54 protein-coding genes and 5 tRNA genes (1 of these 59 running past the window's edge) are annotated in these 57,671 nt (G+C 52.2%); 26 read left to right on the top strand and 33 right to left on the bottom strand.

Annotated features, from left to right (window positions below; all coding sequences use genetic code 11):
• On the bottom strand, window positions 1-643 hold the 5' portion of the coding sequence (locus HVE01_RS00295) for a DctP family TRAP transporter solute-binding subunit (protein ID WP_125751132.1). Its footprint begins 368 nt before the window's first position; only the first 643 of its 1,011 coding nucleotides appear in the window; the start codon lies at window positions 641-643; its stop codon lies off the left edge, out of view.
• Between the two features lie 249 nt (window positions 644-892).
• On the opposite strand from HVE01_RS00295, the gene HVE01_RS00290 reads away from it, so the two are divergent.
• The gene (locus tag HVE01_RS00290) at window positions 893-1,759 is read left to right on the top strand and encodes a DMT family transporter (RefSeq protein WP_125751135.1); all 867 of its coding nucleotides are present in this window, start codon (window positions 893-895) and stop codon (window positions 1,757-1,759) included.
• Between the two features lie 70 nt (window positions 1,760-1,829).
• On the opposite strand, the gene HVE01_RS00285 is transcribed toward HVE01_RS00290, so the two are convergent.
• The 9 genes from HVE01_RS00285 to puuE all read right to left on the bottom strand — a co-directional run bounded on the left by HVE01_RS00285 (window position 1,830) and on the right by puuE (window position 9,887).
• Window positions 1,830-2,354 carry a DUF192 domain-containing protein gene (locus HVE01_RS00285; RefSeq protein WP_146941765.1) on the bottom strand — a complete coding sequence of 175 codons (525 nt, stop codon included), beginning with the start codon at window positions 2,352-2,354 and terminating at the stop codon, window positions 1,830-1,832.
• A complete protein-coding gene (locus HVE01_RS00280) occupies window positions 2,351-3,535 on the bottom strand; it encodes an ABC transporter ATP-binding protein (protein ID WP_146942132.1) in 1,185 nt (394 codons plus the stop codon). The genes HVE01_RS00285 and HVE01_RS00280 overlap by 4 nt, the downstream gene beginning before the upstream one ends.
• A 28-nt stretch (window positions 3,536-3,563) precedes the next feature.
• Complete coding sequence (gene modB, locus HVE01_RS00275) at window positions 3,564-4,232, bottom strand: molybdate ABC transporter permease subunit (RefSeq protein WP_146941763.1); 669 nt, start codon at window positions 4,230-4,232, stop codon at window positions 3,564-3,566.
• Window positions 4,232-4,999, bottom strand: a complete 768-nt coding sequence (gene modA / locus HVE01_RS00270; protein ID WP_146941761.1) for a molybdate ABC transporter substrate-binding protein — start codon at window positions 4,997-4,999, stop codon at window positions 4,232-4,234. Before modA ends, modB begins: the two co-directional genes overlap by 1 nt.
• A gap of 3 nt (window positions 5,000-5,002) precedes the next feature.
• Window positions 5,003-6,487 (bottom strand): pyruvate kinase, encoded by a 1,485-nt coding sequence (pyk, locus tag HVE01_RS00265; RefSeq protein WP_125751148.1) that lies wholly within the window; start codon window positions 6,485-6,487, stop codon window positions 5,003-5,005.
• Window positions 6,488-6,558: 71 nt separating this feature from the next.
• Window positions 6,559-7,407: an HTH domain-containing protein gene (locus tag HVE01_RS00260; RefSeq protein ID WP_146941759.1), complete on the bottom strand. Its 849-nt coding sequence runs from the start codon at window positions 7,405-7,407 to the stop codon at window positions 6,559-6,561.
• Between the two features lie 92 nt (window positions 7,408-7,499).
• On the bottom strand, window positions 7,500-7,991 hold the full coding sequence (locus HVE01_RS00255; protein WP_125751155.1) for an ureidoglycolate lyase: 492 nt from the start codon (window positions 7,989-7,991) through the stop codon (window positions 7,500-7,502).
• 112 nt (window positions 7,992-8,103) lie between these two features.
• Window positions 8,104-8,928, bottom strand: a complete 825-nt coding sequence (locus HVE01_RS00250; RefSeq protein ID WP_125751158.1) for a bifunctional allantoicase/(S)-ureidoglycine aminohydrolase — start codon at window positions 8,926-8,928, stop codon at window positions 8,104-8,106.
• Window positions 8,929-8,939: 11 nt separating this feature from the next.
• Window positions 8,940-9,887 (bottom strand): allantoinase PuuE, encoded by a 948-nt coding sequence (puuE, locus tag HVE01_RS00245; RefSeq protein ID WP_146941757.1) that lies wholly within the window; start codon window positions 9,885-9,887, stop codon window positions 8,940-8,942.
• 309 nt (window positions 9,888-10,196) lie between these two features.
• Here puuE and HVE01_RS00240 point away from each other — a divergent pair, with 309 nt between their 5' ends.
• The 3 genes from HVE01_RS00240 to HVE01_RS00230 all read left to right on the top strand — a co-directional run bounded on the left by HVE01_RS00240 (window position 10,197) and on the right by HVE01_RS00230 (window position 14,066).
• Complete coding sequence (locus HVE01_RS00240; protein WP_146941755.1) at window positions 10,197-10,952, top strand: aspartate/glutamate racemase family protein; 756 nt, start codon at window positions 10,197-10,199, stop codon at window positions 10,950-10,952.
• 209 nt (window positions 10,953-11,161) lie between these two features.
• Window positions 11,162-12,532, top strand: a complete 1,371-nt coding sequence (locus HVE01_RS00235; protein WP_146941753.1) for an NCS1 family transporter — start codon at window positions 11,162-11,164, stop codon at window positions 12,530-12,532.
• A 67-nt stretch (window positions 12,533-12,599) separates the two neighbouring features.
• A complete protein-coding gene (locus tag HVE01_RS00230; RefSeq protein WP_125751170.1) occupies window positions 12,600-14,066 on the top strand; it encodes an NCS1 family nucleobase:cation symporter-1 in 1,467 nt (488 codons plus the stop codon).
• A gap of 94 nt (window positions 14,067-14,160) precedes the next feature.
• Here the strand turns inward: HVE01_RS00230 and HVE01_RS00225 are convergent, their stop codons facing one another.
• The 3 genes from HVE01_RS00225 to uraH form a co-directional block, all read right to left on the bottom strand.
• Window positions 14,161-14,877 carry a GntR family transcriptional regulator gene (locus tag HVE01_RS00225; protein ID WP_083006885.1) on the bottom strand — a complete coding sequence of 239 codons (717 nt, stop codon included), beginning with the start codon at window positions 14,875-14,877 and terminating at the stop codon, window positions 14,161-14,163.
• Between the two features lie 24 nt (window positions 14,878-14,901).
• On the bottom strand, window positions 14,902-16,101 hold the full coding sequence (locus tag HVE01_RS00220) for a urate hydroxylase PuuD (RefSeq protein ID WP_146941751.1): 1,200 nt from the start codon (window positions 16,099-16,101) through the stop codon (window positions 14,902-14,904).
• A gap of 82 nt (window positions 16,102-16,183) precedes the next feature.
• Window positions 16,184-16,537: a hydroxyisourate hydrolase gene (gene uraH / locus HVE01_RS00215; RefSeq protein WP_095604053.1), complete on the bottom strand. Its 354-nt coding sequence runs from the start codon at window positions 16,535-16,537 to the stop codon at window positions 16,184-16,186.
• Between the two features lie 177 nt (window positions 16,538-16,714).
• Here uraH and uraD point away from each other — a divergent pair, with 177 nt between their 5' ends.
• Window positions 16,715-17,257 (top strand): 2-oxo-4-hydroxy-4-carboxy-5-ureidoimidazoline decarboxylase, encoded by a 543-nt coding sequence (uraD, locus tag HVE01_RS00210; protein ID WP_125751176.1) that lies wholly within the window; start codon window positions 16,715-16,717, stop codon window positions 17,255-17,257.
• A gap of 182 nt (window positions 17,258-17,439) precedes the next feature.
• On the opposite strand, the gene HVE01_RS00205 is transcribed toward uraD, so the two are convergent.
• Together HVE01_RS00205 and HVE01_RS00200 are read right to left on the bottom strand one after the other, a co-directional pair.
• On the bottom strand, window positions 17,440-17,796 hold the full coding sequence (locus tag HVE01_RS00205) for a phasin family protein (RefSeq protein WP_038477905.1): 357 nt from the start codon (window positions 17,794-17,796) through the stop codon (window positions 17,440-17,442).
• A gap of 387 nt (window positions 17,797-18,183) precedes the next feature.
• A complete protein-coding gene (locus HVE01_RS00200) occupies window positions 18,184-18,876 on the bottom strand; it encodes a glutathione S-transferase family protein (RefSeq protein ID WP_125751179.1) in 693 nt (230 codons plus the stop codon).
• A 455-nt stretch (window positions 18,877-19,331) separates the two neighbouring features.
• On the opposite strand from HVE01_RS00200, the gene HVE01_RS00195 reads away from it, so the two are divergent.
• Complete coding sequence (locus tag HVE01_RS00195; protein ID WP_146941749.1) at window positions 19,332-21,023, top strand: L-lactate permease; 1,692 nt, start codon at window positions 19,332-19,334, stop codon at window positions 21,021-21,023.
• Window positions 21,024-21,037: 14 nt separating this feature from the next.
• On the opposite strand, the gene HVE01_RS00190 is transcribed toward HVE01_RS00195, so the two are convergent.
• Window positions 21,038-21,262 (bottom strand): hypothetical protein, encoded by a 225-nt coding sequence (locus tag HVE01_RS00190; protein ID WP_125751185.1) that lies wholly within the window; start codon window positions 21,260-21,262, stop codon window positions 21,038-21,040.
• On the opposite strand from HVE01_RS00190, the gene glcD reads away from it, so the two are divergent.
• The 4 genes from glcD (at window position 21,261) to HVE01_RS00170 (ending at window position 25,648) form a co-directional block, all read left to right on the top strand.
• Complete coding sequence (gene glcD / locus HVE01_RS00185; RefSeq protein ID WP_146941747.1) at window positions 21,261-22,760, top strand: glycolate oxidase subunit GlcD; 1,500 nt, start codon at window positions 21,261-21,263, stop codon at window positions 22,758-22,760. The two genes, HVE01_RS00190 and glcD, sit on opposite strands and share 2 nt — an antisense overlap.
• 51 nt (window positions 22,761-22,811) lie before the next feature.
• Window positions 22,812-23,912, top strand: coding sequence for a glycolate oxidase subunit GlcE (gene glcE, locus HVE01_RS00180; RefSeq protein WP_146941746.1), 1,101 nt, complete (start codon window positions 22,812-22,814; stop codon window positions 23,910-23,912).
• Window positions 23,913-23,926: 14 nt separating this feature from the next.
• Window positions 23,927-25,159: a glycolate oxidase subunit GlcF gene (gene glcF, locus HVE01_RS00175; RefSeq protein ID WP_146941744.1), complete on the top strand. Its 1,233-nt coding sequence runs from the start codon at window positions 23,927-23,929 to the stop codon at window positions 25,157-25,159.
• A gap of 87 nt (window positions 25,160-25,246) precedes the next feature.
• The gene (locus tag HVE01_RS00170) at window positions 25,247-25,648 is read left to right on the top strand and encodes a GlcG/HbpS family heme-binding protein (protein ID WP_125751197.1); all 402 of its coding nucleotides are present in this window, start codon (window positions 25,247-25,249) and stop codon (window positions 25,646-25,648) included.
• 146 nt (window positions 25,649-25,794) lie between these two features.
• Here the strand turns inward: HVE01_RS00170 and HVE01_RS00165 are convergent.
• From HVE01_RS00165 to HVE01_RS00140, 6 genes are all read right to left on the bottom strand, one after another.
• Window positions 25,795-25,871 (bottom strand) — tRNA-Asp (locus HVE01_RS00165).
• A gap of 78 nt (window positions 25,872-25,949) precedes the next feature.
• Window positions 25,950-26,025: transfer RNA gene (locus tag HVE01_RS00160), tRNA-Val, on the bottom strand.
• Between the two features lie 51 nt (window positions 26,026-26,076).
• Window positions 26,077-26,153, bottom strand: a tRNA-Asp gene (locus HVE01_RS00155).
• Window positions 26,154-26,189: 36 nt separating this feature from the next.
• Window positions 26,190-26,266: transfer RNA gene (locus tag HVE01_RS00150), tRNA-Asp, on the bottom strand.
• Window positions 26,267-26,316: 50 nt separating this feature from the next.
• Window positions 26,317-26,392 (bottom strand) — tRNA-Val (locus HVE01_RS00145).
• Window positions 26,393-26,485: 93 nt separating this feature from the next.
• Window positions 26,486-27,235 (bottom strand): alpha/beta fold hydrolase, encoded by a 750-nt coding sequence (locus HVE01_RS00140; RefSeq protein ID WP_146941742.1) that lies wholly within the window; start codon window positions 27,233-27,235, stop codon window positions 26,486-26,488.
• A 177-nt stretch (window positions 27,236-27,412) separates the two neighbouring features.
• Between HVE01_RS00140 and ccoN the strand changes: the two genes are divergently transcribed.
• The 11 genes from ccoN to fnr all read left to right on the top strand — a co-directional run bounded on the left by ccoN (window position 27,413) and on the right by fnr (window position 38,550).
• Window positions 27,413-28,837 carry a cytochrome-c oxidase, cbb3-type subunit I gene (ccoN, locus tag HVE01_RS00135; protein WP_125751203.1) on the top strand — a complete coding sequence of 475 codons (1,425 nt, stop codon included), beginning with the start codon at window positions 27,413-27,415 and terminating at the stop codon, window positions 28,835-28,837.
• A 19-nt stretch (window positions 28,838-28,856) separates the two neighbouring features.
• Window positions 28,857-29,465: a cytochrome-c oxidase, cbb3-type subunit II gene (gene ccoO / locus HVE01_RS00130; protein ID WP_038477934.1), complete on the top strand. Its 609-nt coding sequence runs from the start codon at window positions 28,857-28,859 to the stop codon at window positions 29,463-29,465.
• Window positions 29,466-29,468: 3 nt separating this feature from the next.
• The gene (locus HVE01_RS00125) at window positions 29,469-29,690 is read left to right on the top strand and encodes a cbb3-type cytochrome oxidase subunit 3 (protein WP_125751206.1); all 222 of its coding nucleotides are present in this window, start codon (window positions 29,469-29,471) and stop codon (window positions 29,688-29,690) included.
• Window positions 29,687-30,616, top strand: coding sequence for a cytochrome-c oxidase, cbb3-type subunit III (gene ccoP / locus HVE01_RS00120; protein WP_125751209.1), 930 nt, complete (start codon window positions 29,687-29,689; stop codon window positions 30,614-30,616). Before HVE01_RS00125 ends, ccoP begins: the two co-directional genes overlap by 4 nt.
• A 214-nt stretch (window positions 30,617-30,830) precedes the next feature.
• Window positions 30,831-32,267: a cytochrome c oxidase accessory protein CcoG gene (gene ccoG, locus HVE01_RS00115; RefSeq protein WP_146941740.1), complete on the top strand. Its 1,437-nt coding sequence runs from the start codon at window positions 30,831-30,833 to the stop codon at window positions 32,265-32,267.
• Window positions 32,268-32,274: 7 nt separating this feature from the next.
• A complete protein-coding gene (locus HVE01_RS00110) occupies window positions 32,275-32,799 on the top strand; it encodes a FixH family protein (RefSeq protein WP_125751215.1) in 525 nt (174 codons plus the stop codon).
• Window positions 32,796-35,273, top strand: coding sequence for a heavy metal translocating P-type ATPase (locus HVE01_RS00105; protein WP_146941738.1), 2,478 nt, complete (start codon window positions 32,796-32,798; stop codon window positions 35,271-35,273). The genes HVE01_RS00110 and HVE01_RS00105 overlap by 4 nt, the downstream gene beginning before the upstream one ends.
• Complete coding sequence (gene ccoS / locus HVE01_RS00100; protein WP_089039736.1) at window positions 35,270-35,491, top strand: cbb3-type cytochrome oxidase assembly protein CcoS; 222 nt, start codon at window positions 35,270-35,272, stop codon at window positions 35,489-35,491. Before HVE01_RS00105 ends, ccoS begins: the two co-directional genes overlap by 4 nt.
• Window positions 35,488-36,183 (top strand): sulfite exporter TauE/SafE family protein, encoded by a 696-nt coding sequence (locus tag HVE01_RS00095; RefSeq protein ID WP_146941736.1) that lies wholly within the window; start codon window positions 35,488-35,490, stop codon window positions 36,181-36,183. Before ccoS ends, HVE01_RS00095 begins: the two co-directional genes overlap by 4 nt.
• Before the next feature lie 128 nt (window positions 36,184-36,311).
• Entirely contained in the window at window positions 36,312-37,739 is a 1,428-nt protein-coding gene (gene hemN, locus HVE01_RS00090; protein ID WP_125751224.1) for an oxygen-independent coproporphyrinogen III oxidase, read from the top strand.
• Between the two features lie 58 nt (window positions 37,740-37,797).
• Complete coding sequence (gene fnr, locus HVE01_RS00085) at window positions 37,798-38,550, top strand: fumarate/nitrate reduction transcriptional regulator Fnr (protein WP_125751227.1); 753 nt, start codon at window positions 37,798-37,800, stop codon at window positions 38,548-38,550.
• Here the strand turns inward: fnr and ttcA are convergent.
• The 3 genes from ttcA to HVE01_RS00070 form a co-directional block, all read right to left on the bottom strand.
• Window positions 38,537-39,502 (bottom strand): tRNA 2-thiocytidine(32) synthetase TtcA, encoded by a 966-nt coding sequence (gene ttcA / locus HVE01_RS00080; protein ID WP_417863357.1) that lies wholly within the window; start codon window positions 39,500-39,502, stop codon window positions 38,537-38,539. The two genes, fnr and ttcA, sit on opposite strands and share 14 nt — an antisense overlap.
• 66 nt (window positions 39,503-39,568) lie before the next feature.
• Complete coding sequence (locus HVE01_RS00075; RefSeq protein ID WP_125753775.1) at window positions 39,569-40,219, bottom strand: 3'-5' exonuclease family protein; 651 nt, start codon at window positions 40,217-40,219, stop codon at window positions 39,569-39,571.
• 5 nt (window positions 40,220-40,224) lie between these two features.
• Window positions 40,225-42,042 (bottom strand): putative nucleotidyltransferase substrate binding domain-containing protein, encoded by a 1,818-nt coding sequence (locus HVE01_RS00070; protein WP_146941734.1) that lies wholly within the window; start codon window positions 42,040-42,042, stop codon window positions 40,225-40,227.
• Between the two features lie 596 nt (window positions 42,043-42,638).
• Here HVE01_RS00070 and HVE01_RS00065 point away from each other — a divergent pair.
• From HVE01_RS00065 to HVE01_RS00050, 4 genes are all read left to right on the top strand, one after another.
• The gene (locus tag HVE01_RS00065; RefSeq protein WP_009721290.1) at window positions 42,639-42,899 is read left to right on the top strand and encodes a DUF4212 domain-containing protein; all 261 of its coding nucleotides are present in this window, start codon (window positions 42,639-42,641) and stop codon (window positions 42,897-42,899) included.
• Between the two features lie 6 nt (window positions 42,900-42,905).
• Window positions 42,906-44,687 (top strand): sodium:solute symporter family protein, encoded by a 1,782-nt coding sequence (locus HVE01_RS00060; RefSeq protein WP_125751233.1) that lies wholly within the window; start codon window positions 42,906-42,908, stop codon window positions 44,685-44,687.
• Between the two features lie 105 nt (window positions 44,688-44,792).
• Entirely contained in the window at window positions 44,793-45,323 is a 531-nt protein-coding gene (locus tag HVE01_RS00055) for a hypothetical protein (RefSeq protein WP_125751236.1), read from the top strand.
• 95 nt (window positions 45,324-45,418) lie between these two features.
• Entirely contained in the window at window positions 45,419-49,366 is a 3,948-nt protein-coding gene (locus HVE01_RS00050; protein WP_125751239.1) for a hybrid sensor histidine kinase/response regulator, read from the top strand.
• 203 nt (window positions 49,367-49,569) lie between these two features.
• Here HVE01_RS00050 and HVE01_RS00045 read toward each other — a convergent pair whose 3' ends face one another.
• From HVE01_RS00045 to HVE01_RS00035, 3 genes are all read right to left on the bottom strand, one after another.
• Window positions 49,570-50,232: a response regulator gene (locus HVE01_RS00045; RefSeq protein ID WP_125751244.1), complete on the bottom strand. Its 663-nt coding sequence runs from the start codon at window positions 50,230-50,232 to the stop codon at window positions 49,570-49,572.
• 273 nt (window positions 50,233-50,505) lie between these two features.
• Entirely contained in the window at window positions 50,506-52,455 is a 1,950-nt protein-coding gene (gene acs, locus HVE01_RS00040; protein ID WP_125751247.1) for an acetate--CoA ligase, read from the bottom strand.
• 168 nt (window positions 52,456-52,623) lie between these two features.
• Window positions 52,624-53,172 carry a SprT family zinc-dependent metalloprotease gene (locus HVE01_RS00035; protein ID WP_186808788.1) on the bottom strand — a complete coding sequence of 183 codons (549 nt, stop codon included), beginning with the start codon at window positions 53,170-53,172 and terminating at the stop codon, window positions 52,624-52,626.
• Window positions 53,173-53,262: 90 nt separating this feature from the next.
• On the opposite strand from HVE01_RS00035, the gene HVE01_RS00030 reads away from it, so the two are divergent.
• Window positions 53,263-53,937, top strand: a complete 675-nt coding sequence (locus tag HVE01_RS00030) for a YecA/YgfB family protein (RefSeq protein WP_125751249.1) — start codon at window positions 53,263-53,265, stop codon at window positions 53,935-53,937.
• Between the two features lie 25 nt (window positions 53,938-53,962).
• On the opposite strand, the gene HVE01_RS00025 is transcribed toward HVE01_RS00030, so the two are convergent.
• From HVE01_RS00025 to HVE01_RS00005, 5 genes are all read right to left on the bottom strand, one after another.
• Window positions 53,963-55,084 (bottom strand): phospholipase D-like domain-containing protein, encoded by a 1,122-nt coding sequence (locus HVE01_RS00025; RefSeq protein WP_146941732.1) that lies wholly within the window; start codon window positions 55,082-55,084, stop codon window positions 53,963-53,965.
• A 27-nt stretch (window positions 55,085-55,111) separates the two neighbouring features.
• Entirely contained in the window at window positions 55,112-55,831 is a 720-nt protein-coding gene (locus tag HVE01_RS00020; RefSeq protein ID WP_146941730.1) for a class I SAM-dependent methyltransferase, read from the bottom strand.
• On the bottom strand, window positions 55,828-56,532 hold the full coding sequence (gene tsaB, locus HVE01_RS00015; protein ID WP_146941728.1) for a tRNA (adenosine(37)-N6)-threonylcarbamoyltransferase complex dimerization subunit type 1 TsaB: 705 nt from the start codon (window positions 56,530-56,532) through the stop codon (window positions 55,828-55,830). The genes HVE01_RS00020 and tsaB overlap by 4 nt, the downstream gene beginning before the upstream one ends.
• A 110-nt stretch (window positions 56,533-56,642) precedes the next feature.
• The gene (gene adk / locus HVE01_RS00010; protein ID WP_125751262.1) at window positions 56,643-57,296 is read right to left on the bottom strand and encodes an adenylate kinase; all 654 of its coding nucleotides are present in this window, start codon (window positions 57,294-57,296) and stop codon (window positions 56,643-56,645) included.
• Window positions 57,297-57,546: 250 nt separating this feature from the next.
• Window positions 57,547-57,671, bottom strand: a 125-nt coding sequence (locus HVE01_RS00005; RefSeq protein ID WP_146941726.1) for a 2-oxo acid dehydrogenase subunit E2, incomplete at its 5' end; no start/stop codon positions are given.

Below are 57,671 nucleotides of genomic sequence, written 5' to 3'. Positions count from 1 at the left end.
GGTTCTCTTGCCCGTCAACCGCGCCGGTGGTTAACGCTGGCTGAGCATCTGTCCAACTCATTTGCGTCGGATCAGCGTTAAGAGCAGAGAAGGTATCCTGGAACAGCGGTGAGCCCACCACGCGAATTTTCAGGCCCTCCAAATCTTCTGGCTGACTAATCGGCCCACGGGAGTTTGACACTTGGCGGAAGCCATTTTCGCCCCAGGCCAGCGGCATAACACCACGGGATTCAATTGCCGCAAAGACCAACTCACCCGCTTCGCCGCCAGTAACCGCATCCACAGCAGCCTCATCGGGAATAAAGAATGGTAAAGAGAATAAATTCAGTTCAGGAACCTGGGGCGACCAGTTAATCGTCGAGCCTACCGCAGCATCGATTAGCCCCGAACGCATAGCCGAAAATTCACGAGTTTGATCACCTGAGACTAACTGAGAGTTTGGATAAACTCGCAGCGTTAGTTCTCCACCACTGCGCTCCTCCACCAATTCCGCCCATTTTTCCGCCGCTTGCCCCCATGGGAAAGCATCCGATAAAACAGTGGAAACAGAGAGTTCACGTGCTTGTGCAGAGAAAGAAGCCGAGAGTAAAGCCGCACCAGCTAAACCTACTGTTAAACGAGCCATAGAGCGTGTCAGCGTCATTATTGTCGATCCTTTTTTATCAATTGGTATCCAGCGATATCTATTATCTACCCACAGTGCGCCGCTATTGGCTACAACATAAACGCTAAAGCAGGCAACGCTCTATTGTAGGCACTCATGAGTTTAAAGGAAGTCGGTCGTTAGCATTTCACCGTTAACTGTGGGTAGATGAGCACCGCGCCATTACGCTGCAGTAGCGCTTACTGATATGCTAAAGCCACTGTTAAATCGTGATCAACGGATATCAACGTGCCACTACGCGACCTGTTGTTAGGCCTATTTGTCATCGCCATTTGGGCGCTGAATATTATTGTCATAAAGGTGGGGGTGGCGGAGCTACCACCGCTACTAATGACGACTCTGCGCTTTGCGCTGGTCGCTGTCCTATTGGTGCCTTTCTACCCTGTCGCTCGCGCTCAGCTGCCTTTTTTGCTCTTACTCTCTTTCACGTTTGGCAGCCTGCATTTTGCGCTGCTGTTTATCGGTTTAGGCCAAGCAGAAGCAGGCACTGGAGCGCTGCTGGTACAGATGGGTATGCCGTTTGCCACGCTACTGGCAGTGGTATTTCTTAAAGAAAAACTGGGAGCAAAGCGCATCGTGGGACTGCTGTTCTCTTTCGCGGGCATCATTGTGCTCGCAGGCGGGCCAACGTTGCCCTCGCCACTACCGCTGACGATTCTGTTGTTAAGCGCGTTTGGCTGGGCAGTTTCCCAACTGTTGATTAAGCGCGGTCCGCCTATCGCTCCCTTAGCACTGGCAGGCTGGGTAGCGCTGTTTGCGGTTCCTCAGGTCGCGTTAGGGTCTTGGCTATTTGAAACAGGCCAGTGGCAGGCCATTCAGCAAGCAAGCTGGCGCGGATGGGGAGCGATGATTTACACCGCGGTAATGTCATCAATTGTTGCTTATGGCATTTGGTATGCCTTACTACGCCGTCATCCTGTCAATCGCGTGGTACCAATGACCTTACTAGTACCGGTACTTGCTGTTGGCTTGGGCGTGCTATTGATGGGCGACAGCTTAGGAATCCATAAGCTGGCAGGCGGGGGGCTTGTGGTAGCCGGTATTGCTCTAATCGTGCTCAACGTTGGTAAGCGTCGTCCAGCAAAGCCACTGTAGTACGCCGGTGTCGGCGTACTGTTTCTAAGTGCCTGTTATAAGTGCTCGTTATAAGTGCTCGTTATAAGTGCTATGCATCAGGGCGGCAAAACCCAGCCAAAGCAGGGACTGATACACAGTCGCCCACCTGGATACTGCGCTCAGCGAAGTAGCCTGCGTTAACCTCCAGCGCGGCATGGTAAGACGCACCGGCTGGGTAAGCGGGGCACTCACGGGGAGTATCGGACGCACAGGGTTGCATGGTGTTGATCGCCACAATGCGCCCTTCACTGTTGATAAAAGCAATATCCAACGGGATTAACGTGCGGTACATCCAAAAGGCGTTGCCAGCGGGCTGTTCGCTCTCGAACCGGAACAGCATGCCACGCGCTTCCGGCAGGTGCTCGCGCTCCATTAAGCCGCGCTGTCGCTGAGCGGCGGTCTCGGCCACTTCAACGTCTAATCGATGAGGGCCTTCCTGGCTGTGAATCGCCAGCGGCAATGTCGAGGCTTGGCGAGATTCATCAGCCCAAGCGCTCAACAGCGGCAACGGTAAGCTCGCCGCTAGTGAAACTCCCAAAGACGTCTTCAGTAGCTGACGGCGAGTAACAGTCATGGCAGGTTCCTTTTATGATGAGAGGGCATGTTATTAGCGGACTGGTTATTTGAAGCTAGGTTATTTGAAGCTAGGTTATTTGAGGATATATGGCGTGACGACGTAGCCACATGTTTTCCTGACATAATATGAATGCCTTCAGCAAGCAGCGACACATATACCGGCTCCCCCAGTGCTAGCTGGTTGCGCCTAGCAGCATGGGTGGCAATATCGAAACGTAGCATATCGCCATGTAAAACACGCAGCGAGATTGAGGTGATACCGCCAAGAACGATCATTTCATGCACAATAGCGGCCACCGGGTTTTCACGCTCGCCCTGTGAAGGTCGACCACGGCGATGCAGCACAATGTCGGAAGGCGGCAAGTACCACGTCACTCTCTCACCCAGCGGCAGATCAGAGAGGCCTGCAGCAACCTCTAAGTATCGATCCCCCCACTGCAGCTGTTTCTGGCCATTAACGCTAGTCACTTCACCCTCAAAAATATTGTGGCGATCTAAAAGCCTTGCCACCAGCGGCGAAGCAGGCCGCCGAAATAGTGTTTCCGGGCTCCCCTGCTGCAGACTTACGCCGTTATGCAGCACGCAAATTTGATCTGCTAGCGCAGTGGCTTCTTCTAAATCGTGGGTAACCAAGATAATGGGAATCGATATTTGCTGGCGCAACAGCGCCAGTTCTCGCTGCAATCGGCGTCGGGTCACCTGGTCAACGGCTGAGAAGGGTTCATCTAACAACAGTACCTGCGGCTCACGAGCTAAGGCGCGTGCCAGCGCCACCCGCTGGCGCTGGCCGCCAGAAAGCTCGTTAGGAAAGCGCTTTTCCAGCCCCTCCAAACGCACATTGGCAAGCCACTGCTGGGCACGGTGCGGCCGTTCAGAGTGAGGAAGGTGTCCCAGGGCAAGCTGAACATTCGCTAGCGCACTAAGATGGGGAAACAGTGCATAATCTTGAAATACGATGCCGATTTTTCGCTGCTGAGGGGTAAGCGAGTAACGCCGCTCCGTTGCTAACCAAGTGCTGCCCAAACATGCCACCTGGCCTTGCTCTGGTTGATATAGGCCAGCGATAGTACGCAGTAAGGTAGTTTTGCCACTGCCGGACGGGCCTACCAGTGCTAGAAGTTCACCCGCAGGACAGCTAAATGTCGCATCCAGCGGTATCGGGCCGCACTGTTTAGCCATTACCTCCAGCCCACTGCCCGTGTTCACTTTAGCCACGTCCCCACCTGCGCTTGCCTGCAAGCCCGTACACCAGACCTAGGGTTGTTAACGACACCAATAGCAGCAGCGCTGACATACGTGCGGCCCCCTGCTCATCGAACGCCTGTACCCGATCATAAATAGCAATCGCTAGCGTGCGGGTTTCCCCATCAATCGCACCACCAACCACTAAAATCACCCCAAACTCTCCCAACGTATGGGCAAATGTTAATGCGATAGCAGAAAGAATGCCCGGCCATACCAGCGGTAGTTCAATGCGCAAAAATGTTTGCCAAGGGCTCAGCCCGCTGCACCAGGCAGCTTCACGCAGATTAGTTGGCACATTCTCAAACGCGCGTTGAATAGGCTGAATCGCAAAAGGTAAATTAGCGATTAGTGAGGCGAGCAAGATACCGCTAAAAGTGAAGTTGAGCCCGCCTCCTGTTAACGAAGCCCAAACACTTCCCAGAGGAGCGTCACGGCCAAATTGCTGTAGCAAGTAAAAACCAAGCACGGTGGGTGGCAACACTAACGGTAACGCCACTAGCGCTTCGCATAGCACTTTGCCGCGAAAATGTGCGGTAGCCAATGCACGGCCTAGCCACACCCCAACGGGCAGCAAAAAAAGACAGGTCAAGCCTGCTAAGCGCAGCGATACCGAGAGCGCTGTCCAGTCCATTAATCTGTATTAAAACCGTACTGTTGGAAAATAGCCTGCGCGTCTGTTTGCTGAAGCCACGCATAGAAAGCCTGAGCCACCTCTCCTGCCTGAGGTGTAAGTACCATACGTTGACGCAACGGTGTGTGCCACGCTTCGGGAATCAATACAAACTCACTTCGCTCGCTGAGGGTTGGAGCCAGCACTAATGAGTACGCTACTAACCCACCCCGGGCATCATCCGACAGAGCAAACTGCAGCGTTTGCGATACATTTTCGCCTTGAATGCGCAATGGCTCGCTAGCTTCCCACAGCCCAGCCTGTAGCAATACCTCTTGAGCAGCAACTCCGTAAGGCGCGTGTTCAGGGCTGGCAATCGCGATACGCTGACGCCGCCCCTCCTCAAGTGCAGCAATAGCTTCATAAACACCAGCAAGCGGCGTGTGTGCCTCAGGTGGTGGGTACTTTCCTTTAGGCTGCGCCCACGCTAGCCGACCACGAGCGTAAATAACGCCCTCGTTATCGACGTGGCCTTGTTGAAAAAGCGCTTGTACAAAAGATTCGTTCGCCGAGAGAAATAGCTCAAAGGGAGCCCCTTGAGCAATTTGGCGGCGAAAATTTCCGGAGGAACCAAAATTGAGGCGCAGCGCATGGCCCGTTTGCTGGGTAAAGCGTTGCGCAGCCTCTTCCAGTGCAAACTGCAGATTAGAAGCTGCTGCAATAATAGGTGCGCCTGCAAACACAGGCGCAGTAACAAACAGTAAACACGTTAATAGCAGGATTCGCATCAATCAGCGCTGCGCTTGCTCAATATGCTGTTCGGTAATTGCCATGATCTTCATGGTATTAGTGCCGCCATGAGCATTCATATGATCACCTCGCGTCAGTATCACATGATCACCAAGCTTAACAACACCCTGCTTAACCAACAGCGTCAGTGCTTCGTCATTCAACTCTGTGGCGCTCATTGCTGAGGTATCAAACGGCAGTGATACAACACCACGATAAAGCGCCATACGGCGTTGAGCAATGGGGGTGTGGGCAAGTCCTACGATAGGTAAGCCTGAACGAATACGCGAGGCAATTAGCGGCGTATAACCCGAAGAGGTCATACAGGCAATCGCAGTCACGCCTTTCATATGGTTAGCAGCATACATTGCCGAAAGTGCAATGGTTTCGTCTGGCCGTGAGAAACCTTCATGAATACGGTGCCCTGACTCTTGGGCAGTTTTCTCACGTTCGGCGCCTAAGCATACTCGTGCCATCGCCTCAACGGTTTCCAGTGGGTAATCGCCTGCAGCCGTTTCGGCGGAAAGCATTACCGCATCACTGCCATCCAGCACTGCGTTGGCAACGTCAAATACCTCTGCGCGGGTAGGCAGCGGCGCAGAAATCATGCTTTCCATCATCTGCGTGGCGGTAATCACAGCGCGGTTAAGCGAACGCGCGCGCTTGATCATGCGCTTCTGCACGCCGACCAACTTGGCATCGCCAATCTCGACCCCTAAATCGCCACGCGCCACCATGACCGCTTCTGATGCTTCAATAATGCCATCAAGGGTTGCCTCATCCGCTACGGCTTCAGCACGTTCTACCTTGGCAACTAAGCCAATATCTTTACCTGCTTCACCGAGTAAACGGCGCGCCTCTAACATATCTTCCGCATGACGGGGGAACGAGATAGCGAGGTAGTCGACACCAATCTCAACAGCGGTTTTTAGGTCAATTTTATCTTTCTCGGTCAACGCGGGAGCAGAAAGCCCACCACCTTGCTTGTTAATACCCTTATGGTTGGAGAGCTTACCGCCCACCACCACCTCGGTGTGTACCTGTTGCCCCTCTACCCGTGTAACATCTAGCACCACCCGACCGTCATCTAGCAGCAGGCGATCACCGGCAGTCACATCTTGCGCCAAGGTTTTGTAGTCACAGCCCACTTGGTGTACATCACCCGCATCGCCATCAAGTGCCATATCGAGAATAAACGGCTGGCCCTCTTGAAGAACCACCGCGCCCTCTTTGAAGCGCGCGATACGAATTTTAGGGCCTTGCAGATCCCCCAGTGCTGCGACACTACGGCCCAGCTGAGTAGCAATTTCGCGCACACGCATTAAGCGTCGACGATGATCCTCTGCGGTGCCATGCGAGAAGTTTAAACGCACCACATCAACACCCGCCGCTAGCATGGCTTCTAAGACACCTTCTCGGTCGCTGGCGGGGCCCAAAGTGGCAACAATTTTAGTACGACGGATCGAAGAGAAGTGCAGTGCGTTCATAATTTTCCTAATTATTAATAGAATGAGAATAAAAACTTAATAAATGCTCATCAGCGTGGGGGCAACTACCACTACTGTGCCAACGCCTGCTGGATAAACATCTCGCAATGCTGCCGTGCAGGGCGGCTTTGCAGCCCTGCCCAGTAATGTTCGAATTCAGGACGACGTGGTAGGGTTCCAAACTGCATTCCCCATCCAATGTGGGAGCCGACATAAATATCGGCAGCACTGAAAACATCACCAGCGATATAGCGGCGCCCATTAACGGCCGCAGCCAGAGCCTCAATCACCGTCGCAAAGTCGCCGGAACCTAGCCGCATCCGCTGCTCTGGGTTAGGTTGGAAGCCCAAGCTGTTAAGCGAGGCAGCCGCTTCTAGCGGCCCAGCAGCGAAGAATAACCAGCGATAATAGTCGGCTCTGGCTGAAAGCGGCGGTGCCAAACCTGCCTCGGGAAAAGCATCGGCAAGATAAGCGCAGATAGCGGCAGCCTCCGTGACCACTCGCTCACCGTGGCGAATAGCCGGCACCTTACCCATCGGGTTGATGGCTAAATAGTCTGGCGCATGCATTGTGGCGCCGTACTCCAGGACCACCAAGCGATAAGGTACGCCAAGCTCTTCAAGCATCCAGTGCACAATGCCTCCCCGCGAGAGGGGGTGAGTATAGAAAACCAGCTCATCAGACCGTTCGGCGGCTGGCTCACAAAGCGCTGTGGGAGGTAATTGAACGCTAGGCGGGAGCACATAGCCTTGGCCTGGCTCACTAACAATCTCGACACCTACGGCTCTAAGCACAGCAATATCTTTGTAGAGAGCGCTTAGCGGTATACCTAGCGCTTCAGCCAGATCCGCACCGCTGATTGGATCATCGTAGTGACGCAGCATTTTAAGTAGTTTTGGCAAACGGTGGGCTTGTGACATGCTGGCCTCCTACGCGCAATCTGCGCTCTATTTTTCTCGTTCAGTCAAAAGCTAACCTGAGCAAGATGACAAGCGTATGCTGTTAGCGCAAGCTATTCGCCTAGAGTAACGGTAATATCAAGCGAATACTCATCGCAGTTATTGCCATCTCCCCCCCGATCTACCACTAAAAACTCGCCCTCACGCTCAAGCACCGACTGAATAGCATGCCAGGTGCCTGCCCGATAATTGACACCCTGACGGCCATCGGTCACAAACGCGCGCACATCTGCAGTATTAATGGTGTCGCCAGGAGGGGCTACCACCACAATAAAGCGTTCTTGATGCAGCGGCATAAAGGCTTGGCTACCCTGAGGGTGGCGCTCCAAAAAGGTTAATTCCAACGGTAGCGTAATCGGCTGACTGACAAAAATATTAATCAGCGTATGGGCGTTGTCGCCTAATGTCTCAACGCTCGCTAGGTCATGATGACGCTGGGTACGACCAGCATTAATGGGAAACGATGCTGACGTGCGGGCATCGATCACATCGCCAAAAGGCGCAAACGCCTCGGCGGTTAGCGGTTCGGCTATCAATTTAATCATTACAAAATCCTAAAATAGGCGGCTCCACCGGATAACAACACAGCGAAGCAGCCAACGTCGGAATTCAACTATCAGAACTTACACACCAAAACTTAAACGCCTAAACTCAATGCTAGAGCTTGAGAGCGGCATGGCGGTTAACATCTTTGTACAGTAAGTAACGGAATGGCCCCGGGCCACCGGCGTAACACGCTTGAGGGCAAAAGGCGCGTAGCCACATAAAGTCACCTGCCTCTACCTCAATCCATTGCTGGTTTAGGTGATACACCGCCTTCCCTTCCAACACATAAAGCCCATGCTCCATCACGTGAGTTTCATCAAAAGGAATCACGCCACCTGGCTGAAAAGTCACGATATTGACGTGCATGTCATGGCGCACATCAGCAGGATCGACAAAACGCGTGGTTGCCCAACGCCCTTCGGTTCCCGGCATTTCGATGGGAGCAATGTCTTGCTCATTAGTGACGAAAGCTTGGGGTACGTCTAACCCCTCCACAAACTGATACGCTTTACGCACCCAATGAAAACGTACGGGAGCAGAGGACTCATTGCGCACTTGCCAGTGGCTACCTGGGGGAAGAAACGCATAGCCACCGGGGCGCATGGTATGGCGTTCCCCCGCCAGAGTAAGCGTTAACTCACCTTCCACAATGAACAGTACGCCTTCGGCCTGGGGGTCTAGCTCCGGCTTTTCACTGCCGCCCTCAGGCTGCACTTCCATAATGTATTGCGAGAACGTTTCAGCAAAACCTGAAAGCGGACGTGCCAGCACCCATAAACGAGTGCCTTCCCAGAAAGGTAAGTTGCTGGTGACAATATCGCGCATCACGCCTTTGGGAATCAACGCAAACGCTTCTGTGAACACGGCACGATCAGCGGTTAGCTGTGTTTGTGGCGGATGCCCCCCCGTAGGGGCGTAGTATGGAGATTTATTCATTATTTTGCCTTTTAGCGGGTTGGAGCGGGATGGTGTTCTGCCCAGTGGCGAGCAATATCCACACGGCGAGCTACCCAAACGCGGTCATGGGCTGCGATATGATCTAAAAAGCGCTGTAAAGCGCGGAAACGTCCAGGGCGCCCTAGTAAGCGGCAGTGCATACCAATAGAGAGCATTTTGGGCGCCTCTTCCCCTTCTGCGTAAAGCACATCAAAGGCATCGCGCAGGTAGGTAAAGAAGTGATCCGCCGTGTTGAAACCTTGCGGGGCTGCAAAGCGCATATCATTAGTGTCTAAAGTATAGGGCACAATAAGGTGGTTATGCTCACTGCCCTGGCTATCGGTCACCTGCGTCCAGAAAGGCAAGTCGTCGCCGTAGTAGTCGCTATCGTAAAGGAAGCCGCCCTCATCCAAAATCAACCGTCGCGTATTCGGGCTATCGCGCCCTGTGTACCAGCCTTGTGGCTTCTCACCGTAAAGACGCTGAAAAATGTCCATGGCTTTCTGCAAGTGCTCTCGCTCAACATGCTCGGAGACTTCTTGGTAATGGATCCAGCGATAGCCGTGGCAGGCAATTTCATGTCCCAGCTCTTTAAACGCTTGAGCGACCTCAGGATTGCGTTCTAGAGCCATAGCGACACCAAATACCGTCAGTGGCAAATCACGCTTTTCAAACTCACGTAAAATCCGCCAGACGCCGGTTCTGGAACCATACTCATAGATCGATTCCATACTTAGGTGGCGATCTGGATAGCTGGCCGCGCCAATGATTTCAGACAGAAACTGCTCTGATCCGGCGTCGCCGTGAAGAACACAGTTCTCCCCACCTTCTTCATAATTCAACACAAACTGAACGGCAATTTTCGCATTGCCTGGCCAATTAGCATGAGGAGGGGTACGACCATATCCCACTAGGTCGCGAGGGTAAGCATTCGATGGTCGATCAGGTGAATAGGACATTCAACGGCTCCTTTATACGCTTGTAGATAGCTGGTTGCAGAGCATTTTATTGGAATTAAAGATCTACAATACAGAAAATAATTGTATACAAAATAACGGCTTTATAGAACAACCGCAATCTAACAGCCGCTTAATTAGCTGAGATGGCTAGCATTTTAAAGTAGCAAAGTCGCTAACTTGTTGAAACCTGAACATTTGGTCAAATAACACTTGTATTTAAACCGTATAAAAAGGGCTTGCGATCCGTGCGAAACCGCCCTATTTTCGTATACAAGATGCTCAATTTTGTCTACCAGCGAGCGATTCAACATGCATATACGCATAATCAATCCAAACACAACAGCCTCAATGACGGCTGCCATTCATCAAGCCGCCCAGCGACAGGCAGCGGCATCGACAACGGTTACCGCCACCCAGCCCGATGCGGGGCCGGTGTCCATCGAGAGTCATTTTGACGAGGCCATTAGCGCAGTCGGTGTTGCCGAAGAAGTTCTTAAAGGAGAACGCGAAGGCGGCATCGATGCTTACGTGGTGGCCTGCTTTGGCGACCCTGGTTTACTCGCAGCCCGCGAATTAACCCGTGCCCCCGTCATCGGCATTGCGGAAGCCGCCTTTCATTTAGCCACGCTTGTCAGCACCCGCTTCTCGATTGTGACGACGTTAGGGCGTACCGGCATTATTGCAGAACACTTACTTGAACAGTATGGATTCCGCCACCACTGTCGCCGCATACGCGCTGCAGAAATTCCGGTTCTCGATCTTGAGCATCACCCTGATGCCGCCTTCACCCGCATTGTCGAAGAGTGCTGTCGCGCCCGCGATGAAGACGGCATTGGCGCCATCGTTTTAGGGTGCGGCGGGATGGCGAATCTGACTGAAGAGATTAGCCGCGAAGTTGGCTTACCGGTGATAGAAGGCGTTAGTGCCGCGTTAAAGCTTGCGGAGTCGTTGGTTAGCCTAGGTCTCCACACCAGCAAACATGGTGACTTGGACTACCCTCGTCCGAAAGCATTTACCGGCAAGTTCTCCGCACTCTCCGATCTTCACCTCCCCTCACCAAGGTAAATATTACTTAGATAGAAACACGTAGTCGTCATGACTTAAAAGACTGGTCTTAAAACAGATCTTAAAAACAGATCTTAAAAAAACAGGCCTTAAAAGAATAACTTCAAAAATAACTGTATTCCCGTTAGCACGCCATGCCGCAAGCATCGCTTGGGCGCGTAATGCGCTCAAGCTGCCAATAACACCGACAATCTTGCGAGGACGGAAACATGAGCAACTCTAACCCTGCTCTCACGTCACAAGAACCACCCGCTGCGAACACTGCAACAGATGACAAAGCCATTGGCGCAGAAAGCCTAGCACCACAAAGCACGCGAATTATGGGACGAACGTCCTACTTTTTGGCCTGGTTTGGTGGATGCGTCTCAATTGGCACCTTTGCCATGGGCTCAAGCGTGGTGGGCACCTTAAATCTACTACAGGCAACACTCGCGATAGCGATTGGCTGCTTTGTGATCGGTATTGCGTTGGCAGTTAATGGCGCAGCTGGCTACAAATATGGCATTCCTTTTATGGTGCAAGCGCGCAGTGCCTTTGGCTTTAGTGGCACCCGTATTCCTGGATTGGTCAGGGCTGTGCCGGCGGTAGTATGGTACGGTTTTCAAAGCTGGATTGGCGCAGGCGCGCTCAATATGGTGTCTGCCACACTGTTCGGCTTCGATAACCTGATCTTCTACTTTATTACCTTCCAATTTTTACAGATTGGTTTATCAGTGCTGGGCTTTCAGGGCATTAAATGGCTTGAGAATATCGGCAGCGTCTTTATTTTGCTTTCACTGATGTATATGTTCTACGCCACGGTGCAACGCTACGGCGATGAGCTGTCGGCCAGCATTCTGACCATGGAGGGCTCTTGGGGCTTGCCGTTCTGGAGCGCTACCATGCTGTTTCTGGGCATTTATAGCACCATGATGCTGAATGTTAGCGACTACTCACGAGAGCACAAAAAAGGCACCCGCCAAAGCTTATTAACAACGATCTACGCCATGTCGATTCTGCCCTGTACGCTATTTATGGGTTTGATTGGCTACATGGTGTCAGAGGCGACAGGCACAGCAGACCCCATCCAGGTATTTGCTAACGCTGTGGACAACACGCCACTGCTAATGACCACACTGCTATTCATCGCCTTTGCACAGGTCACCACGAACGTACTGAATAATGTGGTGCCCCCCACCTACGTGTTAATGGACGTCTTTAAACTTAAGTTTCCAGTCGCTACCGTTATTGTAGGCCTACTGGCATTTGCCACTTTCCCATGGAAACTTGTTCAGCCTGAGTCGGCTGCAGGTTTGCAGCTATTCGTGCAAACGTACTCAGCGTTTCTTGGGCCTATCTTTGCCATTCTCGTCGTCGATTACTACGTCATCCGCCGTCGCACACTGGACATTAGTAAACTATACGACCCTTCTGGCCCCTATCAAGGCATCAACAAAGCCGCCTTAATTGCCACGGTAGTCGGCATTGTGGCCGCGCTAACATTCTCTTCAATCTCATGGTACGCCAGCCTTATTCCTGCCGGGTTGAGCTATTACCTACTGATGAAGCATTGGCCTGCCTGCCAGCGTTTTACACAGTAACCATGATGCGTATTTGCCTGCTCACGATACGTGGCAGGCAATCGCTTCCGACAAGAGAGCGTTAACCATGAATAAGCAGCCATCTAGTAGTGATCTTGATATAAAGCAAATTGATCCCACTCTTTACAATGAAGACCTTGCGCCTTTAAAGCCCCAAGACCGTAACTGGGGCGCGTTTGAAATTTTCAACGTATGGTCGAATGACATTCAAAGCCTGTTTGGCTACACGCTGGCGGCATCGCTATTTCTGTCTTACGGACTGAATGGCTGGGCTGTAATGGCAGCCATCATTCTAGCCGGTGTCATTGTCATGTTTCTGGTCAACCTGACCGGAAAACCGAGTGTCAAATACGGTATCCCTTTTCCTGTTATGGTTCGCGCCAGCATGGGAGTGCGGGGGGCTAACCTGCCAGCGATGTTACGCGCGATCGTTGGCATTTTTTGGTACGGCGTACAGACTTACTTTGCCTCAACGGCTGTAGCGCTGCTCATCACAGCCCTGTTTGGGGCTGGCAATGGCAGCACTTTTCTGGGCCTTTCGGGGGTCGCTTGGCTGTCTTTCGTGATTGTCTGGCTATTTCAAATTGCCATTTTCTGGCAAGGCATTGAGCGCATCAAACACTTTCTAAACTGGGCAGGGCCGCTGGTTTATGTAGTGATGGTCGTACTGATGATCGTTGTATGGTTCCAAGCCGGAAGTGAACTACTACCCGCAGTGAGCACTATTTTTAGCGGTAGCGGCGAGCAAAGTGGCAGTAGTCTTGGGGCATTTCTAGCCATTGTTGGCACCATGGTGGCCTACTTTGCTGCGGTAGTGATTAACTTTGGCGATTTCACTCGTTTTGTCAAAACTGAGCGCCAAATGAAACTTGGCAACTTGCTAGGCTTGCCGCTTAACGTCGCCTTTTTCTCGTTTATTGCGTTAATCATTACGGCTGGCACATTGGTACTATTTGGAGATGCACTAACCAATCCCGCCGACATTGTTGAGCGTGTTGATTCGTTACCATTGACCATTGTGGCTGCCCTCACCTTCTTCGCGGCCACCGTAGGCATCAACTTGGTGGCTAACTTTATTCCGCCGGCTTACGACCTGGCCAACCTGTTTCCCAGCAAAATCAGTTTTAAAATGGGTGGCCTAATTACCGCAGTGATTGCCTTCTTTGTGGGTGCGCTATGGATTTCAGTGATTAGCCAAATCGGCGTACCTGGTTTCGTTAACGCGCTAGGTGCCATTGTGGCTCCGTTTTACGGCATCATTGTGGTGGATTACTACCTGATCAAACGCCAACACCTTAATATGCAAGAGCTATTCTCCTCAGCGCCCAGTGGCGCCTACTACTACGTTAATGGCTGGAATAGCCGTGCATTGGTTGCTTTCGGCAGTGCAGCGTTATTTTCACTCTCTACGGTTGTCGTGCCCGCGTTCGAAAGCCTTGGCGGCTATGGGTGGCTGATTGGCGCGGGGTTAGGTGGGCTGTTCTATTTTGGCTTAATGCGCCAGTTCAAGGCCGCCCCAGCACCTGCGGTGTAAGTACTCACACAGCATTAAACTTGCTAGCTCCACAAAAAAGCCCAGGCCTAAAGGCCTGGGCTTTTCACTGCTTATATTTCACTACTTAACCTGCTTAACCACCAAAAATTTGCTGCAGGTCTGGCACATTCTCTTCTTCTTCAACCATCGAGAGTGATGCTTCAATCGCTTTAAGATGGCGGCTCATAAACGCTTTCGCACGCTCACCATTGCCCGCTTCCAGATAGCCGATTAAATCATCGTGATCATGGGATTCGCAGCCTAAGTGGCCACGATGACCGTAAACCGCCAGAATCAACGACGAGCGTGAGCACAGACGTTCAACAAACTCAGCAAGGGTTGCATTACCCGATAGCTGGGCAAGGCGCACGTGAAAGTCAGCTGACAGGCGGATAGCAACGCTCTGTTGACCGTTGCGCAACGCTTGACGCTCCTGACGAGCCATCTCGCGTAGTTCAGCGGCCTCTTTCTCTCCAACCCGCCTGGCCACATCAGGCATCAGCCCACACTCAATCATCTGGCGTGCGTCGAACACATCCTTGGCCTCTTCGGCGGTAGGCCGTGTCACGCTGGCTCCCCGACGTGGTGTGAGCGTTACCAACTGTTCTAATGCTAAGCGCTGCAAGATTTTACGAATACCGGTACGGCTAATGCCAAAGACGTCTGACAAGGCGTCTTCGCGCAGCCGAGCACCCGGTTTTAGCCGCTGCTCTACAATGGCGTCGCTAACCGCGCGATAGATTGACTCGTGACGCTCCTCGCCTTCTTTTTCTGCGGGTCTTTGCTTTAACGCCGCCTGCGCATCACTCATAGGGTCTCCTGTCTGCGATTTTAATCACTCCTCCCACGCGGCAATACTATCGCGCTCTTCATCACTCATGTTGGTGATGTTGCCAAGTGGCATATAGCGACTCGCGACAACTTGCTTAATTTGCGCTTGATGACCCAGAATTTCATCCCAAGTATCAAACGCGTAGCCAGCAGGCGGCGCTGAAAAACCGGCATGCTCAGGGTTGCGAGCATGGCATTGACTACAATGCTGATCAATTAACCCGGAAATTTGGGCTTGGCTAGGCGTGCCTGAGGCACTCGCATTACCAGCCCCTGGGCTTGGTGCGGCTACCCAAAACGCTAATAGAATAAGCCCTATCCCTACGGCAGGATAGGCTGGTTGCGTTTTTCCTGCGTGCATTAATACAAAGAATTGCCTAATAAGGGCACCAGCAAAAATAAACAGTACCATGACCACCCAGGAAAGCTCATGGGAGTAGATGAAAGAGTAGTGATTACTCACCATCAATAGCACTACCGGCAACGTAAAGTAGGTGTTATGTACCGAACGCTGCTTGCCCCGCTTACCATCCAAAGGATTAGGCGCTTCACCTGCCTTCATGGCTTTCACCATGCGGCGCTGGCCAGGAATAATCCAAAAGAACACGTTGGCGGACATGGCGGTGGCCATCACAGCCCCGGTTAATAGGAAGGCGGCACGTCCTGTGAACATCTGGGTGCTTAAATAGGCGACGACTATCATCATCAGCGCAACGGCAACGCTGAGAAGGCCGTCGCGGTTCATGTTAGGACTTATACGTTTACAGAGTTCGTTATAAACCACCCAACCGCCGAGCAAGAAGGCCAACGCCAGTAGATTGGCCTGCCAGCCTGTCATACTCGCCGCCCACGCCCAGTTGCTGTTGGGGTTAACTAGATAGAAGCCCGGGTTTGCCATATAGAGAATAACGAACAAGGCAAAACCCGATAGCCACGTCGTATAGGCTTTCCAGAACGACCAATGGAGGTCATTCGGCAGCTTGGCAGGCGCGGTAGCATACTTTTGATTATGGTAGAAACCACCACCATGCACGGCCCACATCTCTCCAAAGACGCCTTTTTCACGATCTTCAGCGGCTTTGGGCGTTCTTAAGCCATTATCTAGCATGACAAAATAGATCGACTCACCGATCCAGGCAATGGCTGCTATGACGTGCAGCCAGCGTAACAACAAGTTAGCAAAATCAACAATATATGTTTGCATAAACACATCCTAGCAGGTTTACCTGGTAACTCAGCGAGCGAACGTCAGGCTAGGCAAAAATCGACAAAAAGATAGCCAAGCTCTAGCTACCGCGGTAGGTAGAGTAACTATAAGGGGATAGCAGTAACGGCACATGGTAGTGCTGGCTGGCATCCGCAACGCCAAAACGTAAAGGAATCACGTCCAAAAAGCGCGGCTCTTGAGAAGCTATACCCTGGGCGCGCAAGTAGTCACCCGCGTGGAAAACCAGCTCGTACTCGCCTACTGTAAGGGCATCACCCTCTAAGATAGGCGCGTCACAACGACCGTCGCTGTTAGTAATCACACTGCCCAGGTGTTCGCGCGTGGTGCCTGCGAGGCGAAACACGTCAATGGTAATACCCTGACCGGGCTGTCCTTTAGCGGTATCGAGTACGTGAGTCGTTAAGCGTCCCATAGCAACTCCTTAATAATCACCGTTGTTGTTGACTGTTGTTGATACTAGTTGTTGATACTAGTTGTTGGTAACTGTTGTTGATAACAGCTGACCGACTTAACCTATCGGTCAAAGAGTACCGTTGATACCATTTATTGTATACAGTATTCCCATGATTAAACATACTGGAGAAATTTAGTGGCTACCTCAACATCACTTACCCTTTCGCCCGCTCCTAGCACATGCAGCTTAGAAACCTTTACCCAACATTACGGCGATGTATATGAGCACTCTCCCTGGGTGGCGGAAGCTGCCTGGAAAGAAGGGTTAAGCAATGCGCATGACGCGCCGGATGCGCTAGCTGACCTGATGGGACTTATGCTGCAGCGGGCCACACCTGAACAGCAAATTGCGGTTATTCAGGCCCACCCTGACTTAGCAGGCAAAGCGGCGATGTCGGGTGAGCTGACTCAAGACTCTACACGCGAGCAAGCAGGCGCTGGGCTAGATCAATGTACGCCTGAAGAGTTTGCTCGCTTCGAACAACTCAATGCTGCTTACAAAGAAAAATTTGGCTTCCCGTTCGTCATTGCTGTGAAGGGGCTGGATCGCCACGCCATTTTGGCGGCGTTTGAAACACGCTTACACAATGATTTAGCTGAAGAGCGCGAGACAGCAATTAAGGAGATTATTCGTATTGCCCGCTTCAGGCTGAATGTCCGGGCTGAACAGCCGTTGTAACGGGCAATCAGCAGGAAAACGCCAGCGCTATAGCCACTCTTTTTTAATTGCAGAAATAACGTCTTACAACGCTTTAAAATGTATATAGACAAAAAATGCCGCACCTGACGGTGCGGCATCTCATCGATCAATTACTCGCGTCTGATCGTTTATTACCAGTCGCTTATACCATGCAAAATAGATTACTGCTTAGCGGTTTCCACGGCTTTTTTTGTGGTCTCTTCCGCCATTTTCTGGCTCTCTTGCATAAAGTTTTGGCTAATGGAGGTGACTTTTTCAGAGTCCCCTTTCATGCGCTCCATCAGGTCAGAAGCTGTTTTTTGCTGGCTTTCCATGGCTTTTTTAAAGCTGTCGGCATCTTTAACGTCTAACCATGTGCGCGCCTGGGCAACCGTCATGTCAGAGTATGCACGTGCTGCATCCATCTGCGCGCTGACAACTTGCTGATAATAATCAAGCGCCGCCAGGGTATAAGAACGCATTGGCGATACAAAGACAGACTCAAACTGCTGGGTGGATTTCTCTGCGGCCTTGTTCATCACATAATCTCCTTACTGAGCTAGCGATTCGACACGCATCGATAAGCGGTCGATGATCAGGCGGTTGCCTTTACTAACAACAAAGCTAGCAGTGCTTTTTGTGCAGCGCAACATGATTTTTTAAATAACATTGCCACTAGCGATTCAAGGCAGCAATCACATCAACCCAGCAATGATTACTTAGCGATTGCCAAACAGATAGTTACGTGCCTACTCAGCTATTTTTCATCCCGCTTGCGAATTGACGTATTCGATCAAAGAATAAGCTTTTTGAACAGCGGGGGCTGTACAGCTTCATCACATCAAGCCAACGCCTTAGGTTAAGCCGCTTGCGTGGCTCTCCTCGTCCATAAAATGGATACAGGCGGCATTATGCCGCCTGACACACTATAGATCACGAATAGTAATGGCCTTACCCGCAACCGCCTCATGCACCTCCAGCATACGCTTAAACCACTCATCAACCGGATCATTAGCATCAACTAATGGCTCAAGTGACACGGTATATGCCCACATCATGCTGCCAAATAGTAGATAATCTGCTCCACTGGGTGTTTCACCATCTAAAAATGGGCTGCTCCGAAGCTGATCACGTACAGGAGCCAGCAGTTTTTTCAACTGAACTCGCCCCTGCTCCGGGTTATTGACGTCTTCTAAACGCATACCAAAGCGGGCTTCACGGGTCTCTCGGAAGTAGCTGCGGTCATCAGGGTGTATGGCGGCCAATAAATCCAGCGCGACTGTGCGAAAAAGTGCCGGGGTAACGCTACGATCAATATAAAGCTTAAAAAAGTGGACTCGCTGATAGCTCACTCCTTCTCCCAACACAGGATTTGCAGGGTAAGCCTTATCTAAGTAGCGCATGATTTCAAAGCTGTCAGTGACAACCGTGTCACCATCGGTTAGCACCGGCACTTTGTCGTAGTCGGCAAAGGCAAGTGCCTCTTTATCAAGAAAACGCCAAGGAACTGTCGTATATTCCAGCCCTTTGTGTGCCAGAGCCATACGAACACGCCAGCAATAGGGAGAAAAGCGTAAGCGTTCATCACGCCCGCATAAGTCATAAAGAGTTATTGCCACTGTAACGGCCTCCTTGTAATTAGCAACGTGGTTAAAACCCAACATGCGCCGATAACAATGGGCTTAAGCCACCAAGGACGCAAGTAATCGGTTTTACTTGCTCTGCCCCCCATCCCCAAAGGCCCTCATATCAGCAAAATAAGCGAGCGACTTTCTCGTCCTTCATTTGATCTGTACTGCTCTTTCAGGTGGCAACTGTACTGTCTATTAGTCTAATGAATTGCAGCGAGGCCTACTGCCTTGTGGAAATTTAAAAGCAAATAAAAACAAATCGTTAAATTTAAAAAAGCGGTTCAAAGCCGATACATGCAACCACCCCTAATTGGTAATACCAATTATCCAATATAGCCATTTTTTCTACCTAACCGTATCTTTCGCACTGACCCGAACAGCATTGCCACGACCGCTGGCATCTGCCGAGCACATCAAATCAATAACAAGGGGCCACTCCTAAAATGAATGAAACTACACTTGCACTTCTGGCATTTCTGCCGCTGTTGCTTGCCGGTATTTTGCTCATTGGTTTTAAAATACCTGCAAAAATAGCGATGCCGATTGTTTTCCTGACCGCAGCCATCATTGGTCTGACCGCTTGGGATATGTCGTTTAGCCGCGTTGCCGCGTCTACCATTCAAGGGCTAATTCAAACAGCAGGCCTTTTATGGATAATTTTTGGCGCCATCTTGCTGCTAAATACGCTTAAGCATTCTGGTGGCATTACGGCGATTCGTAACGGTTTTTCAGGCATTAGCCCTGACCGTCGCGTGCAGGCGCTAATTGTTGCTTGGTTATTCGGCTGCTTCATTGAAGGGGCTTCTGGCTTTGGTACGCCCGCAGCAGTCGCTGCACCGCTTATGGTAGCGCTTGGCTTCCCTGCTCTGGCAGCCGTTGTTGTCGGCATGATGATTCAGTCCACACCGGTCTCTTTTGGCGCCGTTGGCACCCCAGTTGTAGTGGGTGTCGGTAGTGGGCTTGATCGCGCGGGCATCACCGCTCAGTTGGAAGCTGGCGGTTCTACGTGGGATGTTTTTTTCCAGCAAATTACTAGCTCTGTGGCGATTACTCACGGCATCGTAGGCATATTGATGCCTCTGATTTTGGTATTGATCATGGTGCGCTTCTTCGGTGCTAACCGCTCCTGGAAGGAAGGCCTATCCATTGCGCCCTTTGCAATCTTTACCGGTATTTCGTTCGTCGTACCTTACATGCTAGTCGGCGTTCTCTTAGGTCCAGAATTCCCGTCAATGATCGGGGCAATGGTGGGCTTAGCGATTGTAGTGCCCGCTGCTCGCAGAGGTTTCTTGCTACCCAAAGACACTTGGGACTTTCCAGAATCAACGTCTTGGCCAGACGAATGGATCGGCAACCTGCAGATCAAACTGGATGACGTTGCTGGTAAAGCGCCAATGTCGACCTTCAAGGGTTGGATTCCTTACGTCCTACTCGCGGTATTCTTGGTTGCTTCACGCATCGTTGAACCGCTGAAAGCTGCGCTGACCTTCGTTAACCTAAGCTGGAGCAACATTTTAGGCGAAGCCGGTATCAGTGGCGGCGTACAGCCGCTGTATTTGCCAGGCGGCATCATTATCGCGGTGGTTATTGTCACCTACTTCTTGCACCGCATGAACCCGCAGAAAATCAGCGCTGCCGTGTCTGAATCTACTAAAACCATCTTCGGTGCTGGCTTTGTCTTGATCTTCACCGTTCCCATGGTGCGCATCCTGATTAACTCTGGCGTGAATGGTGCTGATCTTGTGTCAATGCCCGTCATGATGGCCCAAGCGGTAGCTAACGGCGTAGGGGGAATCTATCCATTCTTTGCACCTGCGGTTGGGGCCATGGGTGCCTTTATTGCCGGTTCAAATACCGTTTCTAATCTGATGCTAGCGGAGTTCCAATTTAGCGTTGCCGAAACACTCGGTTTGTCCACCGCGATGATGGTCGCGCTACAAGCCGTCGGTGCCGCAGCGGGTAACATGATTGCGATTCACAATGTTGTCGCCGCATCAGCGACGGTGGGTCTACTGGGTCGCGAAGGTACAACGATTCGTAAAACAATTATTCCCACGATCTACTATCTGATCTTTACTGGAATCATTGCGCTTATTGCCTTTTATGTGATTGGCATTACCGACCCACTGATGTAACGGGAAAACGTTAATCAAAAGTGAGTCACCCCTGCTGGGTAGCCTAAGGGCAACCCAGCAGGCCGCTTCACAAGGAATTGCTGCCCGATAGCCTCAGCAGAAACAGTAAACCACCAACGCGTTATTAGTATTTTCACTGTATGCAAAAGTTTTCCAGCACTGAACTGGTTATTTATGGAAAGATTTTTCATAAAGTGATTAGATAATTTTCTGCTCTCCTCACCCACAGGAGCCAACATGAACTTTCTTTTCGATGAACGCCTCGACGGCGAATTCACTCACCGCGATAAAGCAGATGTATTAGATGATCTGCAAAACGCAGTGCCGTCTTTAACGCTGCTGCACCGTGAAGAGGACTTGCATCCCTTTGAGTGCGACGGCCTTGCCGCTTACCGCATCCTGCCGATGCTGGTTGCGTTGCCCGAGACGCTGGAACAAGTCGAAGGTCTTTTAAAACGCTGCCACGCCTTGGGTGTTCCGGTGGTTACTCGCGGCGCAGGCACAGGGCTTTCAGGCGGTGCTTTACCGCTTGAGCGAGGCGTCCTGCTAGTGATGTCACGCTTCAACACAATTATTGATGTGGACCCGGATGCTCGCATTGCACGCGTGCAGCCAGGCGTGCGCAACTTAGCTATTTCTGAAGCCGCGGCCCCTTACGGGCTTTATTATGCCCCCGACCCATCGTCACAGATTGCTTGCTCGATTGGTGGCAACGTGGCGGAAAATGCGGGTGGCGTGCACTGCCTAAAGTATGGTCTCACCGTTCATAACGTGATGCGTGTTGATGTCATGACGATTGAAGGCGAGCGCATGACGCTGGGATCCGAAGCGTTGGATGCACCGGGCTTTGACCTCCTTGCATTGATGAATGGCTCTGAAGGCATGTTAGGTGTAGTCACTGAGATTACTGTGAAACTGCTGCCAAAGCCCGAAACCGCCAAGGTACTCATGGCCAGCTTTGATGACGTAGAAAAAGCGGGCCGTGCTGTTGGCGACATTATTGCTGCGGGAATCATTCCTGGCGGCTTAGAAATGATGGATAAGCTGGCCATCAAAGCGGCTGAAGATTTCATCCAGGCCGGTTACCCGGTTGAAGCAGAAGCCATTCTTCTATGCGAGCTAGATGGCGTTGAAGCCGATGTGGACGACGATTGCGAAACCGTTCGTCGCGTCCTAGAAAAAGCGGGGGCGACCAACATTCAACAAGCTCGCGATGAGGCTGAGCGGGCCAAATTCTGGGCAGGGCGAAAAAACGCTTTCCCCGCAGTGGGGCGCATGTCGCCTGACTACTACTGCATGGATGGCACCATCCCTCGTCGAGAACTTCCTCGCGTCCTCAAGGGTATTGCCGCTCTGTCAGAAGAAAGTGGCTTGGCGATTGCCAATGTATTCCACGCCGGTGACGGCAATATGCACCCACTGATTTTATTTGATGCCAATAAAGAGGGAGAGCTGACTCTTGCAGAAGATGTCGGCGGCAAAATTCTTGAGCTATGTGTTGCGGCAGGTGGCTCTATCACTGGCGAACACGGTGTCGGCCGCGAAAAAATCAACCAGATGTGCAGTCAGTTTCAAGCCGATGAACTTACGGTATTCCATGCCTTAAAAGCCGCTTTTGACCCTCAGCGCTTACTCAACCCAGGGAAAAATATTCCTACCCTGGCGCGCTGCGCTGAGTTTGGCGCAATGCATGTGCACAACAACGAACTACCGCATCCGGGACTACCACGCTTCTGATGCAGCTCCTAGTCGACTAACCACTAGGAAGCATAATTATTAGGAATCACCATGACTGAACTAGCGATACATGCTGCCGATCAAGATATCGCTGACGACCTGTGCGAACAGGTGCGCAGCGCCTATGCCAACCGCACGCCACTGCGCATAGCAGGTGGCGATACCCGCGCTTTTTATGGCCGCCCGGTTGAAGGCAACGCCTTAAATATGGCACCCCATAGTGGCATTGTCTCTTATGACCCGGTAGAGCTTGTGATTACTGTTCGTGCCGGTACGCGGTTAAGTGCACTCAATGCAGCTCTAGCCAAAGAGAATCAAATGCTAGCCTTTGAACCGCCCGCGTTCAGCGATGCCAGCACCATTGGCGGTGCCGTTGCCACCGGCATGTCCGGCCCGCGCCGCCCATGGGCTGGCGCGACGCGAGACTTCGTTTTGGGCACACGCGTAATTACTCAAGAAGGCAAGTTGTTGCGTTTTGGCGGTGAAGTCATGAAAAACGTCGCCGGATACGACCTCTCACGCTTGATGGCAGGTGCTCAAGGGACGCTAGGCGTGCTAGCGGATATTTCGTTTAAAGTCCTGCCTATTCCTACTGCCAGTCACAGCCTACGCCTAAGCATGAGCCTTGAAGATGCCTTGGCTAAGCTCGCCGAGCTAGGACGGCAGCCGCTGCCCATCACCGCAGCCGGATGGCACTCAGGCGAGCTGTTTATTCGTTTAGAAGGCGGCGCAAGCTCCGTGAATGCGACCAAGGAACGCCTGGGTGGCGAATCACTTTCCAGCGATTTCTGGCAGCAACTGCGCGACCATCAGCATCCTTTTTTCCGTTTGCATGAAGGGCAAGCACTGTGGCGCTTATCACTCCCCCCCAATACGCCACCGCTCGCCTTGGATGTCCCGCAAAGCGATATCTTCTATGACTGGGGTGGCAGCCAGCGGTGGATAAAAACCAGCGCGGCAGCTGATACGTTGCGCGCGGTTTGCCAGCAGGCGGGGGGGCATGCCACTTGCTTTACCCCCTACGCCCAAGGTGGAGCAGAGTCACCCTTCACCCCGCTCAACCCAGTAATTGAAAAGTATCATCGCAACCTGAAGGCCGAGTTGGATGCCTACGGCATCTTCAACCCTGGCCGTCTTTATGCGGCGTTTTAATCCGGAGAGTAGACATGCAGACGCACTTTACCGATGCTGATCGCCAAAAACCGCATATTCAGGAGGCCGAGCGCATTCTGCGCACCTGCGTACACTGCGGCTTTTGTAATGCCACTTGCCCCACCTATCAACTGCTAGGTGATGAGCGGGACGGACCACGCGGGCGCATCTATTTAATGAAAGAGCTGCTGGAAAGCCGCGATGATAATGCTCAGGTCACCGAAGAGACACGCCTGCATTTAGACCGCTGCTTGACCTGCCGCAATTGTGAAACCACCTGCCCTTCAGGCGTGGAATATCACAAACTGTTGGACATCGGTCGTGCAGAAATTGACCGCCGGGTTCCTCGCCCCATGGCCGAGCGCGCTCAACGCTATGCACTGCGTAAAATGCTGGTAGAGCCTAAACGCTTCAAAGCGCTTCTGTCCTTAGGACAAACCTTCAAACCCTTGGTGCCTGGCAAGCTACGCAGTAAGATGCCACCGGCACCAGTCGACGCGGGCCAGCGTCCGGATAGCCAACGCCATCCTCGTAAAGTGTTAATATTAGAAGGATGCGTTCAACCAGGCCTATCACCGAATACCAATGCAGCGACCGCTCGACTTTTAGACCGACTTGGGATTAGCGTAACCCCCATCAGCGAAGCAGGTTGTTGCGGGGCCATTGACTTCCACTTGAATGCTCAAGACGATGGGCGCGCTCGTATGCGCGCCAATATCGATGCTTGGTGGCCACAGATCGAACAAGGTGCTGAAGCCATTGTTCAAACGGCCAGTGGCTGCGGCGCTTTTGTCAAAGAGTATGGCGACATGCTCAAAGATGACCCGGCCTATGCCCAAAAAGCGCAAAGAGTCAGCGCACTGGCGAAAGATATTGTCGAAATACTGCGCGAAGAGCCAATAGAGAAGCTGGAGCTAAAAGAGCACCAACGTCTCGCGTTTCACTGCCCTTGCACACTGCAGCACGCCCAGAAGCTCAATGGTGCGGTTGAAAGCGTGCTTAGCAAGCTGGGGTTTTCGCTAACGCCGGTAAAAGATGCGCACCTCTGTTGTGGCTCAGCGGGCACCTACTCGGTTACCCAACCAGCGCTTGCCACGCAACTGCGCGACAATAAACTCAATGCGCTGGAAGCTAGCAATCCAGAGGTTATCGTCACTGCCAATATTGGCTGTCAAACCCACCTTGCTAGTGCCAATCGCACCCCGGTACGCCATTGGGTGGAAGTGGTAGATGCTGCCCTGGTATAAACACTAATTCACTTTGCCGCGCTCACAAGCTTTTATAAGCAAATAGTAGCGCGGCACTTTACTCCCCTTGATCAAAAGGAAAGTTTGATGCAAAGCAAAGCTGTTCTCGGCCAAGCCGATGTCATTCAGGTACTAGATGCCGCTCAAAAAGAAGCCGACAACAACGGCTGGCCAGTCACCATTGCCGTAACAGATGATGGTGGACATCTTCTCGCTCTGCGCCGCTTAGACGGTGCTGCGCCCTTCAGTGCTGATGTGGCAACACATAAAGCGCGCAGTGCAGCACTAGGTCGTAAAGAGACCCAAGTATTTGAAGAAATGATCAACGGTGGGCGCACGGCATTTGTCTCTGCGCCGCTACAAGGCCTGTTGTCGGGTGGCGTTCCGATTATCGTAGACGGCAATGTCGTGGGTGCTGTCGGCATCTCAGGCGTGAAGCCTGACCAAGACGTACAGATCGCTAAAGCCGGGGTAAGTGCTATCGCCTAATATTATCGTGCAGCCTCATGGCTGCACGTTATGGCGCTAGAAAATGAGGCTTGAGAGCTAACTAATACGCAATAAAAAACCCAGATCAATGATCTGGGTTTTTTGGAATTCGTTCGACTAAACGTTTTAGTCGATGAGTGCTTAAATGGCGGACCGGACGAGACTCGAACTCGCGACCTCCGGCGTGACAGGCCGGCATTCTAACCGACTGAACTACCGGTCCACTTTAAGTCACTTATTTCTAACCATAAAACTAGCTATTTAAAAGCGGTTCAGAGGCGCTTAAAAACATTCAGTTAAATGGTGGGTGGTACTGGGTTCGAACCAGTGACCCCCAGCTTGTAAGGCTGGTGCTCTCCCAACTGAGCTAACCACCCAGAACATTAAAAGCAATAGTGCTTTAAATGGTACAACTCATTAAGCTATCGTGGCGGACCGGACGAGACTCGAACTCGCGACCTCCGGCGTGACAGGCCGGCATTCTAACCGACTGAACTACCGGTCCGAATAACGATAACTTTTATGCGGTAATAATTGATGATGGCGGACCGGACGAGACTCGAACTCGCGACCTCCGGCGTGACAGGCCGGCATTCTAACCAACTGAACTACCGGTCCACTTAACACATCAACTGCTACTGCTTCACGTTTCCAAACGACCAAATAAATGGTGGGTGGTACTGGGTTCGAACCAGTGACCCCCAGCTTGTAAGGCTGGTGCTCTCCCAACTGAGCTAACCACCCGCTGGTCACGTGGCGCTGCATTCTACAGGAACTTGGTGAGATGTCAACACGGTGTGTTCAAATTTTCGATTCAAACCAGCGTATTGCCACTCCTCACACATACCGTGCTTGGTGAGCGCGGACGAAGGATGCCGCAAGTATGGCCGCTTCGTCAATCAAAACTTGCTGATTTAATCCAGAAACACGTCTAGGTTTAAAATCATGATCGCCATCAGCAAGCCAAGCAACGCTAATATTATTAGGAAGGCTGTAGCCTGAAACCTCATCGACGTTACCAAAGGGATCTCGCTCCCCCTGGAGAATCTGCACCGGGCAACGAATAGCGGGAAAATGCTGCAAACGGGTTTTGTCTGGTTGTCTGGGTGGATGGAAAGGATAGCCTGCGACAATAACACCAGGCCCATGTACGTCATTGGATAGCCTTTCACTGGCAAATAACGTTGCAACACGCCCACCCATCGATTTACCACCTACCCACAAGGGCTGATCGCTTAAAGACGTGAGTAGCGCATACCATGAGGCAAAGCTAGCCACCGTCTGCTTGATGGGGGGCGGTGGGCGGCGCTTACCCTGCTCGTTAATCTGCTGCATGTAGGGAAAATCAATTGCCAATACCTGTATGCCTTGCGCTGCCAACATCGCGGCAAATTGCCGCATAAACACAGAGCAATGCCCCGCCCCAGCGCCATGAGCAAGGAGTATTCGGCCCACCGTAGGCGAGCCTAAAACGGAAAGCGGGCCGTGCCCAATCACTATAAACCGCTGTACGGTGGGATTGGCTAACGCATCGTTTAAAGCGGCTGGATGTATCTCGATGAAACCAGAACCAGCGTAATAAGACACGATGAACTCCTAATAATTCAGTGTTACTTCTATTGGCGTGTTCAGCTTAGAGCGTGGCTGCGATAGAATCTCTATCGGATCTTGACCTGCATCATCAAGCGGGTGGCCGCACCCGGGCAAAATGCTAATGCAAAATGCTACGGGTTACCCCCTAACCGCGTTCGATGGGAACATGAAATGAGCACAGCACTGGAACACCCGACCTACAACTACAAGGTAGTTCGGCAGTTCGCGATCATGACCGTTGTGTGGGGCATTGTAGGTATGACGCTTGGCGTTATCCTTGCCTCCCAGCTAGTTTGGCCGCAACTGAATCTCGGCTTACCTTGGACAAGCTTTGGGCGTCTTCGCCCGTTACACACTAACGCTGTCATCTTCGCCTTTGGTGGCTCAGCGCTATTTGCGACGTCTTACTATGTCGTACAGCGTACCTGTCAGACTCGTCTATTCTCTGACAAGCTCGCAGCGTTCACCTTCTGGGGATGGCAAGCAGTTATTCTCTCGGCTGTCGTGTCATTGCCGCTAGGCTATACCACGACAAAAGAGTATGCAGAGCTCGAATGGCCGATCAATATTTTGATTGCGGTTGTTTGGATTAGCTACGCTATCGTTTTCTTAATGACGATTAAAAAGCGCACCACTTCCCATATTTACGTGGCGAACTGGTTCTTTGCAGCGTTTATTTTGACCGTCGCGGTGCTGCACATCGTTAATAATGCGGCTATTCCGGTCACCCCCATGTACTCCACCTCGATTTATGCGGGTGCGGTAGATGCAATGGTGCAGTGGTGGTATGGCCACAATGCGGTCGGCTTCTTCCTGACGGCAGGCTTCCTGGGCATGATGTACTACTTCGTGCCGAAGCAAGCCGAACGTCCGGTCTACTCCTACCGCCTCTCCATCGTCCATTTCTGGGCGTTGATTATGATTTATATGTGGGCAGGCCCCCACCACCTTCACTACACAGCGCTGCCTAACTGGGCACAGTCGCTGGGTATGATTATGTCTATCATCCTGCTGGCGCCTTCTTGGGGCGGTATGATCAACGGCATGATGACCCTGTCTGGCGCTTGGCATAAACTGCGCACCGATCCAACACTTCGCTTCCTAGTAGTAGCGCTGTCGTTCTACGGCATGTCGACGTTTGAAGGGCCAATGATGGCCATCAAGACTGTCAACGCGCTGTCGCATTACACCGACTGGACCATTGGTCACGTGCATGCTGGTGCACTAGGTTGGGTAGCGATGATTACCATTGGCTCTATGTACCACCTGATTCCGCGGGTCTTTGGGCGTACCGAGATGTACTCCGTCAATCTGATTGCGGTGCATTTCTGGTTAGCCACCATCGGTACTGTGCTGTATATCGCGGCCATGTGGGTCAACGGCATCATGCAAGGCTTAATGTGGCGCGCGATTAATGCTGACGGCACGCTGATGTACACCTTTGTAGAGTCTGTCGAAGCCAGTGGCCCCGGCTACTTTGTGCGTATGGTTGGCGGCCTCTTCTGGGTAACAGGCATGCTAATTATGGCGTTCAACGTTTACATGACCGTAAAACGTCGCGAAACGATTAGCCATTCAGCGCCACAAGCCGCTTAAAACGGGGAAGTTGAGACCAATGAAACACGAGATTGTTGAAAAGAACGTTGGCCTGCTCGCCGTGTTGATCCTGGTTGCGATCAGCTTTGGCGGCTTGGCCGAGGTCGTACCGCTGTTCTTTCAAAAGCAAACAACCGAGCCAGTTGAGGGCCTCAAGCCGCTCACCGCACTGGAGCTGGAAGGACGCGACATATACCGCCGTGAGGGCTGCGTAGGCTGCCACTCCCAGATGGTTCGCCCCTTCAGGGCAGAAACCGAACGCTATGGCCACTATAACGTGGCAGGCGAACAGGTTTACGAACACAACTTCCTTTGGGGTTCTAAGCGCACCGGGCCGGATCTTGCTCGCGTAGGTGGACGCTATAGTGATGATTGGCACCGTGCCCACCTCTATAACCCACGCGATGTGGTACCCGAGTCAGTCATGCCTGAATATCCTTGGCTGTTTGAAAACACCTTGGATGGCGAATCGACACCGGCAAAAATGCGCACCCTGCGTCAGTTAGGCGTGCCATATACCGATGAAGATATCGCCACTGCGACAGAAGACGTTCGCGGCACCCAGGAAATTACTGCACTGGTGGCCTACTTGCAGCAGTTAGGCACCGTGCTTGAGGGCACTCGTTAAGTTATGGATACGGGAACTTTCCGCGGCCTTATCACGCTGATATTGATTGTCGCTTTTATTGGCATCTGTTTATGGGCTTATTCCAAGCGACGCAAACCAGACTTCGACGAAGCAGCTAACCTGCCCTTCGCCGATGACAATGATAAGCAACCGACCCGTGACAAGCATGCTTCGTCTGAGCACGAAGTGGATTCCCGCCACGACAGGGGAGATAAGAATACATGAATAATTTATGGGGTGACTCCCTATCCAGCTTCTGGAGCGCCTGGATCATTGTCGTCACACTGGGCACTATCGCTCTGAGCGTTTGGATCTTATTTTCCAACCGCCGTACCGATAAAGCCCCCGATGCTGATGGCAATATCGAAACCACTGGCCACGCGGCCGATGGAATCGAAGAGTATGACAATGCACTACCCCAGTGGTGGTTCAAACTGTTTATCCTCACCGTTATTTTTGCCTTGGGCTACTTAGTACTCTACCCAGGCCTAGGTAACTATGCAGGCATTTTGGGCTGGTCCCAAGAAGGCCAGTGGGAAGAAGAAGTTGCCAATGCTGAAGAGCGCTTCACACCGATTTTTGCTCAGTATCAGGAAATACCTATTCCTGAACTGGCAAAAGACGCTGAAGCAATGCAGGTCGCAGAGCGTGTTTTCCTGAACAACTGTGCGGTATGTCACGGCTCTAACGCCCAAGGTGGTTACGGCTTCCCCAACCTCACCGATGACGACTGGCTGTATGGCGGTGAGCCGGAAAACATCATGATGACATTGAACAATGGCCGTAATGGGTTAATGCCTGCCTGGCAGCAGCTTGGTGAGAACAACATTGAGAACCTCACTCAGTATGTTCTCTCAATGTCTGGCGAAGAGCATGACGCAGACCGTGCAGCCAGTGGCGAAAGCACCTTCCTCGCAGCGTGTGCGGCGTGTCATACACCCAGTGGAACGGGAAATACCGCGCTTGGCGCACCGAACCTGACTGACGATGTATGGCTCTATTTGGCACCGGGACAAAGCGTTGCAGATTCTGTTCGCCAAACACTGCGCAATGGTCGTAACGGCCACATGCCAGCACAAGCAGCTTATATCGGTGAAGAGCGTGTTCACTTGGTAGCCGCTTATGTCTACAGCCTACGCTTCAACGACTAATCGCTTAGTCAATAGCAACCGCTGGTAGGTATCACGAGGGTGCGGTTTCATACCGCACCCTTTCTTTATCCACCGCCCATCCAGACACCCTTTCTATCCGTTACACTACTATTTAGCGACACGGCATACAGTTGTGTTATCTAGCGTCGCAGGTTTAACGCCACGATATCCATGCTGCCGCCCATTCCCGCCTTAGTGAGCTGCGATCATCGCCATGGAAAAAATACCTAGCCAAGATATTACGCCGCCGCCCGTTGGGCACCATACCCCTGGGGAAAGTACGACTCAGAGCATGTATGCTAAGCGCCGACATATTTATGTGCGCGAAATCAAAGGGCTCTTCCAAAAAGTAAGGCGCAGCGCCAACTGGGCGCTGATGCTAGGCTTTTTCCTGCTTCCATGGCTGAACTGGGGAGACCGCCCAGCCATCTGGTTTGACCTTCCGGGCCGAGAGTTTCATATTTTTGCTGCCACATTTTACCCACAAGAGTTCGTATTACTTTCGTGGCTGCTTATTATTTGTGCCTTTGGGCTATTTTTTATTACTGTTTTTGCTGGACGCGTTTGGTGTGGCTATACCTGCCCACAAAGCGTCTGGACATTCCTATTTATTTGGCTCGAGCACCGCATAGAGGGATCTAGAAACCACCGTATTAAGCTCGACAAACAGCCAATGAATGCTGACAAAGCGTGGCGAAAAGGAGCTAAACATTCCGCTTGGTTACTGATTTCTTTGGCGACCGGCATCACTTTTGTGGGTTACTTCACCCCCATCCGAACGCTAGTGGCGGAACTGCCTACGCTAGAAGCCCATGGCTGGTCCTATTTTTGGGTTGGCTTCTTTTTAGTATTTACCTATTTAAATGCAGGCTGGCTGCGTGAGCAGGTGTGCATTTACATGTGCCCCTACGCGCGCTTCCAGTCAGTCATGTTTGATCGCGACACGCTGATTGTGTCGTACGACGAAGCACGTGGCGAGCCAAGAGGTCGGCGGAAAAAGACACTTAGCCATACGCAGGCGAGAGAAGCTGGCTTTGGCGACTGTATAGACTGCGAATTATGTGTTCAGGTTTGCCCAACAGGTATCGATATTCGTGATGGACTCCAGTACGAGTGCATTACCTGTGCAGCCTGCATCGATGCCTGTGACAGCGTCATGGACAAAATGGGCTACCCCAAAGGGCTTATTCGCTACACAACGGAAAACGCGCTAGAAGGTAAGAAAAGCCACATCTTACGCCCCCGACTACTGGGCTACTTTGCCGCGCTAATTATTATGATAGTTGCGTTTACCTGGTCGGTTAACGACCGCGTACCACTTAGCTTCGACGCCGAGCGTGGGCGCACGCAGCTTTATCAAATGACCCGAGAAGGGCAAATCAGCAACGTTTACAGTCTCACGGTGCGTAACCTTGATAACGAGCCACATACTTACCAAATCAGTGTGTTAGGCCTACCCAGCTTAGCGCTTGATAGCACATCAATTAGCGTTCCGGCAGGCGAGTCTCGCATTCAGGTCGTCACCGTACTGGCGAACCCTCAAGATTTAAGCCAGCCCAGTCACCCCATTACATTTGTGCTACAAGCACAACAAGATGAGCAAATCCGCCAGGAGCGTGAAGCCCGCTTCTTAGGTAACGCCAGGAGATAAATGCGTTATGTCAGACCCTACGATTACGCCGTGGTACAAACAGTTCTGGCCATGGTTTTTGTTAGGCTTGCTGTTCTCCTCCATTATTGTCAGCACGACCTTTGCGGTTATGTCGATCAAAAGCTACGACGGTATGGTGGTACAAGAAGATTACTACGAGCACGGCAAAGCAATTAACATGGTATTCGCCAAGCAAGAGCAAGCGCGCGCTTTAAATTTAAGTGCCGAGCTGCGTATTGATCCGCTGACCAGCGATATTGTTGTTGATCTTGCTGGCGATGCTCGCCCAGACAAGCTTTATCTAGATCTTATTTTCCCCACCGAAGACGATCGTGACCAATCGTTTGTGCTAGAGCATGTGCGCGAAGGTCGCTACATCACTCAAGGACCTGACAATCTGCGCTATCGCTGGTATCTACAGCTGCAGCCAGAGCAAGGCGATGAATCAGCATGGCGCCTTATCGGCGAAGCACGCTTTCCTAACGAAAACACCATTGCACTACTACCTGGCGGGCGCTTGGAGAACGAATGACCACGACCGCCCTTAGCTGCTATCACTGCGGCAACCCGGTGCCTGAAGGGGCACCGTGGCGAATTAATATTGACGACACAGCCAAGCCACTATGCTGCCCAGGTTGCGAAGCCGTCGCCCATGCCATCGTTGATGGCGGGCTGGAAAGCTATTATCGCTATCGCACAGAAATGCCCGAGCGCCCTGATGAGCGCCAAGCTGCCAAAGCAGAAACCTGGTCGGTATTTGATGACCCGGGGCTTCAAGCGCAGTTTGTTCACCCAGAGGGTGACGAAGGACACGTTCGGGCCACACTCGCAATAGATGGCATCACCTGTGCAGCCTGCGCTTGGCTCATTGAACATCGTTTAAATGCACTTGATGGCGTTACGTCTAGCGCGGTCAACCTTACCCATCATCGCCTACGGGTGAGCTGGGACCCCGCCGCCATCAACCTTTCACAGCTATTCGCTGAACTAGCGGCTATCGGCTACGATGCGCAACCTTATGAACCTGACCAAGCTCAAACCCGCTTGCAACATGAAGAGCGCATGAATGTGCGCCGCCTGATTGTCGCGGCTGTCGGCATGATGCAGGTTATGATGTTCTCCATCCCCATTTATGTATCGGGGCCTGGTGAGCTTAGCGAAGACTTTTACGCTCTGTTTCACTGGCTATCGTTTGCCCTAGCCACGCCAGTGGTATTTTTCTCAGCGCAGCCTTTTTTCCGTAACGCATTGCGGGATCTGAAAACCGGCGTGCTTGGCATGGACGTCCCCGTCTCGCTAGCCATTGGCGGCGCCTATTTGGCGAGCAGTTATGCAGTGCTGTTTAACGTTGGCGATGTTTATTTCGACTCGGTCGCCATGTTTACCTTTTTCTTGCTATTTGGCCGCTATGTAGAAGGTAGGGCCAGGCGGCGCAGCGGCCACAGCGGCAATGCGCTGAGCGGCGTTTTGCCGGTCTCTGCTATTCGCCTTGAAGCGGATGGTAGTGAACGCATTCTGCCTGCCAGTGAACTTACACAAGGCGACCGCGTGCTCATCAAGCCCGGTCATGGCGTTCCCGCTGATGGCATTATCGAAGACGGCGAATCCAGCCTTGATGAGTCGATGCTGACCGGTGAGTATTTGCCAGTGACTCGACGGGTAGGCGAAAGCGTGGTGGGTGGCAGCCAAAACATGGAAAACCCGCTCATCATAAAGGTAACCCATGCTGGCAATAGCGCCAGAGTGGCCGGCATTGTCGATTTAACCGATCGCGCCTTTGCTAGCCGCCCACGTCTTGCCCAGATGGCGGCACGTATGGCGCACCTGTTTGTATTACGACTGCTGATCGTTACCGCCTGTGTCACCGTAGCATGGTGGTTTATCGACCCGTCTCGCGTGCTATGGGTGCTGCTCTCGGTACTAGTAGTCACTTGCCCTTGTGCACTGGCACTGGCCACCCCCACTGCGCTGACAGCAGGGCATGGTCAATTGCGCCAGCGTGGCGTACTCATTACACGTGCTGACGCGATCGAATCACTCTCCAACGTCACCCGGGTGATTTTTGATAAGACCGGTACGCTGACTCGCGGCGAAATGCAGCTGACCCAAACGCATCCTATTGACCAACAGCATCCCGCCCACAGCGATACGCCACTTAGTGCAGAGCATGCCCAAGCCATCGCGGCGGCGCTAGAAGCACACTCTGAACACCCCATTGCTAGGGCTTTTCGCCCATTTCGAGATGCCACTCTGCAGGCACGCAACGTCAGAAGTGTGACCGGAAGCGGGCTAGAAGGCACTTTGAACGGCGCAACATGGCGATTAGGCAAAGCCGATTTTGCAACGACCACCGCGCTGCCCCCACCAGGCACCGGCCAGTGGCTTTTACTTAGTGAAAACAACGCACCACGTGCCTGGTTCAAGCTGCACGATGGCATTCGCGAAGATGCGGCCCAAACCGTTGCCGCACTCCAAGCCCGCGGGTTGGATGTAGAGCTACTTTCTGGTGACACACAGGAAGCGGTAGAAAGCTTGGCAGAACAGCTCAATATTACCACGTGGCACGCTGGCAAATCGCCTGAGGGTAAGCTGGCACGATTACGTGAGCTACAAGCCAACGGTGAGCGTGTCGTGATGATCGGTGACGGTATCAATGATGTGCCGGTATTAGCTGGCGCTGACGTTGCCATTGCTATGAATGGCGCCACAGACCTCGCCCGGACCCGTGCCGACGCGATATTGCTCAGTCCACGCTTAATGCGTATTTTTGAGGCGATTGATATTTCCTGCGCCACACGCCGCATTATGCGCCAAAATATGCTGTGGTCGGTTTGCTACAATTTTTCAGCACTGCCTTTAGCAGCAATGGGCTTAATTCCTCCCTGGCTCGCTGCGATTGGCATGTCGCTAAGCTCCCTGATTGTGGTAGGTAACGCACTGCGTCTCACTCGCTGGCGTACGCCGCCCGCCCCTCAGGTTGCCCTATCAACACCGGTGACGGCATGACGATTTTATACTTACTGATTCCCCTTTCACTCACACTTCTTGGCCTCGCGGTGTGGGCGTTTTTCTGGGCCGTAAAACACGATCAGTTCGACGACTTGGAAGGTCCAGCTCACCGCATCCTATTCGATGACGATGAAAATGATCTGACTCCCGAGCAGCGTGCCGCGCGTAAAAAAAGCGGCTCTTCTTCTCAACATAACCAAGAGCCGCCCGCATGAACCCGACGGGACTTGATTTACCGCCCCTGCTAGCCGCGTTTGTATTTGGCTTAATGGGCGGTGCCCACTGTATCGGCATGTGCGGCGGCATTATGAGCGCGCTGACCTTTGCCGTACCACCTAGCATGCGACACCCAGCCCGCCTGGGTAGTCTGCTGATTAGCTATAACGCCGGGCGCATTCTCAGCTATATGGTGGCAGGTGCGATTGTTGCTGCACTTGGCACACTTATCTCGCTTTCTCCGTCTGCACGTATTGCGCTGCAGGCTTTCGCCGCCTTGATGCTCATCTTAATGGCACTCTATATCGCCAACTGGTGGAAAGGGCTGCTGAAAGTAGAAGCAGTGGGGAAGCACCTTTGGCGATATATTGAGCCAGTGGGAAGACGCCTGATGCCTGTCGTGCATCTTCCCCAAGCCTTCACCTTAGGTGCACTGTGGGGTTGGCTGCCCTGTGGGCTGGTTTACTCCATGCTAGCCTGGAGCTTAGCGATTGCAGACCCACTCGATGGCGCGCTGCTAATGGGTGCTTTTGGCCTGGGTACACTCCCTGCCCTGCTGGCAACAGGACTCGCAGCACAGCAGTTAAGCCATTTAATTCGCCACCCCGCCACTCGCAGCGTCGCTGCACTGTCGATTATCAGTTTCGCCCTTTGGCAACTATGGACGCTTATCTCCCTAACAGCGCATTAGTCAGACCCTCCGATAGTTTGATATAGCTCAACGCATTCCAAGTGACACCGACGTAGCATGCCTAGAGCACACTGAGCGACAGCGCTCAGTCACTCGTTTTGCTTAATTCTCACTTCGGAGCGCTCGCCATGCCCGTTCATGCCACTGCTTCCTTCTCACCTACCAACACGGAAGTGTCTGAGGCCAACGCCTGGGATGAAGCGCTACTGCGTCGCTATGACAAAAGTGGCCCACGTTACACATCCTACCCGACAGCCCTCGCGTTTCATGAGCAGTTCAGCGCCGATGACTTTACTCAGGCGCTAACGCGCAGTAATGAGAGCCACCGCCCGCTATCACTGTATGTACATGTGCCCTTTTGTCGAAAAATTTGCTTCTACTGCGCATGCAATAAAATCGCCACCAAGAATACCGCCCTTGCGGAACCTTACCTTTCTCGGCTAGACCGGGAAATGGTGCTCACTGCCCGCCATTTAGACACTTCACGCCCGGTGCAACAGTTACACTGGGGCGGCGGCACGCCTACGTTTCTAACCTTGTCGCAAATGGGGGACCTGATTGACCGCCTAGATGCTCGTTTTGGTTTATCCGGCTCAGCTGACCGCGATTACGCTATTGAAATAGATCCTCGCGAAGCAGACGTATTTACGTTGCGCCACCTACAGTCTCTCGGCTTTAATCGACTAAGCCTTGGCGTACAGGATTTAAATCTGCAGGTACAAAAAGCTATCAACCGCGTACAGCCCCGGGTACTCACCGAAACCTTGATGGAAGAAGCACACCGTCTTGGTTTTCGTTCACTCAATCTTGATTTGATTTATGGGCTGCCATTTCAAACCGAAAAAAGTTTTGCCGAGACGCTAAGCCAAGTTATCGAACTCAACCCAGCACGGCTGTCGGTATTTAATTATGCGCACATGCCCACTCGCTTTGCGCCGCAGCGGCGTATTAACGAAACCGACCTCCCCAGCGCTGATGAAAAGCTGGCTATTTTGCATACCACCATAGAAATGCTGACTAACGCAGGCTATGTGCATATTGGCATGGATCACTTTGCACGACCTGACGATAGCCTAGCGATTGCACAGCGCAACGGTTCTTTACAACGCAATTTCCAGGGCTACTCCAGCCATGCACAGTGCGATTTAGTTGGCTTAGGCGTATCCGCCATATCACGGATTGACGACGTTTACGCACAAAACCCGACTCAGCTTGATCAATATGAAGCAGCCTTAGATAAAGGTAAGCTGGCAACCATCAAAGGATTAAGGTTAAATAAGGATGACCTAATACGAAGAGACGTGATTGAACGGCTAATGTGCGACATGTACATTGATCTTGCGGACGTTGGAAAGCGTTGGCACATCGATGCTAGTGATTATTTTTCCACCGCAATTGAGCAATTGAAGACAGCTGAGCAAGACGGCTTGATCACTCGCCATCAGCAAGTTATTAGCGCCACTCCCACTGGACGGCTGCTGATTCGCCATTTGGCGATGGCCTTTGATGCTCACCTAGCTGACCAGCCTATTCAGCGCTACTCTAAGATTGTATAAGCTTGTTGAGACGTCTTGCCTCTGGGCCTATGATGGCTAACGAGAAAGGGAGACCTATATGCCACAACCCGCCAGCCAACGACGCTCACTGCTGCAAGAGGCGCGCTGTCAGACCTGTAGCCTAAGCTCGCTGTGTCTGCCGCTTGCCTTAGAGCTTGAGGACATGAGCCAGTTTGATGCCATCATTCGCCGCCGCTCACCACTCAAAAAAGGCGAGCCCCTGTTTCGCCAGGGTGATCACTTCACCAGTGTGTATGCTGTCCGCTCAGGTAGCCTGAAACAAGTGACCAGTGAAGGTAACGGCAATGATCAGCTGACCAATTTCTACCTTCCCAGCGAACTAGTGGGATTGGACGGAATTGATGAAGAGCACTACCCCGGTAGCGTCATTGCACTGGAAACCACGACGGTGTGTGAAATCCCATTTGACCGCCTGGACCTACTCTCCGAAGAACTGCCCGAGCTACGCGGCCAGCTTTATCGAAGTATGAGCAAAGAACTGCGAGATGACCGACGCATGATGCGCTTGCTATCGCGCAAGACGGCCGATCAGCGACTTGCCAGCTTTTTAGTCACCCTTTCAGACCGTTTTCGTCGACGTGGATACTCGCCTTATAGCTTCAGACTCTCCATGTCCCGCGCCGACATCGGCAATTACTTAGGCTTGGCAGTAGAAACTGTCAGCCGCATTCTTAGCCGCTTTCAACAGCAAGAGGTGGTAGCTGTTTCAGGGCGCGAGGTTAATATTTTAGATATGCGCCGCCTCATCACGCTAGCTGAAGAGGAAGAGCAGTCGGCTAGTCCACGCTAAGCGCCTGAATACGCCCTTCCATCAACGCCGCTTGTTTGGCTTCAAGGCCAGCAAAGTCAAATAAACGGCGGTCTGCTAGCTGGGAAGGCGCTACATTGGTCACCGCTTTAAACATGCTTTCTAGGCGTCCTGGATGTTTTTTATCCCACTCAGCCAACATATCTTTGACCACTTGGCGCTGGAGATTGGGCTGAGAGCCACATAAGTTACAGGGAATAATGGGGAATTCCATTAGCCGAGAAAACTCTGCAATATCAGCCTCTTTGCAGTAGGCAAGGGGGCGAATGACAATATTTTTGCCATCGTCAGATAAAAGCTTGGGAGGCATTGCTTTCAAAGTGCCACCGAAGAACATGTTAAGGAATAACGTTTCTAAAATATCTTCGCGATGATGCCCTAGAGCAATTTTCGTTGCTCCAATTTCCTCAGCAAACCCATAGAGCGAGCCACGCCTGAGTCGAGAACAAAGTGCGCAGGTCGTTTTTCCTTCTGGGGTTTTCTCTTTCACCACCGAGTAGGTATCACGCTCTAGAATGTGGTATTCAACCCCCACTTTATCTAGGTACTGGGGCAATACATGTTCAGGGAAACCTGGCTGTTTCTGATCCATATTAACGGCGACCAGAGAGAAATTAACCGGTGCGTTGCGCTGCAGGTTAAGCAGTATCTCCAACATCGTATAGCTATCTTTGCCGCCAGACAGGCACACCATCACCTTGTCACCTTCATCAATCATTTGATAATCAATGATGGCGTTGCCAACCTCTCGCCGTAAGCGCTTTTGTAGCTTATTAAATTCACGCTTTTGTTTAGCGTCGTGATGCTCGGATGGTGTCTGTGCGCTATTAACAGCAGGGCTGTCAACAGAAACAGTCTCAGGCGCTGCGGGGTCAAAATAGTCAGGTTGTAGCATGGTGTAGGCACTGCCGATGGTAGAAGAAGCAGCAAGCATTCTAACAAGACTCACCACGTCCACCCAAGATAAACCCGTGGATTCATCCCTTCAGGCTAGTAACGACTATCCCTGCTGGGCGATCTCGCGCTGCAAACGCAGGTATAAAAGCGCGCTTGCGGTTGCATCCCCCAGCACCCCCATCCATTGAAGAGCGGGCATTTGCCAACGAGCGAGCGCTTCCGTTAGACGACCGCTCGTCTCACACTGTGGATGTAAGCGACGTAATTGACGATAGTGTAGCTTTCCAACGTCGACCTGGGCATTGGGCAAACCAAATCCCAACCCTGCTTTAAACAAAAGATTAAGGTGTTCCACCGAGCGGCCTAACTGCCAACCAATTAGTGGCCGATTGCCGATGAATTCAGCTAACGCCCCAAGATGCTCAGCGTTAGGCGCCAGCACCGTGTCTGTTGCGTACAGTCGATGATGTCGCCGCAGCGCAGGGGCGTTGTTGTTTCGCTCTTCTGCCAGAGTTGCCACCCAGGCTCGGCTGGTCTGCACTCGCCCTGGACTTAAGACAACAGCAGCGACGCTGACCACCGGTGCTTGGCCTGGGCTAACCTGGCAAGCAAGCGCCACCATTTCTTCCCCCATGTAGGGCTGAAACAGCCATGCGTAGGGGGAGTCCGCCCAGCGTCGGCGGTCGCTTTCGCGCTGCATTAACGTGCGCAGCGAGCCACTGAGCAGTGACATATGCCGGTCTAACAAGCGCATTCCGCTCACGAATACTCCAAATGATAACGATGGGAGAGCCGCTGTTTAAAATCTTTTACGATATGCAGCGCCTCTCGCAACAGATCACGCTCAAGGGATGAGAGCTCCTGCACCACTACACGGTTGCTACGCTGCTGAGTCGATGCTTCCGCTGTCTGTAGCTGCTGCTTTAAACGTAGTTCGGTAAATAGCGCCAGCGCCTCGCCCAGGTCGTCAGCAAAACGTCGATCAAGACGACCATCTTCTGCTAAAGCGTCCAGACGATCTAAGGTGGACGTGGCATTAATGCGCCGTTCAAGCGCCATTGTGCGCACCCCATGAACAATGGGGAAAATACCGCCTTTTTTAATATCAATCCCATGCTGGGGCTTTTTTAAGGAGCCAAATAGCGTTAGCGGTGTTGAGAAACGCAACGCAGCGCGCGCAAAGTAGGACAGCAATAACTCATCCCTTGAGCAGCGTTCAAATAGCTCCGCACGCACACTATCGAGCAATTGCGGATTACCAGCCACACCATGGGCATCTAGCAAAATCGCCAGCTTCATCAGGCTATCGCCATCTCTTGCGCTCACCCATTTAGCAATGTTGCTTTTCCATTGCGACACAGTGCCCACCCATTCAGGATTAGACACCATGATATTTCCTGGGCAGGGTGGGTAACCGAGCTGAATCAGCGTTTGGGTAAGCGCATTCATGTCTTCGGCAAGCGAAGGCCATTGGCTGTCGTCGGCTAAAATCAGCCCATTGTCTTGATCTGTTTTAAGAATTTGCTCTCCACGCCCTTCGCTCCCCATCACCATTAGGCAGCTTTGGCTGTGATACTGCTCGGGAATAACAAATGACCACGCTTTATTGATGATCCGGCCATTCAGCGCGGCCAGTAGGTCCATAGCAAAACGTAGCTTAACCCCTTGCGCCATAAGCGCATTTACCAGTTCTGGCGTGCGTTGGCTGGCAGCCGCCAATGCTTCTAAGCTACTTGCCTGCTCCACCTGCAGACTAACGACATAGCTACGGCTCGAAAAATAGCTAAGGACATCCGTTAGCTCTACCACCCCTTTCAGGACGCCCTGTTCCACCACTACCACCCGCGTTACTTTATGCCGTGTCATCAGCACAAGCGCTTCAAATAAGTATTGGTTGGGGGTAACGGTCACCAGCGAGAAATGGGCCACATCCTCAACGGGCGCTGCATGCTCAAAGTTATTCAGCACCACACCATTGAGCAAATCGGTTTTAGTGACAATGCCAAGCTCGCCTTTGGTTTTGACGAGCAAGCTATCTGCGTGGCTATCGTTGAGCTGGCGCACCGCGCTGGCAATCTCTGTCGATGCATCCATGATAAGAGGTTCACGCATGCATTCGCTGACTTTAGCCAACATAAAACCGGCCATGGTCACGCCACCTTCGGCACGCTTTTCAGTCATTAACCGCGCTTTGTGAGATAGCGATCGCTTGAAGAAATTTTCGAAGTCGGGATGATGACGGCATAGCTTTATAAATAGCGCTTTCGGCATCACATAGCACAAGCACTCTTGCTCAGCTTTAAAACGATAGCGGCTTTTACCATTCAGAATACTAATAGCACCAAACAGATCACCAGCCGTGTAGTGCCCAATCCGCGCGCTGGACGCTGGCAGAGTAGGATCCAGTTCAGCAACTTCGCCTTTGTGAATCAAAAATACCGATTCACCCGCCTGCCCCACCTCGATAATAATTTCATCACGATCAAAATAGGCGATGTCCATGCCACGGCGAACGTGGTCACGCCCTTCATCATCAATTAATGTGAAGGGCAATTGAGAAAGATCAACGTCAATCATGAGTGACCCCAGTTAATCGCGATGAAGAACAAAATGGCTTAAGGTTTGATTGCTTCTTAACCAGCACCTTCATTATACCTTTTGCTATACCGCTAACGTCGCAAAGACGTTTGTTTAACGACCAAAGTAGCGGCATGAATCAGCAAACTTGGCAACTTAATATACCAGTTATTAAAAGTAGCAAACATTGCTTTTAAGCGACCCATAGACCATCGTCCTATCACCCACACACAAAAAACAAAAAAATCATTAGAAACAATAAATTAAAAACAAAATAGAACGTTAAAATACGTTCTAAAAGCTCATTGATACCAAAGTCTGGGCTTTATTTTTTTCAATTATTGCCCACTATTAACAACGGGCTATACAGGATGTTCACGTGGCACTTGTTAAACACTTATCAAGACACTGAAGAAAACCTTGCCAAACCATTAACCAGCAGAGCAACTTAACCAACAAGGTGATATGCGTCTAATCGCACTAAATCATCGCAGACAACTAAAAGAGCGGTTTTCTATGAAGGATTGCCCTAATGGATCACACGCTATCCTGAGTTAACTTTCCAACCCTAAAAATCACAACTGGAGAGCACCACAATGGCAGACGACAAATCCAACGCTGCTGAATACTGGAAAGCCAACGTCCGATTGATCTTTGGATGCTTGGTTGTTTGGGCATTCGTTTCTTATGGATGTGCCATCCTCTTTCGTCCGCTATTAGCGGGCATTCCCGTTGGTGGGACTGACTTGGGCTTTTGGTTCGCTCAACAGGGCTCCATCCTCACCTTCATCGTACTGATCTTCTTCTATGCCTGGAGAATGAACAAACTCGATGCAAAATTCGGCCTTGGGGAGTAAGCCAGTATGAGCCAATTTGCCATTAACCTATTATTTGTCGGCGCATCGTTTGCGCTCTATATCGGCATTGCGATATGGGCACGAGCCGGGTCGACCAAAGACTTCTACGTTGCTGGTGGCGGCGTTCACCCTATCACCAACGGTATGGCGACGGCTGCTGACTGGATGTCAGCAGCCTCGTTTATTTCAATGGCCGGTCTACTCGCTTCTGGCGGGTACGCTAACTCCACCTTCTTGATGGGCTGGACAGGTGGTTACGTTATCCTGGCAATGCTGCTAGCACCTTACCTACGTAAGTTTGGCAAGTTTACCGTGCCTGACTTTATTGGTGACCGCTTCTACAGCAACACGGCGCGCTTAGTCGCGATTGTGTGTTTGATCGTTGCCTCGGTTACTTACGTCATCGGCCAAATGACCGGCGCTGGCGTTGCTTTCTCGCGCTTCTTGGAAGTCAGCAACACCTGGGGCATCTGGATCGCAGCACTGATTGTGTTCCTGTACGCCGTTTTTGGCGGCATGAAAGGCATTACCTACACGCAGGTCGCCCAATACGTAGTGCTTATCATCGCTTACACTATTCCGGCGGTGTTCATTGCCATGCAACTAACCGGCAATCCAATTCCGATGTTTGGTATGTTCAGTACCCATACGGAGTCTGGCATTCCGCTATTGACGAAATTGGATGAAGTAGTCAGTGCGCTTGGGTTCCGTGACTATACCGCCGACGTCGATAATAAGCTGAACATGGTGCTGTTTACCCTGTCGCTAATGGTGGGTACTGCTGGTTTACCTCACGTCATTATCCGTTTCTTCACGGTGCCGAAAGTTGCCGATGCGCGCTGGTCTGCTGGTTGGGCACTGGTCTTCATTGCCCTACTGTATCTCACGGCACCTGCGGTTGGTTCCATGGCGCGTCTGAACTTGGCGACTACCGTCTATCCAGAGATGGCCGGACAAGTAGAGAATTACGAAGAAGCCGCTCGTAACCCGATTCTCTATGAAGATCGTCCTGAGTGGGTACGCACGTGGGAAGAAACCGGGCTTATCACGTTTAACGATCTGAATAACGACGGCCGCATCCAAATGTACAACAATGCTGCTGACTACTCTGATCGTGGCTGGGAAGGTAACGAGCTGACCGTTAATAATGACATTCTGGTATTAGCAAACCCAGAAATTGCTAATCTGCCAGGCTGGGTTATCGGCCTGATTGCAGCAGGCGGTATTGCTGCGGCCCTCTCAACAGCGGCAGGTCTGCTATTGGCTATCTCGTCGGCAATTAGCCACGATTTAATCAAAACAATGATTAATCCGAAGATCTCTGAGAAAGGGGAAATGCTGGCGGCACGTATCTCTATGGGCGGCGCAATTCTTCTGGCTACCTATCTTGGGCTTAATCCACCCGGGTTCGCCGCACAGACGGTGGCACTTGCCTTTGGTATCGCCGGTGCCTCCCTGTTCCCAGCGCTAATGATGGGCATTTTCTCCAAGCGCATGAACAGCAAAGGCGCGATTTGCGGCATGCTGGCAGGCCTGGTCTGCACCCTGCTCTATATCTTCACCTATCTCGGTTGGTTCTTCGTCCCCGGCACCAACATGCTGGCCAACACGCCAGATAACTGGATTATGGGCATTTCACCACTCTCCTTCGGTGCAATAGGCGCGATGATTAACTTTGCGGTTGCGTTTGCTGTCTCTAGCGCAACGGAAGAGCCTCCACAGGAGATTCAAGACCTGGTAGAAAGCGTTCGCTATCCGAAAGGTGCTGGTGTAGCGCTCGACCACTAAGTCATAATCGGATCCTCTCTTTGGCACACTGCCATTAGATTCGGAATCGATACTTATCATCGGGCTTCCTTAGGGGAGCCCGATGTCATTTAGAAAGGATATTTTATGATCTGGCATCTTGTTGCCGCTGTATTTGCAGGGCTTGCCGCCGCGGGGATAGGCCTATTACTTAGAGCACTTAGCCGTAAACGGCTGCCTAAGTGGATTGTGCCCGTTTTTGGTGGCTTGGGTATGCTGGGGTATCAGGTCTCAACCGAATACAGCTGGTTTGAACACAAGCGCTCTCAACTACCTGAAACTGCCATCGTCATTTCCAGCGATACGTCTAGTGCCGTGTGGCGACCATGGACCTTTGTGTTTCCGATGACGACTAAATTCAGCATCGTTGATCGCGACAATGTACGCGCTCGCCACATTGACGATGAGTTAATTGCTGAATTTATTCTTTATCAATTCGAACGCCGCCATACCGACATACTAACCACTCAACCTTATATATTGAACTGCACAAACCGCGAGATAGTCCCCCTGAATACAGAGACGGGCGACGCTGAATTAAACGAACGCCGCACGCTGCGGGAAACCGCACCTTTGTTAACCACCGTTTGCCAACTTGCCGCCGACCAGCAGACGTAATGCCCCTCCTTCGCCTAGAATAGGGTCTTTATTTAGATGATCGTTATTTGATATTGGATCGTCGCTAGGCGAAGCCTTCAACGTGGGGAGACGACATGTTTCATGGCGGTCTGCTGGTCGCGGTATCACTGCTTTACATTGCAGTGCTGTTTGGAATTGCCTGGTTCGGTGATCGCCGTGCACGGACTCACGGCGCCAGCCGCCGACGGCCAATCATCTACAGTTTGGCATTGGCCATTTACTGCACCTCGTGGACGTTTTACGGCGCAGTGGGGCAAGCAGCCACAGCGGGCTGGTCATTCGCCAGTATCTTTGTCGGCCCGATCTTAACGTTTTTACTGTTTTGGCCGGTGCTGGCAAAAATGATTCGTGTTGCCAAGCACCAAAACGTCACGTCAATCGCTGACTTTATTGCTTCCCGCTACGGCAAAACCCAATCCCTTGCGGCGTTTGCTAGTTTAGTTGCCCTGATTGGCACCCTGCCCTACATTGCCCTGCAGTTAAAAGCGGTGTCTACCACCTTTAGTGTTCTGACCGACGCAGCGGACATGACCCATACGCCGCTGTTTGGCGACACAGCGTTTTATGTCGCCATCGTCATGGCAATCTTCGCTATCCTTTTTGGCACTCGTCACACGGACGCGACAGAGCACCACGAAGGGCTGATTCATGCGGTAGCATTTGAATCGCTGGTAAAGTTGTTGGCTTTTGTCGTCCTTGGCGCTTTTGTTACCTGGGGGATGTTTGATGGCCTAGGCGAACTAATGGGCCACGCTGAAAGTCAATTGGAGCTTCAGCGCCAGCTAGCCAATCAAGATTTCGGCCAGAGCTTCTGGGCACAAACGCTGCTCGCCATGCTCGCTATACTTTGCCTACCTCGCCAGTTTCATGTGGCAGTGGTGGAAAATACCCACCCAGATGATGCAACAAAAGCACGCTGGCTATTTCCTCTTTACTTACTCGCAGTCGCCTTTTTTGTTGTCCCTTTGGCGGCAGCTGGCCTACTGCTGTTTTCGGAAAGCGGGGTTGAGCCTGATACTTACGTACTTGCTCTTTCAATGGCGTCCGGCCAGCAGTGGCTGACCCTTCTCACCTTTATTGGTGGATTTTCTGCCGCGACAGGTATGGTTATTGTGGCGGCAGTGGCAGTGTCCATCATGATTTCTAATGAAATTGTGATCCCAGCGCTATTTAGATTGCGTTGGTTCGACACCAAAGCCCGCGACTATGGCCGCTTAGTGCTCCGCGCACGCCGCCTGACGATTGTTGCTGTTTTGGCAATGGCTTACGGCTTTTACCAGCTCATTGCCGAATTCACTTCGTTGGCCTCAATTGGCATGCTGTCCTTTGCGGCCGCCGCTCAGTTTGCCCCCGCACTCATCGGCGGGCTGTATTGGAAGCGCGGCAACCGCCTCGGCGTTATTGTTGGCATGAATGCAGGCTTTGCGATTTGGGCATACAGCCTGTTAATGCCTGCGATGATCAATGCCGGTGTACTTCCTCAACAATGGTTAGCAGGCGGCCCCTTAGGGCTTAATTGGCTATCGCCGACAACCCTATTTGGCTTAAACCTCGGCGACCCATTTACCCACGGGGTCATGCTGTCGCTGGGCATCAACTTGTTCTGCTATATCTTTGTGTCACAGGTGACTTCTCAGCGGGTCGTCGAACGTATCCAGGCGTCGCTGTTTGTCGATAGCGTTGAAACCCGCCAGACATCCGTCAACCGCCCCTGGACAGGTGCCACCACGGTCGGTGACCTTAAAGTGCTGTGTGAGCGTTTTCTTGGGGCAGATCAAGTGGATCGTGCATTCGAGGATTACGCACGCCGCGCGGGCAAACCCATAGAAGATAGTTCCCGGGCGTCTATCGACGTCATCCAATTTACCGAGCGCTTTCTTGCCTCAGTGCTAGGCGCATCATCAGCACGTATAGTCGTTAATTCGGCGCTTCAGGGGCGCGGCATTGGCATTTCAGACGTTATTTCTATCGTTGATGAAGCCTCTCAAGTCCTAGAGTTCAACCGCGCACTGCTGCAAGCCACCATTGAAAACATCAACCAGGGTATTAGCGTGGTTGACCAAAATTTGCGCTTGGTGGTGTGGAACCAACGTTATTTAGAGCTGTTCCGCTTCCCTGATCACTTGATACGGGTCGGCGCCCCCATGGATCGCATTTTTCGCTACAACGCGCACAACGGTGAATATGGCCCAGGCGACCCGGAAGAGCACGTTCAACTGCTGCTAGACAACATTCGCGACGGCCAGCCTCACCGCTATGTGCGCTATCGCCAGGATGGCAGCGTATTGGAAGTCCAAGGCAACCCGATGCCTGGTGGTGGTTTTGTCTATACTTATCAAGATATTACTCAGCAGAAGCGCATTGAAGAGGCGCTGATCCGCTCTGAAAATAACATCCGTATCTACACCGATAATGTGCCAGCGCTGATTGCCTACTTTGATAAAGAGTGCCGCTATCTATTTACCAACCGCGCCTACGAACAAGCTTTCGACATAGATCGTAATGCCGTGATTGGGCGTCGATACGAAGACGTATTACCGGTTAAAAAAGCCGAAGAGCGCATGCCATGGGTTCAGCGAACGCTGGCAGGCGAACGGGTCAGCTTTGAAGTTTCAATGCGCGTTAATGATGCCATGCGCTATATGCTGGTCACCTATACGCCCCACTTTGGCGATAGCCAATCGATTTTAGGCTTCTTCGCGCTTTATCAAGACATTACCGAGCGCCGCCAAGCCGAAATCGCCTTAAAAGTGACCAACGAAACCCTGGAAGAGCGCGTTCGCGAGCGCACACAAGCACTTTCCGAGGCCAACGCGGCGCTGCGCCAAGAAAACCGTGTGCGTGCTGAAGCTGAGCAGGCGCTGCGCCAAGCCAAGCAGTTAGCTGAAGATGCTAATGCTTCCAAAACGCGCTTTTTAGCTGCCGCTAGTCATGACTTGCTACAGCCACTGAACGCGGCCCGGCTGTTTACCTCAGCATTAATGCAGAACGTGACCACTAGCGACACCCAGCGCACCATCAGCCATATTGATAACTCACTGCAAGCCGCTGAAGAGCTGCTTGGCACTCTGCTAGATATTTCAAAGCTTGATGCGGGTGCGCTTACTCCGCGACGCAGCCACTTTGCCCTCGCAGATATTATTCGCCCGTTGCGTGCCGAATTTGAAGTGATGGCCGATGACCGTGGGCTGGATCTTGTCGTCGTACCGACGCAACAGTGGGTAGATTCCGATCCGCAGATGCTTCGCCGGATTGTACAAAACTTTTTATCCAACGCGATCCGCTATACCCAAGAGGGTCGTGTACTACTAGGCTGCCGCCGCCAGGCAGGACGGCTTTCCATAGAGGTATGGGATAGCGGGCCCGGCATTCCTGAATCTAAGCTAACGGAAATTTTCCAAGAGTTCCGCCGCTTGGATCAAGTCTCACGCCATAAAGAGAGCGAGAAAGGACTCGGTTTAGGCCTCTCAATCGCTGATCGTATGAGCCGTGTGCTTGATCACCCCATTAAGGTTCGTTCCTGGGTCGGGGTGGGGACTGCATTTTGCGTCAGCGTTCCCATTGTTGCCGCCCGTGAAGTAACCGTCGCGGATCAAGAGCATCACAATCGCCGTAGTGGTAATAAGCTAGCGGGTACCCGCATAGTATGTATCGATAACGAAACGCTTATTTTAGAGGGCATGACGGCCATGCTAAGTGGCTGGGGATGCGAGGTATTCACCGCGACCAGCATCGGCGGCGCAAAATCGATTCTGCGTAATATGGACGGCGACCCCGATGCTATTTTGGCCGACTATCATCTGGACAACGAAGTCACGGGCTTAATGGCTCTCGAAGCGCTCAGCGAGCGCTTTGAAGGAGCCGTACCGGGCATTGTGATTACCGCCGACCGCACGGAAGCAGTGGCCGAAGAGATCAAGCGCGCGGGCTATCAGCTGCTGCTTAAGCCGGTCAAACCTGCCGCGCTGCGCGCACTTTTAACGCGTACGCTGCAGGCCAGCCGGGCAGGTGGGAAAACGTAACGATATGGCGGATTGCCCGACAAAAATGCCGTATTCAAAATGGATTCCCGCTAAAAGCATGCGGGAATGACACGGTGGTGAGGCACACAGGAATGACGGAGCAGCGAGACATGCGGGAATGATACAGCGGCGAGATAAGTAGCAAAACGAAAGCGCCGTCCTTAGGTTGTCCTAGGGGCGGCGCTTTCCGAAGGGGTCAGTCGTTAAGACTCGACTTTAGGCGGCTCGACTTCGAGCTTTTGCGCCGCAATAACAGCTTGGGTGCGCGAGTGCACTCCCAGCTTGCGCAGAATAGCCGTCACGTGGGCCTTAATAGTGGCTTCTGAGACGCTAAGCTCATAGGCGATCTGTTTATTTAGCAAGCCTTCCGTCAGCATATTGAGCACACGAAACTGCTGCGGCGTCAGCGAGGCAATTGCCTCCGCAAAACGCGACTCTTCTTCGCTGGTTTCATCTAAGACGTTCGCCAACGCTTCTGGCAGCCAAACTTCCCCTTGCAGAATTTCTCCCACCGCTTCAGCAATCAGCTGTAACGAAGAAGATTTAGGAATAAAGCCTGACGCGCCGTAATCAATTGCACGACGAACAACATAGGGTTCGTCACTGCCTGAAACAACCGCTACCGGAATATCGGGCATCTGGCCACGCAGTTGAATCAAACCTGAGAAGCCATGCGCTCCAGGCATATGGAGGTCTAGCAAAATCAAATCAGCATCAGGGTGTCGATTCACGACCTCAGTGGTGGCTTCCATGGTGTCGGCTTCGACAATCTCAGCCTGGGGGGCTAACTGGCGCAACGCCTGAGTGAGCGCTGCACGAAACAGCGGATGGTCGTCTGCGACGATAAACTTATGGGCTACTGCCATGGATATTCCTCCGGTTCCTCGAGCAGCGGGGTTGACTACCGCCGCGACGCTAGGCTCATACGGTTGAAGCATGGTACCCCATGGGCTTCGTCATTCCCAAGCATCACATGCACTATTTGTCATTGATACGTCATCCAAACAGAAATAACAGTGCCGGCTCCATGGCCGGCACTGCAACGGATCTGCTAAGTTTGCCTTATTTTGCATAGCAAATGAATGACATCCGTCATTTAAACGTGCCCCCATTTGAAGAATAACTGAGGGCAAAGCAGATTACTTATTGGCACGATGTTCAATGAGCTCGTCAACCACCGATGGATCCGCCAGCGTGCTGGTATCTCCCAAGCCGTCACACTCATTGGCCGCGATCTTACGTAAAATGCGCCGCATAATTTTACCAGAACGTGTTTTTGGCAGCCCAGGCGCCCACTGAATTACATCTGGCGATGCAATCGGGCCAATATCCTTACGCACCCACTGAGTCAGCTCTTTCTTGAGTTCATCGGTGGGATCAACATCATCATTGAGCGTTACATAGATATAGATGCCCTGGCCCTTAATATCGTGCGGGAAGCCAACAACAGCAGCCTCTGCCACTGCCGAGTGAGCAACCAAAGACGACTCTATTTCAGCAGTACCCATCCGGTGGCCTGATACGTTAAGTACGTCGTCAACCCGTCCTGTAATCCAGTAATAGCCATCCTCATCCCGACGGCAGCCATCTCCAGTAAAATACATGCCGTCGTAAGTAGAGAAGTAGGTCTGTACAAAACGTTCGTGATCGCCCCAAATGGAGCGTGCTTGACCCGGCCAGGAGTCGAGAATGACGAGGTTACCTTCCGTCTCGCCTTCCAGTTGATGGCCTTCATTATCCACCAGCGCGGGTTTCACACCAAAGAAAGGCGTTGTCGCAGAACCAGGCTTGAGATCTGTAGCACCGGGAAGTGGCGCGATCATAATGCCGCCCGTTTCGGTTTGCCACCAGGTGTCTACAATAGGGCACTGCTCATTGCCGATAACGCGATAGAACCACTCCCAGGCTTCTGGGTTGATAGGTTCACCCACCGACCCCAGCAAGCGCAGTGAATCACGTTTGCTAGAGTCCATCACGTTATCACCATGCGCCATTAATGCCCGCACAGCGGTAGGCGCGGTATAGAGGATATTGACCTGATGTTTATCGACAATTTCGCCCATGCGGCCATGGCTTGGGTAGCTCGGCACGCCTTCAAACATTAGCGTGGTTGCACCATTGGCAAGCGGTCCGTACACGATATAGCTGTGACCCGTCACCCAGCCGACATCCGCGGTACACCAGTAAACTTCGCCTTCTTGATAGTCGAAAATATACTGATGAGTCATCGCTGCATAGGTCAAGTAGCCGCCCGTGGTGTGCTTCAAGCCCTTCGGCGCACCGGTTGACCCAGAGGTATAGAGAATAAACAGCGGGTCTTCAGCATTCATGGCCTCAGCTGGGCATTCGGTAGACTGCTTATCCACCAGCTCGTCAAACCAGATGTCACGACCTTCCTGCCAATCAATATCTCCGCCTGTACGCTTCACCACCAATACGTTTTTACATACATCGGTGCCGTTACGCGTCAGCGCTGAATCGACGTTCTCTTTAAGGGGCACGTGTTTACCACCACGTACCGACTCATCAGCAGTGATCACCAGCTTAGAATCAGCACCGATGACCCGTTGTGCGACAGCGTCCGGCGAAAAGCCGCCAAACACAACAGAGTGCACAGCACCGATACGGGCACACGCCAACATGGCCATTGCCGCCTCAGGAATCATCGGCATATACAGCGTCACCGTATCGCCTTTGTTAACTCCCAGCGACTTCAGGCCGTTGGCCAGTTGGTTAGTGCGCTCATAGAGCTCACGGTAAGTAATATGTTTTGAATCGTTAGGGTTATCGCCTTCCCAGATAATCGCCGTCTGATCGCCGCGTTTCTCCAAGTGGCGATCTAAACAGTTGGCACTAACGTTAAGCTCACCATCTTCAAACCAACGGATATCGACATTATCGCGTGCAAAGGAAGTGTTTTTAATCTTTGTTGGCGTCTTAATCCAATCCAGACGCTTTGCTTGCTCGGCCCAGAAACGCTCTGGGTCGTCCATGGACTGCTGATACATTGCCGCATATTTATCTTTATCAGCCCATGCACTGGCAGCGATACTGTCGCGCACTGGATAGACGTTTTTATGCTCGCTCATGAAGTTGCCTCTGTCCGTGAAATTGCACTCTCTAGAAATGGTGTCGGTATTATTATTAGTCGCACCGACGCGCTTAATATTTACCTAGCATAAACCTCCCAACGCTGGCTTCCCCTTAGACATTGGTATTAACATTTTCAATATTAAAAACAATAAGTTAAAACGATTTCAGGGTTTTCTAAAAGCACTGTAGACCAAGGTCTGATCACAATGACGGCAACGATAGCGGCGCCCCTTTACCACTAAAGAATGACGCCTAGCTGTGAAACAGTGCGTTTGACAGCCACACTGATAATGATATGGCCGAGACTGGGCACCCTGAACATCAAAACAGTGAGTTACCTTAGGCTCAAGACCAAACAAGTCTCGCATGACAGCTTGCCATTCTCGACCATGCGGTTTGAACCGCGTGCCATTGGCTAAATGAAAGACTAGCCAATGCGCCATTTCATGGGGAATCACCTCGTCAAAAAACGCCTGCCGATTATTTCCTAACAAAACAGGGTTAAAACGCAGCCCGCCACGCCCTAGATGCGCCTGCCCTGCTGAGGCACCTTTTAGATCGAACCACACCTTTGGCGCAGGCAGCGCAGGATAGACTTCTTGGCAGCGCCTTAGCGCTTCATCTGTTCTGTCTCGCACGGCATGCATAAGCGCCTCTGAAGAGAGTGCCGCAAGTTTTTCAGCAGGCCATGGAGGCAGTGGTAAAGTCGTCATTAGTGATAAACTAACCAGTAACGATGTTGCCAACGAGTGTTGCCGATCAACATCTTTTTCTCAAAGACGATTTTTATGATGAGGCCCCTGATGGCAGAGCGCAATAACGTTCCCGCAGCAACGTCGCCTAGTACCCCGCCACCTCAACCGCTACTTGACGACGAGCAACTTGATAGATTGGATGACTTTCTCGACTCAGAGCAGGTCGGCGAAGATGCGCTGGATCTGATTTCTGCCCATGGCTTTTTAGTGGCACTAGCAGTTGCCCCTAGCGAATTACCCACCAACCAATGGCTAGCCGAGCTGTTTCAGGGAGAGCCAAGTTATCGGGACGATGCCGAACGAGACGAGATTATCCAACTGCTAACACTACTGCGTGACAACGCCGTCGCAGTACTTGAACAAGGCGGTTTACCAGAGCTCCCCTTTGAGCTAACGCTCGGTGGCATCCCCGCGGAGGAAACGCCTATCGGCGACTGGTGCGCAGGGTTTATGGAAGGTGTCTTTAGCGACGAAAGCGCTTGGTTCCAAGATGACGAAGAAGCTGCCGCCACGCTACTGTTGCCCTTTATGTCGCTCTCAGGTTTATTCGATGATGAGCCAGAAATGGCTGAAATGGCCCAAGATCAGGCCAGCCAGGAAACCTTTGTTGCTCAACTGCCAGAATTAGTCCTGGATCTTTATCTTCACTACCGCGTGCCCCCCGAAACCCCGAAACCTAAACCACGCAAGAAAACCCCGGCCAAAGGTAAAAAGCGTCGATAGCCGATAGCCGATTGCTAACCGCGCATTATTTAAGGCGAGTGACAATACCATCCACTACGCCATAGACCCACTCGCGGGCCCGCTGCCGCCAGGGCCGTGCAGCCCAGGCGGCAGCATCGATTTCTTGACTAGCGGCAAAGTTACGCTCAAAAAGCGACTGAACCTGCTCGGCGAAGGCCTGATTTTCTACTTCTTGATTCGCTTCAAGGTTCCAGTGCAGATTCCAATGGTCGAAGTTACATGAGCCAATACTGACCCAGTCATCGGCTAACACAAACTTGGCATGAATAAACGTGGGCTGGAACTCAAAAATCCGCACGCCAGCTTTTAACAACGCTTGGTAAAACCGTTGTCCTGCATAGCGCACGCCTGGGTGGTCATGTTTACTGCCCGGTAATAGTAAACAAACATCTACGCCACGCCGTGCTGCGCGAATCAGGCGTCTGCGCAGCGTGAAGGTCGGTACAAAATAAGGCGTACACAGCCAAAGCCGCTTGTTTGACTGATTTACCCGCGCATGAAGCGAGTGGCGAATCGCTTGATAACGATACCCCCTCGCTGACATCACTCTACCGCGTATGCCATCAGCATAATGCGCTGCTGTCCGCTGTGGCGGCAACGTCGCTCTAGCCCGCCCATCACCTGCTTGGCGTGTTAACCGGGAACGCCATAAGCGGCGAAAAAGCCCTTCCCAATCAGCGACTACCGGGCCTTCGATGCGCACCGCAATTTCGTACCATGCTTCAAGAAACTCATCCACCGCGCCAAATCCGCCGGTAAACGCAACCTCACCATCCACGACAACAATTTTACGGTGGTCACGGCTTAAGTTGCGAGCCAGCGAGTGAAAACCAATGGGATTAAAGAACCGTAATGCGACACCTGCTTGCTCTAGGCGTATACGATCACGCTGCTCCAAACCCATGGAGCCATAACCATCAAGCAGCAAATACACCTTTACACCGCGCTCAGCAGCGTCGATCAGCGCATCACTCATCTGGTTGGCTAACTTACCTGACTCCATCAAGTAGAGCTCCACCAGCACGTAGTACTCCGCTTGACTCACCGCCTCAAACATCGCTGGCAAAAATCGCGCTGCTTCCGGCAACAGAGTAGTACGGTTGCCTTCACGCCACACGTGCTGCATAGAGACTCCTTCTCTTGATGAAACGGCTTAGCGACGAGCCAACGAGCGATGGACGTACAGGTCGTAACGGCTCGTCTTACCTTCCAGCGTATGCTGCGGAGCAGGGCCATCGATAGGAGGTGCTTTACGCGGGCGCTTGACCACGACTCGATGCGTCGCTACATCCAACGCCGCTTCTAATAAGCGCGGTGCATCATCATCGTCTCCCGCCAACTCTCGAAACACGCGCATCTCTTTCTTGACCAATGCCGACTTCTCACGGTGCGGAAACATCGGATCAAGATGAATAACCTCAGGATCAAAAGCTGCGCTCTCCACAAGAGCAGCCAACTGCTTAGCGGCATCACCATGGCGGAGCGTCATACGCAAGGCAATCTCTGCTGTCGTCTGTGTTTTTGCAGCACGCTCGAGACCATCTTGAAGCAGTGCGGCAATCGCCGCGACACGTTCAATTAGTAAGACATTTGCTCCCAGGCTTGCCAGTACGAACGCATCCCGACCCAAGCCAGCCGTAGCGTCCACCACGCTAGGCGTAATGCCTTTAGCCAGCCCACAGGCTTTTGCCACTAACTGCCCGCGGCCGCCACCAAACTGACGACGATGAGCCGCTTTACCAGCGGCAAAATCGACACTAAGCGGTTTTCCATACTGACGCTCATCACCTGACAGCGCCAACTGGCCATCAACGTAGCCAAGCGCCAACCCCGAAGGCAACACCAACGTCTCTGGGCTTGCCACATGGCTCATGCTGGCTTTTTCCAAGCCACGTCGTTGCGCAAATAAACCGGCTGTACTTCGTGAGCACCCTTACCTAGCCCCGCTTCTAAATCACGAGCGGCGAGCCATGCCATCTCTTCTGCCCGTGGCTCAAGATCAGTAAGGTGCTGAGACATGTTGGTCTGTAAACTTAACGCGAAGTCATCCCACAGCGTAAACCCCGAGCCCACGCCGACCCAGTCGGTCTCCTGCTCAGCGGGTAAATGAAAGTTCGCAGGCGCCACGACCACTTCGTCACTTTGCAAGCTAAGCGTGTCATTTAAACAGTGCCAAGTAGCCGCGTAGATTTCACCCATTCGGGCATCTAGCGCGGTCACTACATGACGAAAATGGTAGCGGCGATGGGCCTGAAGCGCGAGCGCTTCCAAGGTGGAAATACCCAGCAATGGGCGATCCAACCCAAACGCCAAGCCTTGCGCTGCACCGGCAGCAATGCGCAAGCCGGTGAATGAACCGGGGCCACGCCCAAACGCAACCGCATCCAACTGCTGCGTAGAAATATTGGCCTCAGCGAGAATGTCATCCACCATCGGCATTAAGCGCCGGGTATGAGCCCTTGGCGTCATCTCGAAACGCGCCAAGCATTCACGTTGGCCACCTTGCTGGCGCAATAAAGCCGCAGAGCAGGCACTAGAAGATGCGTCCAGTGCGAGAAGGTATAACGATGACATCGATTCTGCACTCCATAAAGTATGGCCATCATTATACCTTTACATGGCCTAAACGACGATGGCCCGCAGGTTACCTGCGGGCCATCGTGTCATTCACTGGCATGTACTAATTAGCAAAGCGCTTCTTTCACTTGCCGAGTAATGTCAGCCACACTGCCTACACCTTCTACACGATGGTACTGCGGCGCGGCCTCGGGGTCTTCTTTCGCCCACTGCTGGTAATAATCGACCAACGGAGCGGTTTGATCGTGATAAACCGACAGACGGTTGCGCACGGTAGACTCTTGATCATCTTCGCGCTGAATCAGAGCTTCACCAGTCACGTCATCCTTACCCAGCTCTTTGGGCGGATTATGCTCAACATGATAAACACGCCCAGACGCCGGATGAACACGACGCCCCGCAAGACGGCTAACAATTTCTTCGTCTGGCACGGCAATTTCCAACACGTGGTCCAGCTTAACGCCAGCCTCTTTCATCGCATCGGCTTGCGGGATGGTGCGCGGAAAACCATCGAACAAGAAACCATTTTCGCAGTCGGGTTGGCTAATGCGCTCTTTAACAAGATCGATAATGACATCGTCGGATACCAAACCGCCGCTATTCATAATCTCTTTTACTTTGAGCCCCAGCTCGGTGCCGTCCTTGATGGCCGCGCGCAGCATATCCCCGGTGGAAATTTGAGGGATCTTAAATTGCTCACAAATAAACTGAGCCTGGGTCCCCTTCCCTGCGCCGGGGGCACCCAACAGGATTAAACGCATGGCACTGCTCCTTGAATGTTAGTCGTTAGATATGAATATATTGTTAATAATGGACTGACAATAACCGTGCCGTTCGGATGACACAACTCCCCAAAAGCCTGATAACGCATTTTTTTTATATTTTCTTAAGTAAAAACAGCCAAGTGGCAACTTCTTGTACTTTGGTCACCCCTTCTTTGCAGACCGACGAAACTGTTTTAAACACAAGCGGCGCCCTACTGGGCGCCGCTTGTGGCTTACGCTGAGACGATTACAGCAGCAATCGACGAATATCCGTCAGCACATCGGCCAGGAAGGCCGTAAAGCGGGCGGCATCGGCACCGTTAATCGCCCGGTGATCGTAGGAGAGCGAGAGCGGCATCATTAAGCGCGGCT

Source organism: Vreelandella venusta (assembly GCF_007989605.1).
Lineage (GTDB): Bacteria > Pseudomonadota > Gammaproteobacteria > Pseudomonadales > Halomonadaceae > Vreelandella > Vreelandella venusta.
This window is presented reverse-complemented; position numbering and strand designations above follow the sequence as displayed.

Bases quoted from the DNA above. Each gene is read 5' to 3' on its own strand.
- HVE01_RS00195 (WP_146941749.1), top strand. From the start codon at position 19,332: ATGAATGAAACTACACTTGCACTTCTGGCATTTCTGCCGCTGTTGCTT.
- HVE01_RS00045 (WP_125751244.1), bottom strand. From the start codon at position 50,232: ATGGCAGTAGCCCATAAGTTTATCGTCGCAGACGACCATCCGCTGTTT.
- modB (WP_146941763.1), bottom strand. From the start codon at position 4,232: ATGGACTGGACAGCGCTCTCGGTATCGCTGCGCTTAGCAGGCTTGACC.
- HVE01_RS00025 (WP_146941732.1), bottom strand. From the start codon at position 55,084: ATGCAGCACGTGTGGCGTGAAGGCAACCGTACTACTCTGTTGCCGGAA.
- modA (WP_146941761.1), bottom strand. From the start codon at position 4,999: ATGCGAATCCTGCTATTAACGTGTTTACTGTTTGTTACTGCGCCTGTG.
- puuE (WP_146941757.1), bottom strand. From the start codon at position 9,887: ATGTCCTATTCACCTGATCGACCATCGAATGCTTACCCTCGCGACCTA.
- HVE01_RS00205 (WP_038477905.1), bottom strand. From the start codon at position 17,796: ATGAACAAGGCCGCAGAGAAATCCACCCAGCAGTTTGAGTCTGTCTTT.
- HVE01_RS00075 (WP_125753775.1), bottom strand. From the start codon at position 40,219: ATGCGCTTGTTAGACCGGCATATGTCACTGCTCAGTGGCTCGCTGCGC.
- HVE01_RS00035 (WP_186808788.1), bottom strand. From the start codon at position 53,172: ATGACGACTTTACCACTGCCTCCATGGCCTGCTGAAAAACTTGCGGCA.
- HVE01_RS00060 (WP_125751233.1), top strand. From the start codon at position 42,906: ATGAGCCAATTTGCCATTAACCTATTATTTGTCGGCGCATCGTTTGCG.
- HVE01_RS00055 (WP_125751236.1), top strand. From the start codon at position 44,793: ATGATCTGGCATCTTGTTGCCGCTGTATTTGCAGGGCTTGCCGCCGCG.
- glcD (WP_146941747.1), top strand. From the start codon at position 21,261: ATGAACTTTCTTTTCGATGAACGCCTCGACGGCGAATTCACTCACCGC.
- HVE01_RS00255 (WP_125751155.1), bottom strand. From the start codon at position 7,991: ATGATTAAATTGATAGCCGAACCGCTAACCGCCGAGGCGTTTGCGCCT.
- acs (WP_125751247.1), bottom strand. From the start codon at position 52,455: ATGAGCGAGCATAAAAACGTCTATCCAGTGCGCGACAGTATCGCTGCC.
- HVE01_RS00250 (WP_125751158.1), bottom strand. From the start codon at position 8,928: ATGAATAAATCTCCATACTACGCCCCTACGGGGGGGCATCCGCCACAA.
- fnr (WP_125751227.1), top strand. From the start codon at position 37,798: ATGCCACAACCCGCCAGCCAACGACGCTCACTGCTGCAAGAGGCGCGC.
- HVE01_RS00050 (WP_125751239.1), top strand. From the start codon at position 45,419: ATGTTTCATGGCGGTCTGCTGGTCGCGGTATCACTGCTTTACATTGCA.
- adk (WP_125751262.1), bottom strand. From the start codon at position 57,296: ATGCGTTTAATCCTGTTGGGTGCCCCCGGCGCAGGGAAGGGGACCCAG.
- ccoN (WP_125751203.1), top strand. From the start codon at position 27,413: ATGAGCACAGCACTGGAACACCCGACCTACAACTACAAGGTAGTTCGG.
- tsaB (WP_146941728.1), bottom strand. From the start codon at position 56,532: ATGTCATCGTTATACCTTCTCGCACTGGACGCATCTTCTAGTGCCTGC.
- HVE01_RS00240 (WP_146941755.1), top strand. From the start codon at position 10,197: ATGCATATACGCATAATCAATCCAAACACAACAGCCTCAATGACGGCT.
- HVE01_RS00170 (WP_125751197.1), top strand. From the start codon at position 25,247: ATGCAAAGCAAAGCTGTTCTCGGCCAAGCCGATGTCATTCAGGTACTA.
- ccoO (WP_038477934.1), top strand. From the start codon at position 28,857: ATGAAACACGAGATTGTTGAAAAGAACGTTGGCCTGCTCGCCGTGTTG.
- HVE01_RS00070 (WP_146941734.1), bottom strand. From the start codon at position 42,042: ATGATTGACGTTGATCTTTCTCAATTGCCCTTCACATTAATTGATGAT.
- HVE01_RS00105 (WP_146941738.1), top strand. From the start codon at position 32,796: ATGACCACGACCGCCCTTAGCTGCTATCACTGCGGCAACCCGGTGCCT.
- HVE01_RS00030 (WP_125751249.1), top strand. From the start codon at position 53,263: ATGGCAGAGCGCAATAACGTTCCCGCAGCAACGTCGCCTAGTACCCCG.
- hemN (WP_125751224.1), top strand. From the start codon at position 36,312: ATGCCCGTTCATGCCACTGCTTCCTTCTCACCTACCAACACGGAAGTG.
- HVE01_RS00110 (WP_125751215.1), top strand. From the start codon at position 32,275: ATGTCAGACCCTACGATTACGCCGTGGTACAAACAGTTCTGGCCATGG.
- HVE01_RS00065 (WP_009721290.1), top strand. From the start codon at position 42,639: ATGGCAGACGACAAATCCAACGCTGCTGAATACTGGAAAGCCAACGTC.
- HVE01_RS00190 (WP_125751185.1), bottom strand. From the start codon at position 21,262: ATGTTGGCTCCTGTGGGTGAGGAGAGCAGAAAATTATCTAATCACTTT.
- ttcA (WP_417863357.1), bottom strand. From the start codon at position 39,502: ATGCTTGCTGCTTCTTCTACCATCGGCAGTGCCTACACCATGCTACAA.
- HVE01_RS00230 (WP_125751170.1), top strand. From the start codon at position 12,600: ATGAATAAGCAGCCATCTAGTAGTGATCTTGATATAAAGCAAATTGAT.
- HVE01_RS00260 (WP_146941759.1), bottom strand. From the start codon at position 7,407: ATGTCACAAGCCCACCGTTTGCCAAAACTACTTAAAATGCTGCGTCAC.
- HVE01_RS00235 (WP_146941753.1), top strand. From the start codon at position 11,162: ATGAGCAACTCTAACCCTGCTCTCACGTCACAAGAACCACCCGCTGCG.
- HVE01_RS00225 (WP_083006885.1), bottom strand. From the start codon at position 14,877: ATGAGTGATGCGCAGGCGGCGTTAAAGCAAAGACCCGCAGAAAAAGAA.
- ccoG (WP_146941740.1), top strand. From the start codon at position 30,831: ATGGAAAAAATACCTAGCCAAGATATTACGCCGCCGCCCGTTGGGCAC.
- HVE01_RS00280 (WP_146942132.1), bottom strand. From the start codon at position 3,535: ATGGCTAAACAGTGCGGCCCGATACCGCTGGATGCGACATTTAGCTGT.
- HVE01_RS00285 (WP_146941765.1), bottom strand. From the start codon at position 2,354: ATGACTGTTACTCGCCGTCAGCTACTGAAGACGTCTTTGGGAGTTTCA.
- HVE01_RS00125 (WP_125751206.1), top strand. From the start codon at position 29,469: ATGGATACGGGAACTTTCCGCGGCCTTATCACGCTGATATTGATTGTC.
- HVE01_RS00220 (WP_146941751.1), bottom strand. From the start codon at position 16,101: ATGCAAACATATATTGTTGATTTTGCTAACTTGTTGTTACGCTGGCTG.
- ccoP (WP_125751209.1), top strand. From the start codon at position 29,687: ATGAATAATTTATGGGGTGACTCCCTATCCAGCTTCTGGAGCGCCTGG.
- uraH (WP_095604053.1), bottom strand. From the start codon at position 16,537: ATGGGACGCTTAACGACTCACGTACTCGATACCGCTAAAGGACAGCCC.
- pyk (WP_125751148.1), bottom strand. From the start codon at position 6,487: ATGAACGCACTGCACTTCTCTTCGATCCGTCGTACTAAAATTGTTGCC.
- glcF (WP_146941744.1), top strand. From the start codon at position 23,927: ATGCAGACGCACTTTACCGATGCTGATCGCCAAAAACCGCATATTCAG.
- glcE (WP_146941746.1), top strand. From the start codon at position 22,812: ATGACTGAACTAGCGATACATGCTGCCGATCAAGATATCGCTGACGAC.
- HVE01_RS00095 (WP_146941736.1), top strand. From the start codon at position 35,488: ATGAACCCGACGGGACTTGATTTACCGCCCCTGCTAGCCGCGTTTGTA.
- ccoS (WP_089039736.1), top strand. From the start codon at position 35,270: ATGACGATTTTATACTTACTGATTCCCCTTTCACTCACACTTCTTGGC.
- HVE01_RS00020 (WP_146941730.1), bottom strand. From the start codon at position 55,831: ATGAGCCATGTGGCAAGCCCAGAGACGTTGGTGTTGCCTTCGGGGTTG.